Source organism: Flavobacterium ginsenosidimutans (genome assembly GCF_003254625.1).
GTDB lineage: Bacteria > Bacteroidota > Bacteroidia > Flavobacteriales > Flavobacteriaceae > Flavobacterium > Flavobacterium ginsenosidimutans.
In genome coordinates this window covers 1-56,735 of the sequence record NZ_QJRJ01000061.1, presented here as the reverse complement: position 1 = coordinate 56,735, position 56,735 = coordinate 1, and the positions used below count along the sequence as shown (strand labels likewise).

Here is a 56,735-nt window from a genome sequence, read left to right as displayed (position 1 = left end):
GCACTGTTTTTAAAGTACAATGTTTCAAAATATTATATCCGCCAATGTGTAAATGGAGCTGTAAAAGGACTCAAGGCAGACGATATCAAAAAAGATTACATAAAAATGGAAAAATTAAACAGAGATACGGTTTCGAACCTTATTAAAAAGACATTAGAATAAACATAAATAACATACAATACAATGAAAATGAAGAAGATTGCATGCTTGCTATTCTTAATCCAGAGCGGATTAATGATGGCACAAACCGAAACGTTTGTTACGGTAAACGGGAAAAAAGTAAAAATGAATCCAAATTCGTTAAATACTGCTAATAATGGTGTAACAGCAGTTAATGATACCATTCAATTTGGTGGAGATTTAATAAAACCAACAACTCTAACCACAACTTCTGTTAATACCTTAAAAATTGCAGGATTGCAAACGGGAACAAGTACCGATTATTTATTGACTACAGATGCAAATGGTGTAGTAAAGCAAATTGCTAATACAGCTTGGAGCATAAAGGGTAACAAAGGGACAAATCCTGCAACTGATTTTATAGGAACCTCTGATAATAAAGATTTGGTTTTTAGAATTAACGGCTATACAAGCGGTTTGTTAGGAACAAATAATACAGCATTTGGATATGCTTCAATGAATCCTACAAAAGTTACAGGTGCAGCAAACACGGCAATGGGTAGGGCGGCGTTGCAAAAACTTACTTCTGGTGTGAATAATGTTGCATTTGGAGATTTAGCATTAAACGCTAATTTAGATGGTTATGATAATGTCGCAGTAGGTGTTTCATCAATGTATAATAATGTTAATGGGCTTGCAAATGTTGCTGTAGGTTTGAAAGCTTTGTATTCAAATGTTGATGGTTTCCATAACGTAGGTTTAGGTAGTAATTCATTATACAGTAATAAAAGTGGTGTTAGAAATACAGGGATAGGATTGCAAACGCTTTATTCACTTACATCAGGCGATGATAATATTGCTATTGGTCCGAATGCAATTAGTATTACAAAGACTTCTAAAGAGAATATCGGAATTGGAAATTCAGCTTTAAGTAATGTTACAGGAAGTTATAATACAGTAAATGGTCACTGGGCATCGCGATTTGTGCAAACTGGTGATCTTAATACTGTTATGGGTTATGAGAGTGGACTCTATTATGGGACTTTTGAATCAAATTTAATGTTAACTGTAAAATCAATGAATAGCTCAGTATTGTTAGGAGCAAATACAAGACCATTAGCAGATAATGGTACCAATGAAATAGTGATTGGTACGAATGCTATTGGTAGAGGTTCAAATACAGTGATGATTGGTGATTCTAAAATAACATCTATTGGAGGTTACACCGCTTGGTCAAATTATTCAGATTCTCGTTTAAAAAAGGATATTGCAACAAGTACTTATGGTTTAAACTTTATTAATAAACTGCGACCAGTAACTTATAAAATGAAAACTGGAACTACAGACTTGCAATCGGGATTTATTGCGCAGGAAGTAGAAACGGCTGCTAATAGTATTGGTTATAAATTTAGCGGTATTGTAAAACCACAAAACGACAGTGATTATTACAGTTTACGTTACTCAGAATTTGTGGTGCCTTTGGTAAAAGCAGTACAAGAACAGCAAAAGCTTATAGAAGATCAGCAAAAACTACTTGGTGCTAAAGATGCTAAGATTTTAGAAATTGAGAAGAGATTATTATTACTAGAACAAAAAATGAAATAGTTTTACAATAGAAAGGAAGCGAAAGCTTCCTTTTTTTATAATTTTTGCATATTGTAAGAAAAAGGCTTATCTTGCCAAAAGATTAGAATCGATACAATAATGGTCACTGCAAATTTTTATTTAATAAACAGCTGTCTAATGTGCTTAATGTGCACGTTATTGTATTTGCATGACGATACTTTCTTAAAAAGCTCCAAAGAGTTTATTACTTTGGCCCTGTCACAACTCTAGACAGGGATATTCTATATACAGTTTTTATTTATTTAATCTCATTTTTATTCAGGATGTGATATCATTGAATAGCCGTTTTTGCGTGCTGTTCTCTGAAGAGTTGTGTCATGTTCACGAAAAGATGAAGCAAACAAGAAAGTAATGTCACAAAATATAATTTTAACAACAGGAACATACGATTTAATTAAAGATCACGTAAGAAGAAAAAAAGTAACCATACAAGAAGAAGAACTTTTATTGAGCCAGCTAAAACATGCTACTCAAGTATTGAGAAAAGATCTTCCTGAAGATATTGTTTCGATAAACCGAAAAGTTACATACAAAGATCACATTAATAATGAGGAAAAAACAATCCTTTTAGTGGGTCCAGAAAAAGCAAAAGTCAGCAAAAACAAAATCTCTGTACTTTCTGATGAAGGAATTGCAATGGTTGGTTACAAGGAGGGCGATATTATTGAATGGCCTGCCAAAAAAGGGAATTTAAAACTAGAAATTTTAAAAGTAGTAGAAGTCGCTTAATATTTCTTAAGCCTTAAGTTAGTAAAAAAGCATCCTGTAAGTTATTTTCTTGCAGGATGTTTTTTATTGAAACAGTTTTAAAATACAGAAAAAGTCCAGTTGGTTTGTAATTATATTTTTATATTTTTGGGTGTATAACTATCCAATCATCAATTAACAAATCAGCCACTTTATGAGTAACTCTACCCCAAAAACAACTTTACCTAAATATTATAATATCGCCGCATTAGCCGCATTCATTTATGCAGGTTTAATGCTGCTCTTTTCAATTTACAAAGACTTTTTGTATGTTGACCAAACTTGGTTTCATGGCTTAACGGCCAACGGATTTTCAGTTTTCAGCAATTTAATCTGGATAGGAATTCTGTTTGTGTTTAAAATCTTTTTGAGTAAAACACTTCAATACAAAAAAGCAGATTCTTTAATAATTGCCTCTTTAATTTTATTAGCAATTGCAGTTTATTCAGTAGGCGTAATGTTTTTTAAGTCTCTAGCCGTTTATTTTTCTGCTGGAGATGTCAATGCATTAGCTTCTTTTGGTTCAAGTTCATTTTCTAGTGCGATATTGTTAATTCTTGCAAATGTCGCAATAGTAGTGATTAATATTGTTTTAGGAAACCGCATCAGAAAAATTGATGTTGTTTTGCCAGATTACTTTAAAATCTTAGGCTTTTCGTTTATAGCGCTTGGAGTATTTTCTGGACTTCAAATGGCATCAGTGATTAAAAGCGATATTATTGGGTTGTTGCCAAAAGTAGTTTTGGTTGCGGTTTTAGGATATATTTTAAAAGAAGTTTCCAAAATGAATCCCGCTGATTTGCCGTCGGAGCCTGAGCGTAAGATTGCTAAAAATTTCTCGCAAAATAAACCTGAAAAAGCAGAGAAAATAAACGTTTCAAGTAAAACGAAAGAAGTTCCTGTACAGCCAGAGCCAATTCCAAATTTCGATATTAACGAACAGGAAAATAAAGAAACGATACTTTCTTATTTTGAGAACCTATCAAATGATGAAATCAACCGACTGGGAGTTGTAGTTGCAAAAAACTATAATCAGGACTTGACAGCCGATCAGACAAAGAATCTTATTTTGCATTATATCACAGATAGAAAACTATACGATCATAATCGATTTGCACCGAAATAGTATTTTGTTAGCGTCAGCGCTAATTAAATCAGGTTTTAAAAAAAATCCCGTAAGAAGTTTTCTTGCGGGATTTTTTGCTGAAATTGCAAAAAGAAATAACAAAATAATCACCTCAAAATGACGTTCATTGAAAGCTTAAAATAATTAAATTAGTTCTTCTCAATTTAATCATAACCAATTATACATGAGTATGAAACAAGCAGGAACTATAGACGAAGTAATTTTGTTATTGGATGAAATAATAGAAAAATCAAAAATAGACCAGAGCAATTTGGGTTTATTTGCCATTCTATATCGCGAAGTTACGCTAAGAGTAAAAGAAGGTATTCATACTGGTTCTTTCCAGAATGGCGAACGAATGGAAAAACTGGATGTTATTTTTGCTAATAGATATTTAAAAGCCTATTATCAATATCAAGCCAAAGAAAAACCGTCTGAATGTTGGGCATTTGCCTTTGAACAATCCGAAAAGTTCTGGCCAATAGTGTTGCAGCATTTACTGCTCGGAATCAATGCACATATTAATCTCGATTTAGGAATTGCCTCGGCGGAAGTCAGTACAGTCGAAGACATCGAAGATTTAAAAGCCGATTTTGATAAAATAAACTTTATTTTGAGCAATCTCGTTGGCGGTGTCGAAAAATGCTTAATTAAAATTTGGCCAACACTTACGTGGATTCTAAAATTTACAGGCAAAATAGACAACTTCTTTATCGATTTCAGTATGGAAACCGCAAGAAACGGCGCATGGAAATTTGCCAACGAATTTGTAGCAGTTCCAGAAGATGGAAGAGAAGCCTGCACGCAATTAAGAGATAAAAGAATAACAGAAATCGCCAGATTGGTTTCAAACCCAGGATATTTTGTTAGTGCCGTTTTCAAATTCATTCGTTTATTCGAAAGAGGAACTGTTGCTCAAAAAATAATCGATATGCAGATTATGGAAGAAAAAAATATGGAGTGTGTTGTGGCGTGATTTTGGAAAAATAAACTATTTCATTCCAGTTTCGAGATAATCTTCAAAACCTCCGTTGTATATTTTTTCGACCCATTTTTTAAAATCTGCGGTATTTTCAATTAGATACGTTTTAGTATATTCTTTGTCAATGTTTTCAATGATTTTGATCGTTTCTCCTTTTTTAATCCTTTCGTTTATTCTGTAAAGATTATTTGCGCAGAATTTAAAAACCGACAAAGTATCGTATTCGCTAGAATTATTGAGATATAAAATCTCTGTTTCAGCATTGTAAAAATTATATCCCATTTTAATTATTAATCATCGGATTCAAATTCTCATCTTTATTGCGCAAATCCAATCCGCCTTCGTAAACCGATTTCAGATTGGTCAAATAAAAGTGCCAACCGTTGGAACAGCCCAGCCTAATGTATTTTTTCGAATTATCATCTGTCGGAATATTATGTTGATGAAGTTCAACAATTGTATAGCCATTTTCTTCGCTCAATTTAATATCAACCAGACACGTTCCTTCAAACGTAAACTGCAATTGGTCTTTTCCGTTGGCAGAAGTGATTTTTCCTTTCATAGCGTCATCATACAAATACCAAAGCCATTCATAAGCATTTCCCTCCGAAACGTTTTGATCTTTACTAATTGATTTCTCATTAGCATCAAAAAAAGATACTTTTTCTAGAAACCATTTTTCCAGTTCGTTCGCAATTGTCCAAGCATTGTAAATGTCACTGAGTTGTGCTTTAACGGCTATTTTTTTGGTGAAAGAAGTCCAATCGAAGTTTTCCATGGTTTAGTTTTTTTCTAATTTTTCTAAATTATTTCAGCTTGCTAAAACCTGTTTTTTAGAATCGTTCGTCAAGGCGATTACCAATGCAAATCCGCGCTATCGATTTTTTTGATATAACCAAATATATAAAATTCTTACTAACACTGATTTAATGAGGATTGCTTTTTGTAGTTTGTTTCTCCATTAGTTTCTCCATACAGTTTGTCATTTCGATCCCGAGGCTTCGGGAGAGAAATCTCCGCAAGTAGCTTCGCAAAGATTTTCTATATTGTAACCACATAGTTTTGTCATTTCGATCCCGAGGCTTCGGGAGAGAAATCTCCACAAGTAGCTCCGCAAAGGTTTTCCACATTGTAACCACACAGTATTGTCATTTCGATCCCGAGGCTTCGGGAGAGAAATCTTCGCAAGTAGCTCCGCAACGATTTTCCACAAAGTATTGTCATTTCGAGGAACGAGAAATCTCCTCAAGTAGCTCCGCAAAGGTTTTCCACATTGTAACCACACAGTATTTGTCATTTCGAGGAACGAGAAATCACACTAGAAATTCCGCAAAGGATACTTTGTCAATCTTTGTCGATACTAAATAATTTCTTCAAGTTTATAAACTTCTCCCCATCTATTTAGTAAGCGACTATCATAAATGTTAAAGGGAATAATTGAACTATCTTTTTCGGTAGATAATCCAGTAAATGTCCAAAACAAATCTTCAAACTTACAAACCAAATATCCTCTATCATTAAATGAGTAGTTTCCGATAATCTTATAATTTTGTAAATGTTTAATGTCATGCTCATCCACAGGACGAAAGGCATCAACGACCTTTTTTGTTAGCTCAACTTTACCATTCTTAAAGAACTCTAGTTGATTTTGGTAGATTACACAAAAAAACAAACCACCTGCGTGAAGATCAGTATTTGCAATTAAACTTGACTGATACTTTTTATTAATTTCTATTTTCATTAGTACGTTTAATAAGTGTATTCAATTTGTAAAGATTGTGTGCACTAGCGAAACGCTCGCGCTCGCGTCAAACTTTCTAAATTTTGAACAAGCGTAAATCGTTTATAGTCGAAGTTGAATTTTACTATGTAGCAAAGAAATTCACATACATCTATGACCTACTAAATATCTACTTTGAAAGCTAATTTTTAAACGATAAAAATCAATTTCCATTAATCTGTTAAAAACAGTATCGGAGATATTGTTATCATAATTTGAAGTATCAAAATGGAGGTTTAATTTATGTTCCCGATTAAACGAATCGCGAAGTTTAACTATCTTATCTCTTTCTTTGAATTTTAGTTTCTCAAAAGATTTTTCATATTCAAGTAAAATTCCATTTCTACCTTCAGTTTTGCTTTTGTATATTTTCTCTTTTTCTATAAAATTTTGAATATAGGCATCTATATCTCTTGCATTCATCTTTAATTCATCTCGATATTTTACGAGCTGTTTGTACATAAGTTTTTGTTCTTCATCATTTTCTTTGCATGATGAAAACATTATAATAAATACAACGATGATTATTTTTTTCAATTGGAGAGTTTAATTAAAAATTTATAGATCTATGTGTGTTTGCAAATTTATTCGATTCAGTTTTGTCATTTCGACATAAGGAGAAATCTTCGCAAGTAGCTCCGCAAAGATTAATTTGCAATTTGAGTCTTTTTCGTGATTACAAATCCTTAATTAATTCACTTGGATGAATTTTTAAAGCTTGTGCAATTTTAAACAAAGTGCTTACTTTCATTTCTTGCGAGCCTTTTATATATTTTCTTAGACTTTCAACATCCATTTCTGCATCATGAGCAACCTCTCGTCGCTTGAATTTCTTTTCTTCAATTATATCTTTAATCTTGATTCCTAGGTCTTTTACAACTTCTGGAATTTCACTTTTTCTTTCTCTTTTCATAGAAATGAAATTACAAGTAATCGATTGTTTTTAAGTGAATGTAAGAAAGGGGTTGTATGTTACTGATTTTTTATATATTTGTTTAAAATTGTAAATTAAATCTTATATAAAAATGAAAATCCAAAATAAAGAAAGAGCCGAAGAATTGCTAGGAATAATAAATAAAGGAAAATACTTCACTACGCTAAAACCAGAACCAAAAGAAACCAACTCATTTACAATACCGCTAAAAGTATCTTCTTATAACGAATTAAATCTAATGGTTTCAGATTTGCTCAAAGCAAGTATTATTTTGCTTAATCCTGATGCGCAAAGTTTGTCGAGTTTTACAAAAGACAATAATGTCAATGTAATGACTTTGCTTGAAATTGCCTTGCAGTTATTGCCAGAAGATGAAATGGAGTTGTTGGATGATGTTTATAAGGTTTAGTTATATTTTCTATTTTTAGTAAAAATTGTACAAGCTGAGGCAATCCAATCCCTAAAGTTTTCAGAATTGTGGAGTTGGTCTGGTTGAATACTTTGTGTAGCAGGGAATCATGGTTTAGAAAATTCAATTTTATCATTAATTAGATCTATTTTTCCTTCATATGTGGTATTTCTTAAGATAAGTTTTGGCAAGCCATTCATTGAATATCCATTTTTAAAATATTTTTTGAGGGATAAATATAAGACTACATTTTCAGGATTTACATCTTCGATATTTTTAGGAAAATTTTCTATTGATTTATTTTCAGATATATAACAAACATAATTTACAAATTTTGATTCTGAGGCGTGCCCATTCCCAGAATTAAAATTTTGAAATTTAAAGAAACCTGAGGTACTTGCTTTTTCAATTTTTATAAGAGGTACAAAGATTTCTTTTGGAAGTTTATCTGATATTTCTTGATAGCTTGAAAATGGAGTTGGAGATCGTAGACTAAACTTTAAAATTATATCATCAGATTTTATTCTATTCTTTTCCTGATAAAATGTATAGAAAGAAAATATAATAAAAATGGAACATACAAATAACAAAATCTTACCTTTTCCATTTAGTTTTTTATTGTTTTTTCCTTTTTTAATATCATAAAATGTTGGAATTGCCCCAATTATGAGACTTAATGTAATATTTATAATTTCCTTATAGTCAAATAAAAACTCTGTCATGTATTGTGTTTTTATGATTTGTATTATGTTCTGCTGTTTTGGGCGCGGATGCAAATCTACTCTAACGGGATAAATTCATCAAATTGAGTCAGCAATTTTATTTATTCTGGCAAAGCAATCTTTCTCTGTTTTTAAAGATAAAACGTAGAGCGAAAATCCTATCAAAATTGAAAGAATGGAAAGAGCAGTAAAAACAATGGTAAAATGAAAATAAATCTCAAAAAGAATATTAGTCAAACCACTAAACATAAACCCTCCCGCAAGATTCCAACGCATTAAGTACAGTTGTGTATGCCTCTCAATAAATTGATCGTGAAGCACCCTCTTTTTTTCGAATATTTTAATTTCTTTTTCAAAGCTAATTTCAAAAGGCGGTTTATTATTTTCATGGTCATAAGACGAGAATAGCTTTTTCTTTAACCAAATTTCTAGTTTAGTATATTCAAAAATAAAATACATTATTGAAAATACTAAATGTCCAATTGTAAAAGCAATGATAGTTGAACTAATTGCCCAATATGGAATTGTCTTTATGTATTTAAAAGTACTTGCTGTGTTAAATAAATAATCAAGATATGCTAGGTCGATAACAACTATAAAACCTGTTAAGAAATATATAAATAAATCTCTTGAAAGATGACTAAATATTTTACTTAATTCTGCCATAATGGGTTGTTGGATAATTTATTTGTTTAGATAGATTTATATTATGCTTCTGATATTGAATTTATTGAATATGTGTTGCTATCACGAGCAATCTACTTGTGCTTATTTTATGTTAATCAGTAAGATGCGTGCGTTAAATATGATGTAATTACATTTCTAAACCTTTTGTTTTTGATAAAATGTTTTCTATTTCTATTTTAAAAATATTCCTCATTTCACCATTTTGAATTGCAATCATAGCATCTTTATTCCAAGAATTATATTTAGGAAAATCATTCCAGACCCAGTTTTTATTATTCCCTTTAAATCGTCCTTTTAATATTTCGAATGTTTCATCTTTTCGATCGTCTCGATTTATATGTGTCAATCCAATAATTGAATTTCTCAATCCGCGAGCTTCAAATTCCAAGGCTATTTTAAAAAATTTCCATTCTGGATTTGTAATTTGAAATCCTGCCCAAGATGTATTAACTCTGTCGTATTCTTCAGATTCATTGACTAGATTAAGTTCTTTGCATAAATCATTTAACTGCGCTAACAAAATTTTATTAATCAAATGATTTTTGACATCATTTAATCTTTCTCCAATTGTAAAAGTCGCTTCAATATTGTCGTTTTGACTTAAAAGTTCAATGATTTCATTATTCATTTTAGAAAGTGAAGTATTATTTGTTAAATATTTTAAGTGATTGATGTATTGTATTAAAGTTTCTCTTATAACTGGATTTTTAGCGGAAATCTCTACACATCTTTCTAACCAGTTTATTATAGTATGGCTATACGAAACTGTTGTGTAATTAGAATCTTGTGCACTATTTTCAGAGGCTTCATCTCCAAATAATGTTAAGTAAAAGAGTTTATAATTTGCGAAGTTATTTTTTGCATATGTTTCATATCTCTTTAATTGTTTTTTTTGATCATTAGCATAAATTTTATTTTCGATTATAAGACATTGATTACTGTTCTTAATTAGAATATCAATTCTTCCTAGCTCTCCAGTTGAAAATTCAGGAATTACTTTTATGTCTTCGAGGGAAAAATGATAATCTTCAGATAATAAATTTTCTCTTTTTAAAACTTTAAGAAATGCTATTAAAAATTTATTACCAAAACTATGAGATGAATTATTGCTTAAAAGCTCTGTTAAAATTGCTGAATGTGTTACTTCGTAATGATTAACCCCACAAATTCTAAAAATATTAAATCTCTCTTCTGATGATAAGTCAGAAATCTCCTTTTGATATTTATTTATGATTTTTATTTTATCTAATAGTTGTAGCATTTTCTTCTATTATGAAATTGTTTTTTTAAGATGCTTAAAGGAATGAGACATTTGCGATATTGAGGAAGAGAGCTCTTGTTTAGTATAAATGTAATTTTAGCTCGATAATTTAAAATCTTTTAAGTTTTTCTTCCTTTTCAATTTTTCTTCTATCATCTTCCATCATTTGCATGTTTTCCATATTGAACTTGATTTTTTTATTTTCTCTTATGTAAATGTCGAAATCGAATATTTCTATTCTATCATTAATTACAGTTTCACAATATTTATTGATTTTAAAATCAAAAGTTAACATTGCTCGGATTTTATTTTCCTCAGAAGCAAAAAAATACTGAGATAATGAATTATGATATTTTTTTAATTTTGGATCTTTACAATTATTTGGAGTTTTCTTTTCTTCTGACTTAAATCCCTTTCCTTTATATTTTTCAAGAATAATATCAGTATAATTTTTATTTAAGCTTGCCCTTATAAAATATAATTTATCGTTATAGAATTTTAGTAAAACATTTTTAATAACAATATTATCAGTTTCATAACTAGGGATAAATATTACTTCTGTAGAATCATTTACTGAGGCAACTTCTAAATTATACCAACTTTTTACATTATTATAGTCTGGTTTTAATCTATAAGGAAGTGTTCCTCCTGAGTATTTTTCATTAAGATCTTCATAATTAACTACTTTATTTTGATATTCATTTAAGTCTTCTATTATTGTCATATATGACGAATATGAAGGTAATATCGATTCTAGATCAGATGTTTTTGTAGAATTTATTTCAAAGTCGCCAATTCTCGTCGGGCAATCTTGTGCATTTAAATTGATTCCAATTAAAATTATGAATAGAAAATATTTCATAAATCTTTTTTTAAATTATTTAATCTCCTTCAACATTGTAAGCAATTCAGGAATTTTCCCTACTTGTGTTTCTGTCCAGAAATAATTTTCATAATCTGTAATACCATTATCTTTAAGATATATTGATATTCTTCTTAAAGCATTTTGAATTTTAAAACTAAACATTATTTCTTTTGAATTAAAAATGTATGTTGTTGATTGGTTTTTTTCGGTTTTATCTTTCAGATTTGGAATAACATATTGTTCAATAAACAATATAAATTCGTCGACTTCATTTAAATCAATCCATGAAGATTTGAAATCATTATTTCCGTGGTATTTTAGAGTCATATCCACTTGTAATGATTTTATTTTTCTGTTGGATTTTAAATCAATTACTTCAATTGGAAAGAAAGAAACTATTTCATCAAGTCCGGACTTAAATTCTGCTTTTGTATTCCAATCTTTATTTACTTGGGTGATTTCTGCATTTTCAATAAACTTACGTGTTTCAGAACCATTTCCCTGAGAATAATTTTGCATTATTACAAAGAGTAACAAGAATATGCTAAACAGTTTTTTCATTTTTTTAGTTGTGGTTGTTAGTTAGTTTTCAAAACTAAGAACATAAAAGCTAAATACATTACGGAAAACCGTAAAGTGTTTTATGAAAAACAAAGCCCTAGCCCTGATAGAAGCGGCATCCTTTTTAGGCAAACGAAAAAGAACTTATTAAACCTTAAACTTTCCGCCTAAAAAGATATAGCGGATAGCAGGAAATAGCTCCTAAAAATCATTACAATTCCACTAAATATTCAACTTAAATTCCCTAAAAAATGAACACTAGAATTTTCGATAAAAATTTTGTAATTTTGCCGTCCAATAAAAGGAATTAGAAAATGTTAGATAGACTTCAATATGTAAAGCAGCGTTTCGATGAGATTTCGGATTTGATTATTCAGCCGGATGTTATTTCTGATCAAAAACGTTATAAGCAGCTTAACCAAGAATATAAAGGGATAAAAGCGCTTGTTGAAAAGAGAGAAGAGTACATCATAATTTTAGCAAACATCGAAGAAGCAAACGAAATTATTGCTGACGGAAGCGATGCTGAAATGGTGGAAATGGCCAAAATGCAATTGGATGAAGCAAAAGAACGTCTGCCAGAATTGGAGGAGGAAATCAAATTTATGCTTATTCCTAAAGATCCTGAAGATGCGAAAAACGTAATGGTGGAGATCCGCGCCGGAACGGGTGGGGACGAAGCGAGTATTTTTGCTGGTGACTTGTTTAGAATGTACACGAAATATTGCGAATCTATGGGATGGAGATCATCTGTTGTAGATATGAACGAGGGTACTTCTGGAGGTTTCAAAGAGGTTATTTTTGAGGTTACTGGAGAAGATGTATACGGAACTTTGAAGTTTGAAGCGGGTGTTCACCGTGTACAGCGTGTTCCGCAGACAGAAACTCAAGGACGTGTGCATACATCGGCTGCAACGGTTATGGTTTTGCCAGAAGCTGAGGAGTTTGATGTTCAGGTAGATATGAACGATGTTCGTGTAGATTTCTTCTGTTCGTCTGGACCTGGAGGACAATCGGTAAATACTACGAAATCGGCTGTACGTTTAACGCACATTCCAACAGGTTTGGTGGCGCAATGTCAGGATGAGAAATCGCAGCACAAGAATAAAGATAAAGCTTTAATGGTATTACGTTCTCGTTTGTACGAAATGGAATTGGCTAAAAAGCAGGAAGAAGATGCTAAAAAACGAAGTTCTCAGGTAAGTTCTGGAGACCGTTCGGCAAAAATCCGTACGTATAACTATGCGCAAGGTCGTGTAACCGATCACCGTATTGGTTTAACGCTTTACGATCTAGGAAATATCATGAATGGTGATATTCAGAAAATCGTTTCTGAGCTTCAGTTGGTTAATAATATGGAGAAATTGAAGGAAGCTTCGGAAGTTTACTAACGTAAACTTCTTAGATGCTAAGATACTAAGTTGCTAAGGTTCTAAGTTTTTTCTCTTTGAACATATTTTTTGAGATGCTAAGGTACTAAGATGCTAAGGTTCTAAGTTTTCTCTTTGAGCATAAAAATAAATATATTTAAGCCGAACTTTGTTCGGCTTTTTTTGTGTAAAAAAATACCAAAGATTGGAAAAAGCTTAGAATCTTAGCAACTTAGTACCTTAGCATCTCAAAAAAAAAATATAGCCAGCGAGTTTCAACCGCTGGAATGCAATATATTGTTATCGTACATAGGTTCAGAGGTACAAAGATGCAAAGGTTCAGAGGTTTTTCTCTGACGTTATAAAATAAAAAAGCTGAACTAAAAGTTCAGCTTTTTTTTACTATTTAGATAAAGAGAGAAAACTTAGAACCTTAGCATCTTAGAATCTCAGTATCTTAAAAAAAATATATCGAAGGTCTTATCTTCATTAACCGTTTCCCCAATAACGTATAATGAAAGTTAGATACCTAGAAATAATCGTGTGTATTCAAAACATTTATATAGATTCGAGTAAACGTAGACACCATTTTTTATTACTATTTCGCTTAGCTTTTCCATAATAATTAAATTTAAGTTTGACAAATTACTCTCTAGACGGTTCGTATTGTGATGATTCTTCTTCGTTTTCAGAAGAATCATGATGAGGTTTCGAAACCAAGTTTGTTACAATAAGCTGAACGATTGAACCTAAAACACCTTTAAACATCGAGTCGCCTTTTCCGACGATGAATCTTTTTGCCAGATAACCAATTCCGATACTAATTGCCGATTGTGCCAAATGGCTTTTAAAACCAACAGTTTCGTTGATTTCTTCAACTGTATTTCGAATTAGGTTAATAGGCTTTAGATTTTCCTTAATGTCCTCTATATGGTCTTTTATGGCGCACCATTCGGTATCTTGGCGAATTTCTACTTCCTTAATTTTTTGATTTAATTGATCAATAGTGTAAATAGCCTCCATAACTAGTCTTTTTATAGGTATTAATAATCAAATCAGTTTTGTGTTTCTTTTAGAATACTTGAAATAATGGTATTACCAATAGGCGTTTTTATCAATTTATGATGTGATTTTACCACAACGATTACGACAATCAAATAGAATAGCGCCATGATAAAAAAGCCATAGTAATACTCTCCAAGTTCTTTTCCAATCCATAAGCTGATCCCTATATTTAGAAACAAAGTGAAAAATGCAACAACAATACCGATTGCAATCTTTGATGCTAATGATGAAACACCATCAGCCACTGAACATACTGTTTTCAGTTTTAATAATTCTAAACTTGTTTTCGCGTAGTTTTCAGCTTTTTCGTAAAGATTTAAATCTTCGTTTGTTGTTGCATTTGGTTCCATGAGATAAGGTTTTATGGTTTGAAAATTTCACTATTTAATACAGGGATTAATAGTTTGATTTTACTGTTTTAACATCGTCTTTTAGGGTATTGTAATCCTCTTTAACTTGGTTAAGTTTAGATTTTCCTTCTTCGATAATTTCTTTACCGTTTGAAGTGATTGTGTTTACAATGCCATCAAGTTTAGATTTTAGATTATCTGAGTAATCTTTCGATTTATCTTTGATTTTTTTTCTTGTGTTAGAACCTTTGTCTGGTGCAAATAAAACACCTATGAATGCTCCCGCCGCTGCGGCTCCTAAAATTCCTAAAATTGTGCTACTAGTTTTCATAATGAATAATTTATGGATTAATATTTAATAATTTGTTGATTTAATAATAGTGTGATTTTTAAATTTCTCGACCTTTAATTAGTCGAAGCAATACTGCGATAATGGCAATTACTAACAGAATATGGATAATGCTTCCGAAACTGTAAACAAAGAACCCTAAAGCCCAGAGAATTACCAGAATCACTGCGATTGTATATAATAAGTTAGACATGGTTTTTATTTTAGTGGTTAATAATCAATTTCTTGTTTAGTTTAACTTGTAAGAAAGATATAATGAAAGGTTGCTGTTTTTTGCATCTGGAAATGTAAAAGTTGTTCCCGCAACAGTTCTTTCTTTCCCAACAGTAGTTAAACCGTAATTGTAACGTAATCCGATGCTGATTGGGTTAAAATCGACTCCAACACCAGCAGAAAGACCTGCGTCAAATCTAGCTAGATCGTCGGCATCAATTTCTTCGTCAAAATCAAAAGTTCCGTCCCCGCTTACTTTAGAACTTACTAAGTAGGAAGCATAACCACCGGCGTGAATGTTAAAGTTTTTGGTTACATTTACTCTCACTAAAAGCGGTACTTCGATATAATTCAGTCTAAATTTTGTATTCCCCGATGCAAAAGCGTTGTTATATTCTAATTCTGAACCTTTTGTGGTAAATAAAATCTCTGGCTGAATAGCTACAAAGTCTGAAATAGGAAGAGTAGCATAAACCCCGGCATTAAATCCGTATAAAACATTTTCATCGTCGGCTTCACTTTGATATAAATTCGACATATTAAATCCCCCCTTTACACCAAACTCGGTGTTCACATTATTGTCCTGAGCGTGCAGCATTCCAAATGAAGCTGATAAAAAAAGTGTTAAGGCGCATAAAAAATTGGCTTGTAATTTCATAGTAAAAAATTTAGTTAATAGATAGATAATAGGCGTTTATTCATTTTGTTTTTTTACTCTTTCGGTTTCCCTTAAAAGCTTGTATTCTTCAGGTAAATATCTAAGAACGAGTTCCAGTGTTTCTTTGTCGTTTGTTTCTCTGGAAATTTTCTCAAGTAACTCAATCTGGTCACAAATCGCATCTGTCATTGCGTCAAGATAGATATTGTTAAATTCGTTTCTGTTTGCGTCAAGTATATTGTATAAATCTCTTTTGTGCGTGGCGTTGATTTCAGTAATGACAATGAGCTTAGATGTGGCCATCTTGGTTACTTCTTCTAGTAATTGGCTTTGCTGAATTTCTATTCTTTTTGCCAATTCCTTAACGATAACATCTGAACTTTTTTGTTGTGCAATTTGACTTTTAGAAATAATAGATTTACTAACATTCGCCGTTGAAATAAAAAAGAAAACTTCTGTCTCTTCTCTGTCATTTTTTGCAAAAGCTTGATTCTTCAAAGTATTTTCAATCGGATTAATTTTTCTGCAAGATGCGATGCATAGTATTAAAAGGAATGAAAAAAGAACTTTAAAAATTGAAGCTTTTAATGGGGGGATTGCTTTCATTGTTACTTCCTAAAGTATTACATTACAAAGATGGCAACGAATGAAAGATTTTACTTTACAGCATAAAAAATAAACGTTATATAATTCCCATAATGGATTTATATAACGTTTTTTATGTAGTTTTTTAATGAAGTTTAATCAGGAAGAAACACTGTAAACACTGAGCCTTTGCCCAAAGTGCTGTCTGCAGTAATATGACCTTTATGGTTCTCGACAATCTTTTTACAAATCGCTAATCCAATTCCAGTTCCAGGATAATCTGTTTTAGAATGAAGACGCTGAAACAGAATAAAAATAGTTTCTTTAAACTGAGGATCAAACCCCATTCCGTTATCGGTAAATGTAATTTTATGAAACTTCTTTATCGACTGTTCTAATATTTTTGGATAATCGGCAGAAATTACTTTTTCACTTGAAATTATAATCTCCGGTTCAAGATTGGGCTGACTGTATTTTAATGAATTTCCAATTAAATTGATAAAAAGCTGTTCAATTTGATATGGAATAACGGAAAGCTTCGGAAGCTTATTTGTTTTAATAACGGCTTTCTTTTCTTCAATTATCTCAGCTAATTCTGATTCGGCATTATCCAAAAGTTCGTTAAGATTAACTTTAATGAATTCTTTCTTTGTGGTATTGGTTCTCGAAAATAAAAGAAGATCATCGATTAAAACGCGCATTCTTTTTGCCGAAGTTTCGATTTTGCTAATATAATTTTTAGCACTTTCAGACATAACAGCTTTGTCGGCATCTGAAACTCTCGAAATGAAAGTCTGGATTTTTCGAAGCGGTTCCTGCAAATCGTGACTAGCCACATGGTTGAAAGAAGCCAATTCTTTATTGCTTTTTTCCAGTTCTTTATTTCGTTCCTGAAGTTCAATATTAAGAAGATGCTCGTCTGTAATGTCAAAATTAATTCCGAGCAAAATTTTACTTCCTTGTTGGTCTGTTAATAATTTACCGATGGTTTTAAAATAACGAACCTCAAAATCTGGACGTACAATTTTATAATAAACAAACGGAAGGTTTTTCTTTTCTACAATTCCGTCTATTGCTTTAGCAACAGATTCTTTGTCGTCTGGGTGAACGTATTTTAAAAGTGTTGCTCTATTTGGCGCAAAAGATTTTGGCTCAAGGCCTAACAAACGAAATTGATTGTCTGAAAAATCGATTTTATCAGAATCCAAATCCCATTGCCAAGTGCTGAATTTACCAATATTTTCAGATTCAGAAATTAAACCGCTTGAGATTAAAAGTTTTTTATTGAATACTTTCAATCGTTCAAAATCACGGCTGATTTGGCGGTAAGCCAATAAAATAAAACTCAATGCAACTAAGAATAAAGAAATCGAAAAAAGCGGACTTAACGAGATTTCGTCATCGTAAATTTTAAGTCTTTTTTTGAGATATTCTTTTTCAATATCATTCATTTCGTCTACCTTAAAACGGATATTTTCCATTAGGATTCTTCCGCCAAACATATGATTGTCGAGTTTTCTTTTGTCGTATGTTTTTGGATCGCTGTATTTTAAACAGTTTTCAAAAGAAACAAAACGTTGTGTAATGAGTTTGAAAAGTTTCTGAAGATTTTTCTGCTGTGGTTCATTGTCAGCAGTTAATTTTTTTAAGGTAATAAAGGACGTATTTACCTTGTCGCGAGAATAAATATAAGGCGTTAAAAAACGGGCATTGCGAGTGATGATGTACCCTCGCTGGCCCGTTTCTGCATCTTTAATAGCCGACATTAATCGTTCGAGCTGGATGTTGATTTCGTATGTATGCATAACCAGTTTACTCGATTCGTTCAAGTCCTGATTATGTTTGTAAGCAATTGAAGAAAGAAATAACAGAATGAAAACTGCGATTACAAAAATAACTCTCAATGAGTTTGAAGAATTAAAATTTGGTATCCATTTCATTGGTATGCTCTTATTTTAGTCGCAGCAAGAAATTATCACGGTTTAACCCAGAGGTATGATAGTGCCAGTTTACGGTCACGACTTCATTAATTATTTTTTTAAGCGTATTGAAATCGCTCGGTTTTTTAATGTAAATATTTGCACCCTGGATAAATGTATCTTCAATGTCTTCTTCAGAAGAAGAAGTAGAATAGATGGCAATGATTATATCTTTTAAATGATCCGTTTTTTTGATTTCAATCAAACATTCTTTACCTGTTTTTTTAGGCATGTTCAAATCTAGAAACAAAATATCTGGAAGTTTATTGTCTTGGTTCATTAAATGATCCATCAACTGCATTCCATCATGAACGAAATTTACATTTGTCTGTATTTTGATCTCTTCAAAAGCGTCTTTAAAAAAAAGACGGTCATCTTCATCATCATCGGCAAGTAAAATGTGTAATGCGTTTTTTTGCATTTGAATTTGGTATTTGGGTTTTTATTTTAAATTTTCTCTTCGTTTCTTAATAATCCTCTGAAAAGCAGAAGGAGTAATTCCAGTCGTGTTTTTAAACTGCGTACTTAAATGCGCAACACTTGAGTAATTTAGTAAAAAAGCAATTTCTGTCAAACTCATTTCATTGATAATAATCAATTGTTTTGCTCTTTCAATTTTCTGTAAAATAATAAAGTTTTCAATAGAAGAATAAGTTACTTCTGAGAAAACATTTGATAAATAGCCATAACTGTGATTTAGCTTTTCTGCCAAAAACACAGAACTTTTGTAATTATTGTTGTCGTCCATAAATACAAGCTCGATAATCGCGTCTTTTATTTTTTGGACTAATACACTTTTTTGATTTTCAACTACTTCAAAACCGCATGGAGCCAATTTAGTTTTTAAATTTTCCAATGCTTCGGCATCAAGATTGTCTTCAATCTCAATTTCTCCAAATCCTAGAGTCGTAAAATTTACGTTGTTTTCTTCTAAGTTTTGTTTTAAATATAGAGAGCAAATAGTGTTGATGTCGAACTTTATAAATAGTTTCATTTTATGGAAATTTGGTTAAAGATACTTATTTTATTTGGTGTTTTTGCTTTTAAATGATAGAGAATTACACGGAAATGTGATTTTAAAATAAATTTTTCAAAAAAATACCGTCTAATATTTTTTCACTAGACGGTATTTCCCTGATTGAGTTTCAAGGATTTACAATTCTGACAGGATTTGATGAAATTCCTCTTTTGTTTTTCCCAGTTTTTGCTGAAGTCTTCCATACATTTCGTCTTCTTTTCCTTCAGCAAACATCAAATCGTCATCTGTTAATTCAGCATATTTTTGCTTCAACTTTCCTTTCAACTCGTTCCAGTTTCCTTTTATTTCAGTAGTATTCATAATCGTTTTTCTTTGTATTTGTTATATTGTAAAATTGCAAATTATCAGTCAGCTTTGTGTTACATTAATTTTTATGACTGTTGCATAATTTTCATTTCAATTAAAAATTAAGAATTAAGAATTAAAGATTAAGAATTAAAGATTAACAATTAAAGATTAACAATTAACAATTAACAATTAACAATTAACAATTAACAATTAACAATTAACAATTAACAATTAAACCTGATATCTTCTGAGAATCCAAGCCATTTTTTCGTGTTCTTGCAGTAAGCCAGTCACAAAATCAGCAGATCCAATGTCGTTAGTTTCGTTTTCAAAAACAGGAATATAGCCTCTAAATTCGGTTACCAATTGCTCATGGTTTTCTAAAAGTTCTGATAACATATTTTTTTGAGAAGCATATTCTTTTGGAGATTCTTTCAATGTCGAATTATCAATAAACTCTTTCATTGTTCCAATTGTTTTTTCTCCCAATTGATTGATGCGTTCCGCAACTTCATCAATATTAGCTTCCAGAATACGATATTGCTCTTCAAACAATTTATGCAGTTCCATGAAGCTATTTCCAGAAATATTCCAGTGAAATTTTCTGGTTTTTACATACAATGTCATTTCGTTTGATAAAATCGTGGCTAAAATTGAGGCACTCTTTTTTAAATTTTTCGGTGTAATTCCAATATGTGGGATCATAATTATCTGTGTATTAAGTTGTTCTCAAATATACCTTTGCGAGCTCTTTTTTTTCTTACATAATTCATCAAAGAAGTTACATGAATTCAATGTTTTCTTAACTGTTTTAGCATTTAATTGTTGTAGTTTTGCGCGCAACTAAAACTAAATTTTTAATGAGAAAACATTTACCAATTTTATTTTTTTTAATTATTTCTTTTACCGCCAAGGCACAATCTTATTTAGGTTATTTTCATGATAACTATGCGGGAGTTCAAAGCGTTTTATTCAATCCAGCTTCTATTGCAGATTCACGTTTTAAAACAGATATTAATTTGTTTTCGATTAGTGGTGCGGTAGAAAATGACTTGTATGGCGTTAAATTATTTGATGTTTACAAAGACGGATACGATTTTGAAAGCCAGTCAAAAGTATCTCCAAAAAATGCTAACAACGGATTGGCAAATTTTGATATTATGGGACCGTCTTTTATGTTTAATATTGCGCCAAAACATTCTTTGGCTGTTTTTACAAGAGCAAGATCTGTTTCTAACATCAAAAAAATTAACGGTTATCTTATAGATCAGGTAAAAGATGGATTAGATCAGTCTGAAAATTTTAATTACAATTTAGGAAATCCAAACGGAGCATCTCATTCTTGGGGCGAACTTGGAATTTCGTATGCTGCTGTTTTATTTCAAAAAGACCAACACTTTTTAAAAGGAGGTTTAACTGCCAAATATCTTCAAGGTGGTGTAAATGCCTATGTGCATGGAAATAATGTTAACGTTTCTTATGTTGAAAACACTGTAAATCCAAAACAAGGAGCTTTGATCTCAAATGGTGAAGTTACTGTTGGAGGAAGTCAAGATTGGGAAAAAAATGACGATTACGAATTTGATGCAAATTCACGCGGATTTGGTTTTGATTTTGGATTGGTGTACGAATGGAGACCAGATTATGATCAATACGATCTTAGTAGAGCAAAACCAGCTGATAATAATTTTAGAGATTTAAATAAATATAAATTACGTTTCGGTTTATCTGTAACGGATATTGGATCTATCAATTATAAAAACTCAAAAGTTGATACTTATAATGTAAACGGAGTTGTTACACAGCAAATGATTGATGATGCGGAAGATTTATACGATTTCTTAAATGAGCATTATACTAAAATTTCAACTTCAAAAGGAGTAAAAACAAATTTGCCAACTGCTATTCGCGCAGATGCAGATTGGAATATGTACAACAAATTCTATTTAAATCTTAACGGAGATATTAATCTGGTTTCGGATAGTAAATTAAATGGTTACGGAATTGCTGACCGAGTTACATTGACACCGCGTTACGAAAGCAGATGGTTTAGTTTTTATTTGCCAATGACATATATGGAATACAGCGGAATGCAAGCTGGAGCAGGTTTACGTGCGGGAGTTTTCTTCATAGGTTCTGGTTCAATTTTGAGCAATTTGGTGTCTAAAGAATCAAAAGGTGCTGATTTTCACCTTGGAATGAAAATTCCAGTTTATGAAAAACAATTTAAAGATACAGACGGAGATGGTGTAATTGATAAAGAAGATGCTTGTAGAAAAGTTGCTGGTCCAGCTGAAAATGGCGGTTGCCCTTGGTCAGACACAGATAAAGACGGTGTTTTTGATAAAGATGATGCTTGTATTGATGTTGCAGGACCAAAAGAAAATAAAGGTTGTCCTTGGAAAGATAGTGACGGAGATACTTTATTAGATAATGTAGATGCGTGTCCAACTGTTGCAGGTCCTGTTGAAAATAAAGGTTGCCCATGGCCAGATACTGACGGAGACGGAGTTTTGGATAAAGACGATGCATGTCCGAAAGAAGCAGGTTCAGCAGAAAATAAAGGATGTCCAGATTTAGATGCAGATAAAGACGGCGTTTTAGACAAAGATGATGCATGCCCAACAGTTGCTGGTCCAGCAGAAAATAAAGGCTGTCCAAAAGTGACTAAAGAAACTTTAGCGCAGTTAAAAGTAGAAGCTAGATCTATTTTCTTTACAACTGGAAAAGCGACTTTAAGCGATGCTAAAAAAGGAGAAACTTCAGGAAGATTAGACGCAATCAAAGAAATTTTAAAGAACTATCCAAACGCTAAATTTGCTGTTAACGGACATACAGATAATGTTGGAAATGCAAAAGCAAATCAAAAATTATCTGAAGCTAGAGCAAAAGTAGTAATGGATCTTTTGATTGAAAAAGGTGTAAATCCTGCGAATTTAACTTCTAACGGTTACGGTTCGTCAAAACCTGTAAAATCAAATAAAACAGCTGCAGGAAGAGCAGAAAACAGAAGAACTGAAATTGTTTATTTAGGCAATTTATAAGCTCTGCTGAATATAAAAGTAAAAAGCCATTCTTAATTGAGTGGCTTTTTTTATTTTTGCATACTTTTTAAAAAGAATTAATTCTTTGAATAGAAGAACTAAAAATACAATATGACAACACAACAACTACACGAACAAATTCTTCAAAAAAAATCATTTTTATGCGTTGGTTTAGATCCAGATCTTGCTAAAATGCCACAGCATCTATTAGAAACCGAAGATCCAATTTTCGAATTCAATAAAGCAATAATTGACGCTACTCATGATTTAACTGTAGGATACAAACCAAATACTGCTTTTTTTGAAGCTTATGGAATAAAAGGATGGATGTCTTTGCAGAAAACAATCAATTACATCAACGAAAATTATCCTGAAATTTTCACAATTGCTGATGCTAAACGCGGCGATATTGGAAATACTTCTAGCATGTATGCAAAAGCTTTTTTTGAAGATTTGAATTTTGATAGTGTAACCGTTGCTCCATATATGGGAAAAGATTCTGTTGAGCCTTTCCTTGCATTCGAAAACAAGCATACGATTATGTTAGCTTTGACTTCAAATGAAGGCGCTTTTGATTTTCAGACTTTAAATGCCAACGGAAAAGAATTGTACAAACAAGTTCTAGAAACTTCTAAAACTTGGAAAAACAGCGAAAATTTAATGTACGTTGTTGGTGCTACAAAAGCAGAATATTTTACTGAAATTAGAAAAATTGTTCCAGATAGTTTCTTGTTAGTTCCTGGAATTGGTGCCCAAGGCGGAAGTTTATCTGAAGTGTGTAAATACGGAATGAACGATAAAATTGGTCTTTTGGTCAATTCAGCAAGAGCTATTATCTATGCTTCAAAAGGAACTGATTTTGCTGAAAAGGCGAGAGAAGAGGCTTTGAAAGTGCAGAAAGAAATGGCTGAGATTATTGGTTCTAAGTTTTAGGTTTAAAGTAATTTTGAACATAATTTTTTACCGCAAAGCGCGCTAAGTTTTTTCGCAAAGTGCACAAAGAATTATATACAGTGTTTTAAAAGTTTCTTAAGTTCTCAAAGTAGGGTGTAAGCTTTACTTTTTTGTTAAAGTTAACTTTGAGTGTAATTTTAACGCAAAGCTCGCTAAGGTTTTTCGCAAAGTACACAAAGAAATTATATACAGTGTTTTAAAAGTTTTTTTAAAGTTCTCAAAGAGGAAATTTTATTTTAAGCTTTGAGAACTTTAAAAAATCTTAAACTCAACACTAAGCATAAACTTCTGCGAACTTTGCGAAAAAACTTTGCGAGCTTTGCGTTAAATTCCACACTCCAACAAACCTCAAACATGAAACAAATAAAAGACCAGCTTGGCAAAGTTCATACTTTTGAAACTGCTCCAAAGCGTATTATTTCGCTTGTTCCTTCACAAACTGAATTATTATATGATTTAGGTTTGGAAGAAAAAATCATCGGAATAACGAAGTTCTGTGTGCATCCGTTTCATTTTAAATCGACTAAAAAGATTATTGGCGGAACAAAGAAAATTCGCTTCGAAAAAATAAAACTTCTTGAACCAGATATTATTATTTGCAATAAAGAAGAAAATACGGAAGAGATTGTAGAACAATTAAGTACAATCTGTCCTGTTTGGGTTACGAATATTGTTTCTATCGAAGACAATTTCCAGATGATTTCAGATTTCGGACAATTATTCAATTGCAGAACTGAAGCACAAAAGTGGAACAACAAATTGGCTTTCGCCTTGAGCGATTTCAAAAATTATATAAAAGATATAAAAGAAAAGAAAGCAGCTTATTTCATTTGGAAAGATCCTTACATGGTTGCAGGAAATGATACTTACATAAATGAATTGCTAAAACTGAATCATTTTAAAAATATCTACGAAGACAAAGGCCGCTATCCTGAAATTGAATTAAAGAAAATGCGTTTAGAAGGCGATCCAGATCTTGTTTTTCTTTCTTCGGAACCATATCCGTTTAAAGAAGAAGATGCTTTCGAAATTGGAAGATTTACACATCACGCCAAAACAATTTTTGTTGATGGAGAAATGTTTTCTTGGCATGGTAGCCGATTGATTAAAGCTTTCGAGTATTTTAAATTACTTCATGAAAGATTAAAGAATTAGGTTTCTTTTGTTTCAAATTTCAGGTTTCAAGTTTGTTGGAAGATTAACCGCAAAGAGCGCTAAGATTTACGCAAAGTTCGCAAAGTTTTTTACACAAAGCTTTGCGAACTTTGCGTTTTATGTAAGTTTGGTATATTAAAAACTTGCGTGCTTTGCGGTTAAATTATGTTCAAAGGATGGCCAACGTGAAACAAGGAAAACGTGAAACATGAAACAATTTAATACAAAAAAAGAATGCCGGCATCTCGAAGACGTCGGCATTATTTAACTAACCAAAACCAAAATAATAAATAACCAGTTTATTACATTACAAAGGTCAGACATATATCGATGTTATGCTGTTAAGATCTTGTTATTACTTTGTTGGATATAAGTTAATGTTCAAAAGATTGTGTTTTTTTAACTCCAAAGAGCGTTAAGTTTTAGGCTAAGTTTGCAAAGTTTTTTATACAGAGCTTTGTGAACTTTACGTTTTATACAAACCCTCTTGAGTAAAAAAACTTTGCAATTTTTGCGGTTAAATTAACCGTAAAGTAAGACAGCTTGAAACCTGAAACTTGAAACAAAATAAACCAAACTTTCACAAAAAAAGAATGCCGGCATCTCGAAGACGCCGGCATCATTTAACTAACCAAAACCAAAATAATAAATAACCAGTTTATTACATTACAAAGGTCAGACATATATCGATGTTATGCTGTTAAGGTTTTGTTATTACTTTGTTGACCATAAGTTAAGATTTTTTAAATCGTTGTTTTGAGCTTTTAGTAGTGTTAAATAATTTTTTATTATTAAAATTTAATGACAATCAATTTTGTTTATGAATATGATAAAGATTGTTTTGTGTGTTTGCTAAAGTGTTAAAAATCAGTATCATGAAATTAGTCGAAAAATTAACAATTGCTGTTTTTTTTAGCTTCTAAGTTATTGATTTATAAGTGTTTTTTTGTGCAGTATAAAAAGTAAACCCGACAGATTTTTAAAACCTGTCGGGTTTGTTATGTCTTAAGAATAGAACTTAGAACCTTTAAGAAAAAACCACTGTCTTATTACTATAAACCATCGTTTTTCTTTCTGCATGCAGTTTAATGGCTCTAGCTAAAACGATACGCTCCAAATCACGTCCTTTCATGATGAAATCTTCTACGGAGTGAATATGAGAAACTCTCGCAATATCTTGTTCGATAATTGGACCTTCGTCTAATTCTTCTGTTACGTAATGACTTGTTGCACCAATGATTTTTACACCGCGTTTAAAAGCCGAATGATACGGTTTTGCACCTGGAAAAGCAGGTAAAAACGAGTGGTGAATATTGATGATTTTATTTTCGTAAAGCGAAATCAGTTTTGGGGTAACAATTTGCATGTAACGCGCCAAAACGATAAAATTGATTTTATATCTTTTTAATAATTCAATTTGTCTTGCTTCGCCTTCTTCTTTGTTTTCTTTTGTGAAAGGAACAAAATGAAACGGAATATCAAAACGTTCTGCAATAGATCTCAAATCATTGTGATTGCTAATAATTACCGGAATTTCCACATTCAATTCACCTGCGCTGTATCTTCCTAAAATGTCAAATAAACAGTGATCGTACTTAGAAACGAACAATGCCAATTTTGGTTTTTGTTCCTGATTGTACAGATCCCAAGACATGCCAAATTTAGATGCTAGCGTTTTATCAAAATCTTCTTTAAAGCTTTCAATTGTAATATCACTACCTTCAAATTCGCATTCTAGTCGCATAAAAAATACATTTTGCTCTACATCAACATGCTGGTCAATATAAGTAATATTTCCGCCTACTTTAGCAATAAAAGTAGTCACTGAAGCAATAATATTCTTTTGATCTTTACAGTGAATGAGTATGGTAATTTTTTGCATTTCGGTCTTTTTAGTTTAATCGGTTAATCGTTAGATTTGTTTAATCGCAATCTCTTCAGTTTTAAAAAAAAAACTTTGATTCTTTGCAACTCTGTTCTTTAGAACCTTTAGAAAAAATTATTTCCCATCCTGCATAGCAAAAACGCTTTTCAACAAAGGCGTTGTTCTTGCAGAAATATTATTTCGGATTTCTTTTTCTTCTACGGCAATCATTTTAAAAACGCCAGATAAAGCTTGGTTTGTTGTATAATCAGTTAAATCTGGATTTACTTTTTTCACTAATGGAATAGTGTTGTATTTTGTTATAATTTTTGTCCATACAGCGTCAGCTCCAACTTTTTCGAATGAGCTTTTAATTACAGGATTAAATTTTCCGTACAAAGCAGTTGTTGTGCTTCCTTGTAAATAAGTTGTTGCAGCGCTGTCATTTCCTAAAAGAATATTTTTAGCATCTGTAAACGACATATTTTTTACAGCCGAAACGAAAATTGGAGTTGCTTCTTTTACAGCATCTTCAGCGGCGCGGTTCAGCATTTTAATTCCCTCGTCTGCAAGCGAACTTAAACCTACTTTTCTTAAAGTTGCATCAACTTTTTGTAATTCTTCAGGCAATAGAATTTTTACGGCTTCATTTTTATAAAAACCATCTACCGCGGTTAATTTACTCACTTGTTCTGTAATTCCTTTATTCAAAGCTTCTTTTAATCCAGAAGCAATATCAACAGTTCCTGTGCCTGGAATCTGAGAGGCTATTTGAGGCAATTGATTTAAGGTCTGTTGTACCTGTGCACAAGACGTTAGAGAAAATGTAACGGCTAATAATAAAATCTTTTTCATTTTGGGGTTTTTATTTAAGTTTCAAAAATACTACTTATTCAAAAACAAAGCCACAAATTTATTAAGTGTGAAGAAAGATTTTGTTTGATAATTAACAACAATTTATTATTCGTTATTATAGCCTTAAAATATTAGAAAAGAATAAAAAATGGTAGGTCAAAATTGCAAATTCTATTTTTTAAGAAGGTCAATTTTTTCATTTGTTTTTTCAATATAAACAGACATTTCGCTGTATTTCCATTTTCCTCTTTTTTCGCCCACAACAAATAGCGTTCCTTTGCCTTTCGGCCCTTTTATTGGAATTTGTACATCGCAGGTTCTAACATCGTTAGTAGAAGTAATATTTCCAGAAACCATTCCGTCAGTTTCTATAGGAGATCCTAGTTTTTCAACCACGATTTTATTGTTTTGTACGGCTGTTATCGATTCTTTATAAGCATCAGAATCTTTTATTATGGAAGTGACTTCAAAGAAAATTCCAGCTATAAATAAGGCAAATAAAACTAAAAGACTTAAACATCCTGTAGGAACAAACCATTTCCAGTTTCTATTCCACCAGCTTTTTCTTTGTATTAACTCATTTGAATCTTCCATAAATTGGTTTTAGGTTAAAAGATAAAGCTAAAATAAGAATAAATTTTATTGATATTCAGTGTTTTATGGTAAAAAAAATCACCTTATAGAATTTTCTATAAGGTGATTTTTTAAAATTGTTATTAAGTCTTAACGATTACTAAAAGCAATTTCTTCTAAAGCTTTTGGATTACTAATAGCTTTGGTAACTTCTTGTTTTTTCATTCCATCATTATCTCCTGTTCCAGTGCTTAAAGTAAGTTCTTTTGGCATTATTGGTTTTTTGTTGAAGATTGTTGCAAATAAAAGTGCTCCTTGCATATAACCGCCATCGTTTAAAAGGTGTAAGGTGTTTTCACCATAGCGAAGATTGTCTTTATTGGCTACTAAATAGTTATAACTATTTTTGCCGTTATAAGCATCATTTACAGCATCACCAACTCTTAACAAACCAGCATTTTTTGTTGCTTTAGCCACTTCGCCTGCATTATTACGCATGATGGCATAAAGCTCTTTGTAGTCAGAATCAGTAAACGGAGCTGGAGACATTCCTTCGTAAATATAAATAGCTGCATCTGGGCTGTTCTTGTGTATTTTTTCTACAATCATTTCCACGTTAGCTTTATATTTATCTGGTTCTCCACCAGCAACTGGTGTTGATTCCTGAATGACTACATAATCGTAATAATTTCCATCTTTATCGACTTTGGCAAAATTTTGTTCTGCTTCTTTTTTATGATCATCATAAATTTTATCAATTGAAACTCCCATTGTAACCAATTGATCAATATTCATAGGTTGATTATTTGCCTTGCAGATTTCTCCAAATAAAATTGGAGCACTTACGAAAAACTCTGTATGGCTATTTCCAATAAATAAAATTCTTGGGCTACCTTCAGCTTTTGGTGCTTTTGGTCTTTCGGCTGTTTCTTCTGTAGTAGTTTGACTTTCTGCCGTAGCCGATTTGTCTTTGCAAGAAGTAAAAAGAATTGCTGCAATACCTAAAAGTAAAATGTGTTTTTTCATCATGATTTAATTAAAAAGATTTGCAAATTTCTTCTTAATTAAAAAAAAAGAAAAGCCTCAAAAAGTTTTAAAACTAACACTTTAAGACAAAAAATAATGTTGAAATTTTAATTGAGTTTAGGTTAAAAAATAAATCGTAAAAGATTTTTTTAGATAATTTATCTATTACTAAAAGCAATTTCTTCTAAAGCTTTCGGGTTACTGATTGCTTTCGTAACCTCTTGTTTTCTCATATTATCATTATCTCCCGTTCCTGTGCTCAAAATAAGTTTTTTAGGGATAATTGGTTTTTCATCAAAGATCGTAGCATATAATAAAACAGCTTGTAAAAAACCGCCATCATTTATAAGATACAGGGTATTTTTGCCATCACGAAGATTATCTTTGTTATTTGTTAAATATATATAACCATTTTTACCTTGATATGCATCTTTAACAGCATCGCCAACTTTTAGCAATCCTGCATTTTTAATAAATGCTGCAGCTAAAATGGCATTTTTTCGTAGTTCTTTATAATAACTATCGTATTCTGAATTTTTATAAGATAAGGGAGGAATATTTTGATAGACATAGATTGCAGCATCTGGACTATTTTTATGGATTTTTTCTGCAAATAATTTCAAATTATCTCTATACATCGAAAGATTTGTTAATGCAATTGGAGTGGATTCCTGAAGAATTACATAATCATAATAATTTCCGTCTTTATCTATGTTGGAAAAATTTTGGTTAGCTTCTGTTTTATTTGTGTAATAAACCTTATCAAGAGAAACTCCCATTGTTATTAATTGCTGCACATTTACATTTTTATTATTTGCATTGCATAACTCTTGAAATAACGTTGGGATGCTTACATAATATTCTGTGTGACTATTTCCTATAAACAATATACGCGGAGGGCCTACAGCTTTTGGCGCTTTTGGTTTGATAATTTCACCAGAAGTAATTGAATTCATTGATGTATGATTATTACACGAAACGAGAAGAATAGATATAATAATACTTAAATATGTAATCTGTTTTTTCATTGAACTTTTGTTAAAAAAAGATTTTGCAAATCTCTTTTTAACGTATTATCCTATTAGCCCCAAAAGGGTTTTTAAATAGCAGTTTAGGACAAAAAAAATCACCTTATAATAGTATATAAGATGATTTTAAATTTTGAGCTTAAATAAATGCACAATCAATAGCATTTGTTTTTAGGATGTAGGGTTTCTCCTTGCTTTGATGACTTTTCGTTTTATTTTTAGCATGTAAATTTAGATTTAAGGGACAAAAAAGGCGTCTAAACGTACTGTAAACAGTATAAATTGGGATTATAAATTGGATTAATCTGCTTTAGATTGGCTAATATATTCTGAGTGCAATCTTTGCCGCCAATTGTCAAATAAAATAAAGATTTTGAAATGTAAGACGGCCTTAGTGGAAGCGATCGCCAGCCAAGTGCTATATTTTTAAGAAAATGTTTTAATGCATATTTATACGTTTTTTCGTCAGGACGAATAAAATAAATAGTATAACTTTTAATTTTTGTCATCAGATTTGGAAACATAACAAATCTTCCGCCTTGTTGTATCAATAAATTTATTTCAAATAATGATAAACCTTCTATATTTTCTGTTTTCATGATCTATTGTTTTTTTACTTAATTATTAGTGGTAGTATTATGATGCAAAGTTGCGACAGAAGTTAAAATATAAAAGGACCTAAAAGTTTAAAAATTAATAATTTAAGACATTTTTTTAGTTGTAGATATAACTAAAAAAGAGAGAATCTGCCAGAAATTGACAAATTCTCTCTAAAATTTATTAGAATTATATTATTGAGCTACAACTGCAGTTTCTGTTATTTGTTTATCGTTTTCATAAACATCTTGGAAGAAACCAATTTCACCATTTTCATTTACTAAAGATGTAAAATAAGTAATATAAATTGGTACTTTTTTAGACAGTTTAAAACTGCTTTCTACTTTTCCTTCCATCGCTTTATCGATTTTTTCTTTAGTCCATTCTGGATAATCTTTCAACATGGCAACAGCCAATTCTTTAGCCATTTTTACATTAATACAACCGTGGCTGAAAGTTCTTTTTTCAAAATCAAACAAAGTTTTAGATGGCGTATCGTGCATATAAATATCATCTGGATTTGGAAACATAAATTTCACCAATCCTAAAGAATTATCTGGACCTGGTTTTTGTCTTACTTGTCCGTTAACCATTTCCATGTTTTTCTCTGCTAGATAATTTGGATCTGCCGCGATTTTAGATTTCAACTCATTTTGCACAATACTTTGAGGTACTGTCCAATAAGGGCTGAAAACGATTCGGTCAATTTCGCCATTAAAAATGGTTGTTTTAGTTAAAGGAGCTCCAACAAATACAGGCGAAGTCAATTGAACTTTTCCATTTTTAACATAAATCATTTCATAAGAAGGAACGTTTACCAAAACATACTCATCGCTGGCAGCAATCTGAGCAGCAATAGCTCGGCATCTTTCCATATTAAGTTTTAAAGTCGCAACTTTATCCTCAAGCGGAATATTCATTTCATTGATGTGTTCTTCTGCTAAAATGTAGTTTGGTTTAAAACCGTTACGAACTTTGTACTTCATTACAGCGTCCATCAATTCACGATCGTAAACATCGCTTTTAGAATCTGTTTTTAAATCGCCTAACAAATACAAACGAGTTCTAACTTGTGCAATAGTGCTAGAAACTGCATCTGGACGCAACTCTTTATAAGGAGATTCTGCTGGAACAATAGGTTTATATTTGCTTGATTTTTCTAATCTTTTGTATTTTTTTAGAGCGTCTTGCAATTTGTAATACTGGTCAAATTCTACTTTTTCATTTGTTGCAGCTACGGTCGTTTCTTGTTCTTCTAACGTGCTATAGTTTAAAAAATCTTTCAGCATATCATTATAGGATAGCTTTTTCTTGTCGGAATTACTTTTTTTAGTGTATACAACATACAATGAACTTAAAAGCATATCCGCATCAGTTTGAGAAAGAGTGCTTTTATCTGATGAAGAACTAAATAATTGGTCAATTTCTTTTTGATAAGGAATTACCAAATCATTTGTTTTTTTTGCTTTTTCATACAAAGCAGATCCAAACTCACTGATTTCGTTTTCATCAAACCAAATAGTTCCAAGAGTTCTGTTTTTGTACAAAGACATGACATCAGACTTATATTTTTTCAAATCAGAATACCTTTTAAAGAAGTCGTTTGAAATTTCGTTTACATCATCTGAATCATTGTGGTAAACAATTGTGTTGTTTGAAGTTTTTGTATATGTAGTATTAGTGCTTTCAAATTTACTAAAAGAAAATACAAAAAAACTCAAACCTAAAATTACGGTGAATGAATAAAATGTTCTCATTTTTTTAATTTTTACGTTATTACTTTTCTAGGTAAGTCATTGGTAAAAATTTGGGGCTTTTCTACAATGCTAAATTACTATCAGTGTACTCAAAACATGTTTCCTGATTTTATTTAAATGTTGCGAAATTGCCATGTCTTTAAGCTTTCTTTAACTTATATCAATTAGTAGCAAGAATTGTTACCTTTATATTGAAGAAAAAATATTTTCTTTTTTATTAACATAATGTTATTTGACTGATCAAATATTAAAATAATTTGTACATTGGTCGCTTAAAATTATCATATTCATAAAATGGAACAACAAATACCATATATTCCTAAAAATAAAGTAAGAATTGTTACCGCTGCTTCGCTTTTTGACGGACATGATGCAGCCATAAATATTATGCGCCGTATTATCCAGTCAACTGGAGTTGAAGTTATTCACCTTGGACACGACAGAAGTGTTGAGGAAGTAGTTAATACAGCCATTCAAGAAGATGCCAATGCTATTGCAATGACTTCGTATCAAGGCGGACACAATGAATACTTTAAATATATGTATGATTTGCTTCGCGAAAAAGGAGCAGGACACATTAAAATCTTCGGAGGCGGAGGTGGAGTAATCCTTCCAAGTGAAATTGAAGAATTACACGAATATGGTATTACACGAATTTATTCTCCAGATGACGGACGTTCTTTAGGACTTCAAGGAATGATTAACGATTTGGTTGAACGTGCTGATTTTCCTATCGGAGATAAACTAAACGGTGAAATAGATCATATCGAAAATAAAATCCCAACGGCAATTGCACGTTTAATTTCGGCAGCAGAGAATTTCCCTGAAATTGCAAAACCAGTTTTTGATAAAATTCACGAAAGCAATACAACTTCTAAAATTCCAGTTTTAGGAATTACAGGAACGGGCGGTGCCGGAAAATCTTCTTTGGTTGACGAATTGGTTCGCCGCTTTTTAATTGATTTCCCAGAAAAAACAATCGGATTAATTTCTGTCGATCCTTCGAAGAGAAAAACAGGAGGTGCACTTTTAGGAGACAGAATCCGTATGAATGCCATTAATAATCCTCGTGTGTATATGCGTTCGCTGGCGACACGTCAGTCGAATTTGGCTTTATCTAAATATGTAGCTGAAGCGATTCAGGTTTTAAAAGCCGCAAAATACGATTTGATTATTCTAGAAACTTCAGGAATTGGTCAGTCTGATACTGAAATTATGGATCACTCTGATGTTTCTTTATATGTAATGACACCAGAATTTGGAGCGGCAACACAATTGGAAAAAATCGACATGCTTGATTTTGCCGATTTAGTTGCGTTGAATAAATTTGATAAACGCGGCGCGCTTGATGCTTTGCGCGATGTAAAAAAACAATACCAAAGAAACCATAATCTTTGGGAAAAGAATCCAGATGAAATGCCCGTTTTTGGAACAATTGCTTCGCAGTTTAACGATCCTGGAATGAACACGCTTTATAAAGCGATTATGGATAAAGTGGTTGAAAAAACCGATTCTGATTTGAAATCGACTTTTGAAATCACAAAAGAAATGAGCGAGAAAATCTTTGTGATTCCGCCACACAGAACACGTTATTTATCTGAAATTGCAGAGAATAATAGATCTTATGATGAAATTGCGCTTTCACAGCAAAAAGTAGCACAGAAATTATACGGAATTTTCAAAACGATAGAATCTGTTTCTGGAAAAATTCCGCAAATAAATAAAGCGGGAATTGACGACAATAGTGTCATCCTGAGCGCAGTCGAAGGACTAGACGAAAACAGAATCTTTTTAAATCTTTTACTGAATCAGTTTGATAAAGTAAAAATGGATTTAGATCCGTACAATTGGGAAATTATCCTGAACTGGGATGATAAAGTAGCGAAATACAAAAATCCAGTTTATTCGTTTAAAGTTCGTGATAAAGAAATTAAGATTGCAACACATTCCGAGAGTTTATCGCATTTACAGATTCCGAAAATTGCTTTGCCTAAATATGAAGGTTGGGGCGATATTCTGCGTTGGAATTTACAGGAAAACGTTCCTGGCGAATTTCCGTTTGCTTCGGGATTGTATCCGTTTAAACGAGAAGGCGAAGATCCATCAAGAATGTTTGCGGGCGAGGGTGGACCAGAAAGAACCAATAAACGTTTTCATTATGTAAGTGCAGGAATGCCTGCAAAACGTCTTTCTACGGCTTTTGACAGTGTAACTTTATACGGAAATGATCCAGATTTACGTCCAGATATTTACGGAAAAATTGGAAATGCGGGAGTTTCAATTTGCTGTTTAGATGATGCTAAAAAACTATATTCAGGTTTCGATTTGGTTCATGCTTTGACTTCGGTAAGTATGACGATTAATGGACCTGCGCCAATGTTGTTAGGTTTCTTTATGAATGCCGCAATCGATCAGCAATGTGAGATTTACATCAAGGCAAATGATCTAGAAAAAGAAGTTGAGGCAAAAATCAACAAACTATATAAAGATAAAGGAATCGAAAGACCGAAATACCAAGGCGAACTTCCTGCTGGAAACAACGGTTTAGGATTAATGCTTTTGGGCGTTACGGGAGATCAGGTTTTACCTTTGGAAGTTTATAACGAAATAAAAGTAAAAACGTTAGCTCAAGTTCGTGGAACGGTTCAGGCCGATATTTTAAAAGAAGATCAGGCGCAGAATACTTGTATTTTCTCAACCGAATTTGCTTTGCGATTAATGGGCGATGTTCAGGAATATTTTATTAATAAAAACGTTCGTAATTTCTATTCGGTTTCGATTTCAGGATATCATATTGCCGAGGCAGGAGCAAACCCAATTACGCAATTGGCGTTTACGCTTTCAAATGGTTTCACTTACGTAGAATATTATTTGAGCCGAGGAATGAACATCAACGATTTTGGACCAAATTTATCATTCTTCTTCTCGAATGGAGTAGATCCAGAATATTCAGTTATTGGTCGTGTGGCGCGTAAAATTTGGGCAAAAGCCATGAAAAACAAATACGGAGCCAATGAAAGAGCACAAATGCTGAAATATCATATTCAGACTTCTGGACGTTCATTACACGCACAGGAAATTGATTTTAACGATATTAGAACGACTTTACAAGCTTTGTACGCGATTTACGATAACTGTAATTCGCTACATACAAATGCTTACGATGAAGCGATTACCACGCCAACAGAAGAATCGGTACGTCGTGCCATGGCAATTCAGTTGATTATTAATAAAGAATTAGGTTTAGCGAAAAACGAAAACCCAATTCAGGGTTCGTTCATCATCGAAGAATTAACCGATTTAGTTGAAGCTGCAGTTCTTCAAGAATTCGACAGAATTACAGAAAGAGGAGGAGTTCTTGGCGCAATGGAAACGATGTACCAAAGATCTAAAATCCAGGAAGAAAGTTTGTATTACGAAACTTTAAAACACAACGGCGATTTCCCTATTGTGGGTGTAAATACTTTCCTGAGTTCAAAAGGTTCGCCAACGGTAATTCCAGCTGAGGTTATACGTGCTACAGAAGAAGAAAAACAATATCAGATTACGATGCTGGATAATTTGCACAATTTCCACGAAGCAAAAGTAAACGAGCATTTAAATACGTTACAGCAAGCCGCTATTAAAAACGAAAACTTATTCGATCATTTAATGGAAGCTACAAAGGTTTGTTCTTTGGGGCAGATTACTTCGGCGTTGTTTGAAGTTGGTGGGCAGTATAGAAGGAATATGTAGTAAGTGAAATTTGGATAAATCTAAATGAACTTAATTTCTTTGTTTATAAAGGATTTATGATTTTCTGAAATTGTATAAATTTAATTAGATGCACTTTTGGTTGACTAAATGTTGACTAAAAGTGTATTTTTATTTTATATTTGACATGAAAAATTAATTTCATTTCTATGGCAACTATTAAATATTTACTCCAAAGTGAAAGAGAGAATTCAAATATTTATATTAGATATTCAATAAAGAAGGGTTTAGTTCTAAAACGTAAAACAGGATTGGTTATTAATCCAAGTAATTGGAGTAAGGATAAAGGGCTACCAATTCAAAAAGACCAAGAATTAAAGTCGTTAAAGTTGAAATTAGATAAGCTTTCGATATTTGTAAATGATGCCTACAATAATGCAATAGATAAAGGAATAGAATTTACAGGTGATTGGCTACAACATCAAATAGACCTTTTTAATAATAAAGTTGTAGTTGTTGACCTAGATATTTTAACCAATTCTATCGAGTTTTATATAGATACTAGTGATAAACTAACTAGAGGGTCTATTAAAAACATAGAGAATTTGAAAAAATTTATCATTAATTATGAGCAGGATTGTTTAAGAGGTAAAAAGATTCTTATTAGGGAAATTGATTTGAATTTTATTGATGTTTTTAAAAAATATCATAAAGGGAAAGGGCATTCTATCAATTATATTGGAACTTATATATCAATATTACGAGCGGTAATTAATAAGGCTTCACTAAATGGAATACCTACTCATCCACAATTTAAACAAATTAAGTCAATTAAAGAGGTTAAAGAGCCTGATGAGATTATCATTTTAACACCCGAGGAGCAAGAATTAATAAAAAATGCAGAATTAGTGCGTGAAGCGCATATTAACGCAAGAAAATGGCTGTTATTAGGTTGTTTGATTGGACAGAGAGCAAGTGATTTACTTAATATTACAGAGAATAATATTAAAACAATAAAGAACTTGAAGGTTATTGAGTTGAAACAGAAGAAAACAGGTAAACAGGTTGTTATTGCATTACATCCTAAGGCTTTAAAAATAATAGAAGACGGATTGCCGTATAAAATAACCTTGGAACATTTTAATAGTTATAGTAAAGAAGTTTGCAAAGAAGCTAAAATTAATAAGCTGGTCAAGGGAAAAATGCGAATTGATGATAAACGCACTTTGACAGTTGGAACTTATGAGAAATGGCAAGTGATAAGTTCTCATGTGTGTAGACGGTCTTTTGCGACTAATTTTTATGGAGATATTCCAACTTCGATTTTAATGAATACAACAGGTCATACTACTGAGGAAATGTTTTTAAAATATATTGGTAAAACCCAATATGACCATGCTTTTCAAATGCACGAATATTTTAGTAAATTGGCAGAGTTAGAAAAATAATAAAGATAAAATGGTTAGTTCAGAATTAAAAGAGTTTTTCGATAATGTTTATTTTATGTCTTCTTTTGAAAGAAAAAAAAAGATATACGAATTAACTAATGACTTGGATAGCTATCTAATTGAAGCATTAAGAGATGAAGCGTCGACTTTTTATCGTGATAAAATGGTTGATAAACTGGTTGAGTATTCAGATAGCAATGGCGGGTTTAGTAAAGAAATGCTTGATGAAAATGTACAGAAAAATCGACTTTTAGTTGATGAAGGGGTAAAAATTAAAGACGATGATGAGCGTACTGGCTATATTCCAATTGACGGAAAAAAAGGAAGTTTGGTTAATTTTTTCAATTCTAACTTTTTTAATGTTGATTATGAGGTTTTTAGAGATGTTATAGAAGAGTCGTCTGAGTTTTTGTATGAACTAGATGAGTTAGTAAAAAGGAGCCATAAGCTTTCCAAAAATCCTGAGCTTTCTAGAGATAGTAATGAAGAGGGGTTAATAGAATTTAGTGATACAACATTTAATAGTAGGATTGTTTTTTTAGAAAAACTTGGTGTTATCCAATTTCTAAGAAAACAACAACCATTCAGTACTTCTGTGAATAGTATGGCGACAATTCTAAGTGCTATTATTGGGGCAAAAGCAACAACAGTTCAATCAATGATAAATCCCATGTTAAGTGCTGATGTGGATGGCAAAAATAATCCAATGAATTCAACTAAAGCAGTGAAAGTGGTGGATATTCAGCTTGCAAAAATTGGTTATAAATCTTAATAATTTTGCTATTTATAGTTTACTTATTTTTTTATAAGAAGATAACTTTCGATAATAATTTTCTTCCCATGTATTGGCAACTAAATATTTATTTTTTAAGTACTGAGAAAGTGAATAATCTATTTGTATTGCATTTTCGGTAATTATCTCAATACTGCTTAATAGTGAATTAAATCGAACATATTGAGCTTTACTGCCATTATGAGCAATTTCTCCTCTAATTTTAATAAAATCATTTATTTTTGTTATAGATGTCTCGTGCCACATAGTTGTAAAATCCTCAATACCCAAAAATCTTTTATAGAGCTTTTTTAAATTTTCAGAGTTTGGCGTATTTAAGGAATTTGTTTCATTCACTGCATATCCTTTCCATAGGTTTTTCCAACCATTGTCAGCAAGCTCTATGGGATAGATTATGTTTTTATTTTCTCTAACTTTTGTGCCAATATACTCTTTAATGTAAGAAGGTAATGCTTTTGCTTCAATATCGGTTGTTAATACCTTATCGACACATTCTAGTAAAATATTTTCGCAATATCTTTCCCAGGCAGCACAAAGCATTACGATTGAACTTCGAGTTAAAAAACCAAGTTTTTTTCGTCCAGATTTCCCTTTGCTGTAATCGTAATGCGTGTTACGAAGCTGTTCGACATCTTGTAATAATTCTAAAAAGTCAAAGTAGGATTTAGAAGGCATTTACAAATAGATTTAAAGTTAGATTATTTACTTGCCTGATATTGAATTAGTGGATGTTGTCTATATCTATAATGTTTTCTTTTTCAAACCAATCTGTAGCTTTTTGAATCACTTTCGCATCTGGATTATGAAAATATACGGCTAAATTTTCTTTAGCTCTTGTACAGCAAACATAAAATATCTTTTGAGTTCGTTCTAATACACTTTGGGTTGCTGTGCCTAGGAACATCTTTTCAAAATTATAATTATTCCAACCTCCATTATCAAGAATAACTAATACATTATCAAATTCTGTTCCTTTGGTTTTATGTTGTGTAGAAAATGGAGTTTGTCCTTCTAAATATTCATATAGTTTTTGAAATTCACTAAATTTTACATCTTTTACACGATTATATAAGTATTCATTTTTCTCTTTAAAAATGATTAATTTATCATCTATTAAGCAAATGCCCTTTTCGTGAGCATCAAAGATTACTTCCTCAATTGTTTTCTCTCCAACATTTATGAGATTGTCAATATTTTCTTTTAATTGTCTTTTATTGGCAATGCTTTTTATGTGTATTCTAAAATCTGTAATTCTTAAAAAGTCATTGTACTGTTTATTAGTATAAAGAGAAATGCTATTTTGAATTTTGAATAAATGTTTAATTAGATTATCTCTTTTTGAACCTTTTTTGTTTTCGTCGTCTTTATCTTGTTTTTTATCGTCTATTAAAGAATCCTTATTCAGATAAATTTTCCTAACTTCAGAAAATAGCTTGTCCTTTAATTGATTATATAATTGTAATTGTGTTGGGTCGGCTAATAAAATATTTTTCTTTAGTTCTCTTTGTCTATTCTTTAACTGAAATTTATCAATAACCTTATCAAAAGTGTCATCTTCTAATATTTCAATTGCTGGTTTATTATTTTTCTTATTGTCTTTAATTTTATTCAGTATATCCGTTTTTAGTCCAATAATAGGGTCGCTATCATAAATATCCATTAATGTTCTAAATCCAGCTTTCTCTGCTATTAAATTGTGAGTTAAATTGAGTTCTTTTGTTTGTTTAGAATTCTGGAAATTCCAATTGTGATTTTCTTGAAGGAATTTCTCTATTTTTCCTATATCTCCATCTGTAGAATATAAAAACAGCACTTTGCCTTGTTTTACTACACCATTAACCATGTTGGGAGCATTTGGGTCTTTAGAAGGCTCTTGTTTAATGCCATCTGTCCTAAGTTTATTTGCTAGAGTTATAATACTTTTAGGATTTCTTCTATTTTGCTTTTTGGGAATTTCTTTTACTTTATTAGCATCATTTCCTTTATATTCGTCCAAATTACCTATTCCATCCTCATAAATTGATTGCATTGCATCTCCGAAGAAACCAATAATATTCTTTTTATTGCTTTTTTTGAAATGGATTAAAAATGTTTCAATGATAGTTTTATTTGTATCTTGATACTCATCAATAAAAATGAACTTATATTTATCTTTGACAATACTACTAAGTTTAGGATAATTATCGAACAGATAGTTTGCAACTAGAAGTAATTCATCGTGAGATATTATTCCATCACTCAACCTAACATATTCTTTATACTGTATGCCATCTTCTAAGTTGTTATAATAATTCTCGGGAATTAGATTTGTGTCATCAATTGAAATTTTACTAACGTCTTCATTATTAGCTAGTGAAATAATAGCTTTTTTAAGCTCTTTTTGAAAGTGTTTTATGTTGTCCCAAAGGAAATCGTGGATTGTAGATACATTGAGATTTTTATGATTTACTCTCTCTTCAATCTCTTTTACAGCCGCATTCGTATAGGTCATACAAGCAACTTTAGAAGTTGGATTTTCTAAAATTGCTTGACGTATAACACTTACTAATGAAAAAGTCTTACCGCTTCCAGCTCCGCCACTCAAGAGAAAGTTTCTTCCTTTGTCAATAGATTGAAAAATTTCTTGCACTTCAGGTTCTAAGGTTAATCTTTCTTCAGCCATAATAACCCATTTTTAATGTATTCAGGAATATTCCAGTTACTTAATTTTTCATCACTGTGATATAAAATGTCTAAAGCAAAATGAGTTTTTTTCTTTATACAAGTAGTTGCCAATAAGTAAGCATCGTTTGACTCATCATCAAATAATTTTCTTTTTTGCAATCCACGAAACGACTCTTTTTTTGTATTTAAAAATTTTTTATTAATGTGTATGAAAGCGTCTTCAAAACTTCTTGCATGGTATTCATTTTCTTTCTGCTGAAAACATATGCAGACTGTTGAGCTTCCAATTTGAATAGTTCTTTCTTCGGGTGTTAATGTTTTCAATTTATCCCAAGTAAAGGCTTTTAAAAAATGATTAATTGCTGAATTACTTGTTTTTATACCTTCTACAACAGGACATGCTCCCCAAGTATCATTTCCCTTTTCGTCTTGTCCTACGATTTTAAGAGAATCAATATCTGTAATTATTAAAGACTTTATGCTTAAGAATTCAATGAATTTTTCAAAAATTTGAGAATATGCACCAACTTCAATTATCGATATATTTTGAGATAATAAAGAAAGAAATGTATCTTCTTTATTTTCTTTTTTTAAACGTGCTGTTTCTTCTAAATCAACCTTTCGCATGAAAGTTGGGATTAATATTCTTTCAGTGTCCCCTTCAATAAGAACAGCCTTGTCAGCAAAGAAAATTTCAGCCCGACTAATGGTTAAATATTGTTTTAAAAACTGATATTGAGTTGGGTCGGTACTGTATTGTTTTTTTAAATCGCTTAGATTTTTTGCTATTACATTGTTTTTTTCATTCGCTTTCAAATATTTAATATCATCAAAATCACTATCTGCTACAATATGAGATGAATGCGTCGTTATTATGTATTGTAAAGGTCTGTGTATTCCATCTTCTCTAATAATACCTTGTTCAAGTAGTTTTTTTATGTTTTTAATAAAGACATACTGCATTTGAGGGTGCGTATGTGCTTCGGGTTCTTCAATAACTAAAAGATTAATATCTGCTGGTTTTTTGTCTTTATCTCTTTTGAAGTCCTGAACAAGAATTTCAATTTCAAAAATCATGCTTATTAAGTTCATGTAACCTAAGCCATTATAATGCTCTGGTAACTTATGGTCGTCATGTGTGTAAACAACTGTTGTATTGCCTTCAAGTAGTTCTCGATGTTGTAATGTTGATATTATTGCAATGTCGGTATCATTAAGTTTAATCCCCCCAAAATCTTGGACTTTTTTTATGACATCTTTAAAAAGGTCTTTATAGATGTTACTTAATGTATTGTCTGTTTCTGAGAGTTGGTCTTTAAAGTTTTCAGTTGCTTGTGTCTTGTCATTACTGTCTTCTTGTTTTTTATATAAACTTGAAGTTTGTCGTGAGAGTGTGTTTTCTTTTTCTTTATTGGTAACATCTCTTCTTGCGCTTATGTATTTGAAGCTAATTATGTCTTTTATACTTATGCCTTCATTATCAAGATTTATGAAGCTTTTTTCGTTGACTTTATTTGTTGTTGTGTTATATTCAAAAGACATTTTATATATATGGAAATAATTATCCATTTCTTTATTTAAAAAGTCTTTTAGCTCTCGTGGTTTGTATGTTTTCTTTTTTCTCTTTTTTTCTTTTTCAAGTGCTGAAAAAATAGAAAAATCAGTTCTTATTTTTAAGAAGTCATTAAAGTTTAACAGGTATTCAAATCCTAAAACTATTTTATTGTTATCTGGGTCTAAATCCATTAAAACTCTGCTTACATTTGATAAATCATCTGTTTCATTGTATTCAATATAAAGTTTTAGTTTGATGCCTATATTTGAAAACTCTTTTGGATTTTTTTTTGATAAAATCAATTTTTCCAATTGGCTCTTAAAATCGATATTTAAATCATTGTATGAGAATTTGTTTTTTTCATTAAGAAATTTATCTAAGACTGTGAGAATTGAAGTTTTGCCTGAATTGTTTTTTCCAATAACAAGTGAAAGTTCATCCTCTAAATCCATCGAAAAATTCTTTAACAGTCTAAAATTCTCTATTTCTAATTTAAATATTTTCATTTTTTTATTTTTAAAAGATGAAAGCTTGATATTTTGGTATTTTTGTTGCTTAGGAAAGTGGTTTAATACTTTTTAGGAATTGAAAATTTTCAAAAAAATAAATGGCAGAATTAATAATGCCCATTTTTAATTAGATTTTCAGCTTCTTCTAACAAATTGTCATAATGTAATATTGTGATTCCATTACGTCTAAATTTACGTTTTTGGCGATTACTTTTTTCATTGAAGTCACTCCTTCTGCCTGCTATTACTAAAAATTCTATTCTTGTACTGTCATATTCATAAAATTCTTTTGGAAGTTCCTTATTTAAGATATTTGATTTTTCAATTGCTTTTCTCAATCCATTAAAATTGTTTTCTAGCCAATCTCTCCAATCTTCAATTTGATTTAGCCCTTTTCTTAGAGCATTTCCAAAACTTCCGTCGGCTAAGGTTATGTTGCCTGACGGGTTTTCCAGTTCAATAAATAAGAAATGATAACCTTGAGAATTTTTGCCGATTAATAAAAAGTCTGCTTGAAAATTTGGAGGCAATTCAATTTCTGGAAAAATGTATCTATCGTGGTGCCCATATATTGTATAATTTAGCAAAATCGAGCCAATTATAAAATAAGCCCTTTCATTTCGAATAAAATTAAGGATATCTCTTTCTGAAATATCTGAATTTAAAAGGGCAGTGAGCTTCTGTATTGTAGCAATATTTGAAATTTTATTTTTGTTTAATTCTACTGTATTGAGGTGGTTTTTTGGGAAGAGTGAATTATAGTTTATAACAAATGGATAATTATTATAAATTTCCATCCTCTCACTCATTATTTTAAAATCTCGTATTAAAAATTTTGGCTCATTCTCTTCTCTGATTTTTTCAATTGCTATTTTCTCGTCATCAGAGAGGTCTAGGTAATTTTTTTCAAATAAGCTCATATAATATTTATTACAAAAATTTCACAAAATATTTTAATACCTGATATGTAACTTATTTCAATTATTTTAAACAGAGTAACTCAGTTTAATTTTAAATAAGTTCTAAATCAAGTTTAGAGTTTTAGTAAAAATAAATATTTTTATTGAATAGCCTTACAAATTCATGTAAATATCATCAAGCTCTTCTTGTCTAATTCCTAAGTATCTTTTTGTTATCGCTGGAGATGAATGATTGAATAACTCACTTAAGTATAGTAATGCTTTATCCGTTTCATTGTTATTGCTCCATACTTGACGACCAAATGTTTTTCTTAATGAATGACTACTAACGGCAATGTTTTTAGTTCCAAATATTTCTTTTAGCTTTCTGTTTATGTATTGAACAGTTATTATTGTTGACTGGTTTGAAGTGAAAATGTAACCAGTTCTTACATGTGTCCTTATTTTAAGAAGCTCATAGGCATTCTTTATATTGTCGTTTAACCGAATAACGCGTTTCTTATTAGTTTTAGATTCTACTAACGAAATTGAATCATTTTCTAAATCTTCAAATTTCAATTTCAGAATGTCAGAAATTCTCAATCCAGCATTTATGCCAAAAACTATTAAAAAACCTAATTTATAGTTTTTTTCAGTTTTGATGATTTTCATTGCTTTGTTCAATGTCGAATCAAAATTTAGATAATCGCTAGTAGTGATTGAATTTTTAACGCTCATAACTATAATTTTTTATTACTGTAAAGATAATTATAAAAGTTTCAAAAACAATTTATTTTAATCAAAAGTGAAACTTTTATACGTCCTAATTTTTTAAAAACTTTGCGAGCTCTTTGTTTATGGGGCTTTAGTCAAAATAAAAAAGTTTCACTATTGTTAGAAGTGAAACTTTTGTATGATATGGAAATTTGAATTATGAATGCGACTTTGATACAAGTAATTGAGAAAGCTCAGAAAGTTCTTCAGATGTGAAGTTAGTTCCTTTATAACTGATAGGAAATTTTAATTTTTCCGTTTTAAGAATTTTTTTTAATTGAGCTAGGGTTAATATTACTCTCATGAAAGTAATGTTTTAGTAGTGCTTATAAAATCCCAATCTTCACCATTTAACCCCTCTTTTGACATATAAAATAATCCAGCCTTATAACGGTCGTAGATGCCAAAATCAATTCGGTCGTAGTTAAAGTACTCCTGAATATCTAAAATTATTTCTTCATGAAGCTTTTTATCTTCGATATAAATGGCAAAATGATTGTGATAACCTGTACGATTGTTAAATGGCTCGGTTGTAAAGAAGATTCGTAAATCAGTTGCATTACCGTATTTTTTTATCAAATAATCGTAGACTCCATGCATTTGCTTAAAACAGCTGTTCTTTTTACGGTCAAGCTTATATGCAATAGTAAAAAAGAAACTCCATTCCATCTGCCAAAAGGTATATTGCAGACTGTTTTTATCTTCTAAACAATCAATTAGATTTCGCATAGACTGATTTTCTTGTCTTAGTATTTTGTTTTCATCAAACATTATTTCGCTATCAAAATAACGTGCATGTTCTATGGGGAATAATCTTTTTCCCTTCTTCAAAATAGTATCAGAAAACAACTCTTCATTTTTTTGATAGAATCGATATATTTTGCTTTTACTAGCTTTTATAGTGTTTTTAAATTCTATTATATTTTCAAATCTCATTATTAACTTATTAATTCTTTTTATTATTGTTAAAATACAAGAACTCCATACAAGGGGTTTATTCAAGCATTTAATAATAAATACGAAGCATAAACTAAAAAGTGTAGCTTATTGAGACTTTTTCTTGAAAAATATTTTTTACATGTGATAAATTACTGTGTCAAAGTGATACAATAAGCTCTGAAATGGATGAAATTTTCCCAAAAATTTGTTTACAGTATGATTGTAATGGTTGAATTGGATTTTATTTTTGGTAATAAAAGAGCAGTAACAAGATTTTAAATTTACTGAAATGACTGATAAATAGGGGGAGCAAGGCGAAAGGGAGGGCTTGAATGTAAATAGTCTCATTTTGACGATACGTGTCCTAGTTTAACAATTTATTTAATTAGATGGTCGCTTAAACAGGTGCTTCAGGTACAAAAATGAAAAACCATCCCTTATAGGATGGTTAGTGGCAGTATTTGATAGTTAAATTATCGGCATGTTGGGCAGGAACTTCTACGGGCTTCACTACAACATTTTCTAGAGCAATAAATACCTATTGAAGTAGTTGAATTTGTACTATAACAGTCAGACATTTTTCCTAAATGAGTATAATGCTCACCGCTGAAAGATTTCCCACACCATGAACAGCTTTTACTTGAAGAATATGAGCCACTACTTGATGTGCCGTAATTTGAATATTCTTCAATAGGTTTAGATATTTTCTCAAAATACGCTATTTTTTGATTTATACCTTTTAGTATTTCATCGTTATTTGATGGGAAACCTCTTTTATTGGATTCGGAAGTATAAGTTATTACATCTTTTTTTAGTTTAGTATAATCAGTAATTAATTTATCATACTCCCAATCCATTTTTACTGTGTCTTCTCTGGCTATAAGTTTTTCATACTCGACACTGCATGCTTTTCTTTTGGCTTGTAAATCTGGAGGTAGATTGTTACAACTGATAGATGAGATAGAAACTATCAGGATTAAGAGAAATCTAAAAATTATCTTGTAACCTAATGGCTGATTTCTTTTTTCTAAAAATGTTTTTCTCATTTGTGATTTTGTTTTTGTTGTTAGTGTTATTTCTTATCGCATGACAAATATATAAATTATAGCACAAGTGCTATAATTATTTTGGTATTTATATCTTCATTTTGATAAAGTGAAAAAAGATGATAATAAATCGAGAAAATTAATCTTTGACGAAGAAGGTTTACGGTTGTTTGCGAAGCGACTAAAAGAAGTACGTGCTGAAAAAAAGATATCACAGGAAGAACTCGCTTTACGTTCCGAACTAACGTTGTCACAAATTGCAAGAATTGAAACAGTCAGGATAAATCCTACAATAAGTACTGTCTTTAAAATCGCTAGAACATTAGATGTCCCACTTAGTGAATTATTTAATTTTGAATTAGAACCAACTTCGAATAAATAAATCATACTATTAAAAACAATATTATATGTATGTAGCCACTTGAAAAGAGTGGCTTTTTTTTTTTTTTTTTTAAAAAATAACTGATTATTAGTTGTTTATTTTTTATTCAATCTTCAATTCCACGAATTAGGGAAACCCTAGAAAAAACCTAATCTTCATTTGCATCATAATCTTAAATATGATAATAATGAATAATCAAATTTTATTAAACGGTATCACAATTGAACAACTTGCAGAGGCATTAAAAGAACTAATGTTTAAATCAAGTCAAGATAAATTACAAACATCAGAGGTTTTTTTAACTAGAGATGAGGTTTGCGAACTTCTGTCATTTAATAAGACCAGTTTGTGGAAGCATACTAAAAGCGGTAAATTAAAAAGCTACGGAATAGGAAATCGTGTTTATTATAAGCGTAATGAAGTTTTAGAAGCTGTCAAACCTATTAATTCATAATTATGGAAGGCATAGATTATAGAGTTGAGGTTTTAGGAAGGGTAGATTTAGATAGTAACGATGTGATTTCAAAAGAAAGGAATGAAAAAATAGGCTTATTTACCGTTAAAAGAGCGTCTAAGTGGATTGAAGAAGCCAAGATGCGACCTATACCAAAAATGCTTTTTGGTGAATTTTGGTTTGAAGGGGAATTATGTATTTTGTTTGCAGATACTAATTTGGGTAAATCTATTTTGGCAGTCCAGATTGGAAATAGTATAAGTAAAAGTAAAGCAATACCTCCTTTCAATTTAGATGCACCAAAGCAGACTATTTTGTATTTTGATTTCGAACTGTCAACAAAGCAATTCGAGAACAGATACTCTAAAGAATATAGCGAACATTATGATTTTGATAATAATTTTATAAGAATAGAAATAGATAGTGATATTGAAATTCCAGATGGTCAGGACTTTGAAGGTTTTCTTTGCGATTCCTTAGAAAATTCAATTACTTCAACTAATGCAAAAATAATTATTATAGATAATATAACTTTTCTTAGAAATGGGAATGAATCAGCTAAGGATGCCTTGCCGTTAATGAAACAATTGAAGGCATTAAAAAGTAAATATGGGCTATCAATCTTAGTCCTTGGACATACTCCAAAAAGAGATTTGTCAAAACCGTTAACTATTAATGATATCGCAGGAAGTAAAATGCTAGGTAATTTTTGTGATAGTGCATTTGCAATTGGACAAAGTTCGTTTGAGTCTGGTTTGAGATATTTGAAACAATTAAAACAGCGAAATACGGAGCAAATTTATGATTCTGAAAATGTGTGTGTTTGCCAAATTTCAAAGCATGAAAATTTTCTGGAATTTGAGTTTTTGGATTATTCTGATGAGAGAAATCATCTAAAAGAATTTAAGAAATCGGATAGAGAAGAACTTATTGGAGAAGTTAAAGCATTAAGCGCTATTGGTAAAACACAGAGAGAAATTAGAGATGTGTTAGGTATTTCATTAGGAGCGGTGAATAAATATCTAAATATTTAAAACTCGCTGTGTTCATAATGTTCACGGTTTTTATAATGAACATCGTGAACAGAAAACAAGGATTAATGCTTACTTTATTAAGTTAAAATTGAGATTTAGACTCTTATACGCATTGTATAAGAGTCTTTTTTGATAATATAATAAGTTATAATTTTTATGGGTAAAATGTTTCTATATTAGCGTAATTTAAAAATAGTCTCAAGATGTTAAAAAAATGTTTTTACTATCCGATTATTATAATAAGATTGAATTACCTTAAGGCTTAAATTAGCAAACTATGAGAGAAATCAACAATTTTGAGAGAGAAATATTGAGAAGAATAATATATTATCATAACAATGGTATTGTATCCAATGTGGCTTCTATTATTGACTACAGACTTGCTAACAAGGACATATTTCTTGATTATAAAAATGATTTAGCAGAAATACGAGCTGATATGCAATTTTATAATCAAGGGACTTTGGAAGATGAAGTGCGGATTCTTACATTGGAAATCGTTACTGTCGTTAATTTATTGAAAGACCTACAAAATTCCAGCTATGTTAGCCTTTTTTTGGAGGCACCGCTTCCAATACAAATAAGATATGGACAATTAGTAATAGGTCATGCATTTGTTTCAGCAACAATCCATGACCCAAATATAAAATCTTTGCTTTTGGATTATTCGCTTAAATCTATTCTAGTGGGACAGCCTTTGGTTGATTTTGTAGATAATGACTACAAAACAAATGAACAAGTTCAGGCAGATAGAGAAAGAGCGCAAGTAATTTCTGATAGTAAAATAAATAAACGCAATTTGTATATCGCAGTTGGTGCTTTGGTTATTTCTACAATACTTAGCTTTTGGGAAATTCATATCGGAATCCAAGAAGTAAAGTATGGAAAAATGCAGGTAGAACAGGAACAAAATGTTAAGCTTAATGATTCACAACAGAAATCATTAGAGGATAGGCTTGATAGTACGAAACATTTACAGCAACAAACAATGAAAGTTTTAGAAAGTGTAAAAGAGAGTCAAATTAAAATTCAAAATAAACTGAAAATTTCTAAAGGAAGTTCCACTAATTAATTTAGATGTTTGATTTAAGCATGTTATTGGTAATTAAATTATTTGAGTTTGTTAAATTATACTTAGTCATAAATTGTAAATTTGTATTTTTGAAATTCATCCTAACGACTCTATAGGAAAATAGAGTCGGGGGTAATTTTTTAGATAAAAAAATATATTAAATAGAATATGATAGTACAAAATGATTTAATTGGGACTTGGTATAATGAATACTATAAGTTGGTTATTGAGAATAATGATATTTCGTTGGCAACAAATATTGATACAGAGCATAAACAATTTTACACTAAAGTAATTTATTCTGAAAAAACAACTTGGATTGAAAGCGAAAAAACAATAGAATTATCAAAAAATATAACGCTTGTTAAAAGCGAAAATGTTGCTAATGTAATTTTGATTTCAATTCAGACTGATAGAATGGAAATCATACGATTAATTAGACTCACCTAAAAGGTTATACTCTAAACATTTCTGAAATGTTTTAAAAATACTTATTTTATTGACTAATGGTTGACTAAAAGTGTATTATTTCCCAATAAACAATAGGTAAAACAGTATAGAAGGAATATGTAGAATATAAAATTAAAAATTTAAAACGCACTTGATTATTTAATCAAGTGCGTTTTTGTTGTTGATTGTTTTTTAAAGCATTTATTTATATCATAAAAAAATAAAAATCATTCATATGAATAAACAACAATTGAAGTTTGTTATGTAAGTATTATGAAATATGGCTTGAAGACTAAATTTCTAAAAAATTATATAGAAACTCAAATAAGTTTTTCTTCTTTTTGTTGTCTTTATACTCACATGTTATATCCTCTTCAATTTTTTTCAATCTATTTAGGTCGTTTACATCGAAAAACTGAACAGTTGTATCTGTAATGTTTCGTTTTAATTTTTGTTTCTCTTCTGCAGTCATATTTTTTAACGAATTTGGCGAAACTAATACTCTATAAATTGCATTCTCTTCATTTGATGATATCATCTCGATAGCATTAAATTTTTCTAGATTAATCTTTTTTTGAGCCATTTTCTATTGTATTTTGAATTGATTTCTCTCATTTATGATATCAAATATTCCATCTGCAACTCCTTCTAAAATTGCAATTTCATATTTGCTACCAAATGCATTCGTTTTTACTGAATCAATACATATAAACCCTAAACAAATATGATTTCCATCAATAATTGGAGTTATAGGATATACAAGTTCACTATTATAAGGCAACACTTCTTTTTCATAACACTGTTTACTAGTATTTTCGTAATTTTCCGTTTTGTTTACGTTATTGTTTTTATAACATTTTTTTTTAGATTTAATTGATACTTTATTAAGACAATAACTAAAAGCTGTATTTCCTAATAATGAGTGCTCAATTTTCGAATACTGCTCAGTATCTCTTGGTCGATGATCTATATCTCTAACTAAATTAGATAATAAAGTTTGAGGTTTTATTGAATCATCCGCAATTGGAACTTTAATAGATACAGAACATTCGGCTTTTACTAGATTTGTAAAAATTATTTTTAAATTATTACACAATAATAACATGCTTTTTACAAATTCCTCATCATCATGACCAGGAGTTTTTCTATAATTATGCATAGCGGCGAAACATTCATTTAATAAAATGATAGCATCTCCATAATTTGAATTTTTATATTGTTCATGAAAGTATTTCAAACTTTCTTTAAAAAAAATAAGAACAAACCTTAAAAGAAATAAAATAATAATAATAATGGCTCCCCAAATAATAGATTCTTGAAGATCTAATTTAAATAGATTTTTACCTATTAGAAAAGTCGCTCCAAATGCACCAATACTTCCAAAAAACCACTTCCAAATATTCCATTTAAAAGCGGCTAAAAAACTATTCCAAAGAATTTTTCCAATTTCGTAATAATTAAATGTCATGTAAATTTGAATTATGACCCAAACTTACTTAATTCATTTGTTATATTATAAAGATAGCTTATTGTTTGTTAACAAAAATCTTGTTAATAAGATAAATTAAAGTTAATTATTCCTCCTTTAATTGTGGGAGCGTCTCGCTCGTGGACGCAAAGTAATGCACGAGCGAGACGCTAGCGCCAGCAAAACAACAAAATTCCATAAAGTTTGTCATTTCGACCGAAGGGAGAAATCACACTCGAAACTCGACAAAGCAAGTCACAAATCTTTGCGGAATTACTTGTGTGATTTCTCCTTTCGTCGAAATGACAAGAGTGTGTGTTAATTGGGTTGAAATATAACTATTCAACAACCTCCCCAACAAACCCCAAAAACTCCATTTCATCCATAGGAAACAAATGCAGAATCGTTTCTAAAATAAGACTCACATTAATAGTTGCACTTTTATCTTTTTTAGAAAAATTATGCATATCATTATCAAGTGCCAGAATGCATAATTTGAGTAAATCGGTAATGAGGCAGCCGAGTTCTAAATAATTGACCACTTTAAATTGTGCGGTATAAGAATTGGCTTCATTGGTTGGTTTTAGCGTTGTAAAATACTGAGCGGTTAATTTTTGCAGTTTTTGTAGCTTTTCTGTTTGGTTCGTTTCCATAAGGCGTATATTTTTAAATAGTTTACAATTTGACTTTTATAAAAATATTATAAGAAAAATTGTACTTTTGTTTGATTCGGCGAAGGAAGAAATAGATTTTTCTGTACCAAATCATTTTTTGTCGTATCGCACGGCGTAAAATCTGTTTTTTACATTTTACCGATTTTGACACTTTATTATTATCTTTGAATTATGAGCACACTAACAAAACCAAATCATATAGGGCGAAAAATAAGCCGTATTCGTGAACTTCGTGATATGAAACAGGAAGCTTTGGCACAAGCTTTAGGAACAAATCAGCAGGCGATTTCGGCTATGGAAAATAGCGAAACTATTGATGACGAAAAACTAGTTGAGGTTGCAAAAGCACTTGGTGTAACAGTTGAAGCAATTAAGAATTTTTCGGACGAAGCGGCAATTAATTATTTCAATACTTTTAATGAAAGTCCCAATAATTATTTCGGACTTAATAATTGCACTTTCAATCCGTTAGATAAATTAATGGAAACGGTAGAAGAAAATAAAAAGCTTTACGAACGTTTGCTTCAGTCAGAAAAAGACAAAATAGAATATTTAGAAAAATTGCTAAAAGAGAAATAGTAATTGAATAGAAATAAAAAGCATCTGCCACGGCGGGTGCTTTTCTCATTTTAAAACTTTCCAATTATTGAAAATAGTCTTAGAAAATAAAGGAATTAAGACAGATACTTATTATATACCGCCTTTTACTTTGTATGAAGGTGAAATAATCGTTTTGTATTTGTACAACGGAAAACATTTATACGATGCAGAGATTTTTCTCAGGGATATTTTTTGTGGTAAAATCAAGCATGAAAACGTGACCTTGTATAGAAAAATGACCTTTGTTGAGTATTTTAAAAGATCTTCCTTCAGGGATACTTTTTTCCCTTTAACAGTAAAAAGATACCTTAAGAAAAATGCAAATCTTAAGAGTCCATTATGTCAAAAAATATTTGAAGATAAATGGAAATGGATAACGCCCGAAACAAGATTAGAGAAAATTCCAGGCACGCCTAAAAAGCTGTTAACTCTATATGCGGCTCTTTCAAAAAAGAAAGATATTGTATTTGATCTTGGAGCATTGGATGATGAAGGTTATGAGTATTCCTTTAAAGCAATAGAAGGAATTGTGAAACAAGATAATGGTTCGGCAATTTTATTGCATTGTTTTGATAATATGGAAGAATATGCATCTAATATTATTACCCTTGAATGGAACGCTGGTTATCCTCCGGAGGGAAATGAGTTTCAATTCAATTTTTAAACAGAAAGGTAGCTCTTTGTTTCAGCAAAAATGATAAAATTGCATACAGTTTTGTCATTTCGACCGAAGGGAGAAATCGCACTAGAAGCTCGATATTATAAATTGCTAATCTTTACGGAATTAGTTGTGTGATTTCTCCCTTCGGTCGAAATGACAAGATTGTGATTTAAATAAAAAAAACCTCTCATAATCTGAGAGGTTTTTTTTTATAATAAATTCTATTGAATTAACTTTTCGCTATCGCTTTTGGTTTGCGTTTTAATTTTTCCATTATGGCATCAGCTTTTTCGTTTTCGCAAATGAAACGTAGAGATTCTGCATAACGGTAATAATAAATTGGATCTAAATCTAAGGTTAGAGCAAATAGTTCGCCATACCATTCGGCGGCTTTGTCTAGTTTATATTTGGAGTAAGATGAATTTCCTAGTTTCTGAAACAAGTCTACAGATTTATAGCCTTTTGCAGCGACTTTTTCGTAGATTTTTATGGCATCGACATAAGCATATTTGTCGCTGACTTTTTCTGTTATATAAACTTCATTTTGAGCAGAAGCCTCAAATGAAAGCACAATTAAGAACACTAAGGTGAGAAGTTTCTTTTGCATGAGTATTTGTTTGGGGCGTGGTATTATCGTGTTTTTAATTGTTTTTGAAAATAATTTGACAGCCAAAAAGCTGCTGTAATCAATCATAGAACGTCATTTTTGGTTTCTTATTTTGTTGAGTGCCATAAAAATGGCTGATTTTCTGCATTTTAATGTAAAATTTATGATTTAACTTTATATCAGTAAAGAAATCAAAATGACAATACAGGAATATTTCAGTAAAATAGAAGCTTTGCAGGACAATAAAATTGCATTTTCTGCTAATGCTGATTTGGAGCTTTACATCCAAAAAATACAGCAGAATTGCACAGAATCGTCTTTTATGCTTCATTCTTTATTCCAAAAATCTATTATAAATAATACTATAATTACGAAGTTTTCAGATCATTTAAAATTATTGTTTTTAGATGAACAAGAATCGGGAAACGTTTGTTTTGTGAATAGCGATGAAATAAGACCAGAATACAGACAAAGCTTCAAATTAATTGATTTATTGGATTATATCTATGCTTTTGGACATTCGTCATTTTACCAGAAATCTCAAAAAATAATCATAACCAATGAAGCTGAAGTTTTTTGGAAACTCGTTAAAATTGGTTCTACTCTCAGAAAAGAAATAAAATAAAAAAAGCAGCTCCTGGTACGAGCTGCTTTTTCAATTTTTTAGGGCAAAAAAATTAACGACGGAAAGATGGACTCTGATTAGCAGATTGGTCTAACTTTACAGTCTTAACCTTTTTAGCAGCAACTTTAATTTCGTGTTTCGCAACTTTGTCATTTGCTTTCACTTCAAGAACATAAGTTCCTGCAGGAAAACTTTCTAAACTAATTGTTTTTGAAACTTCTAACTTGTCAGCTGCAGATTCTCCCGCATAAAGTAAGTTGTGATTCTCATCATAGATAGAGAAAGATGCATTTTCTACAGTATCCAAAGTAAAACTAACTACTTTTCCGTTTCCTGTTTTGATGTTTAAAATATAATCACCTTTTCCTTCAATGGCATAGGTAAACACAGTCGCTAAAAAAAAGGCAGCAACTAAACCAGCTTTGGTAAATTTTGTCATGTTTTTTTTAAATTGTTAATTACTAAATGTGGAACGCGTAAAACTACAAATACAAATTTAATTTTTAGCAACAAATTGGCATTTTTTAACGCTTAACTTGCTGAATTGAAACTATTTCTGCATTTTGTTTGAACTATGTACGTAATTACTGGGCTCGCGGTTTTAAAAATTTTGATATTTTTTTAAGTGTTTTAAAGTCACTTATTTTATTAATCAGAATACTTTTCTTAATTCAGGCTGAAATTCATTTTTCATCAATTTTAGAAATGAAAAAAACAGCTCTATAAGCAAAAATGCTATATTAATTTAACCGCAAAGTGCGTTAAGATTTTCGCAAAGCACGCTAAGTTTCTTTCCAGTAATTTTATAAAATAAAAAAGTTCACAAAGCTATATGGATAAAATTTTGTGAATTTTGAGCTTGCGAAATCTTAAACAAAAATCTTTGCGAACTTTGCGGTAAAAAAAATATAAGTATAAAGCAAAAAAAAACAGCTCTGTAACCAACCAAGAGCTGTTTCTTAAACAATAAAAATGTTATTTTTAATTTTTTCTAACCTTATTTTATACCTTTTTGGAGTATAAAAATTAGCGTGCAGCAACGCTCGAATTTTTAGCGAAACCAGCTTTGTAAGCATAAGAAACTGCATTTCTTGATAAAGAAGCAGTATCACCAATTGTGATCTCGTATTTCGCTTTTTTTACGCTGTCTTCAACTTCTAAGAAGTAAGTTCCTTCTGGAAATTCTTCTAGACTAAAAGTTCTTAAAATTCCTTCTTTACCTGAAGCAGTTTCAGAGTAAATAAGTGTTCCGTCCTTGTCATAAATTGCTAAGTTGGCTTTCTGTACTTTGTTAAGTGCGAAAGTAATCAGTTTTCCATTAGCTTTCATTACGTGAAGAGTAAACTCCGACGTTCCATCAATTGCGTAAGTGCTAATTCCTGTGAAAAGCAACGCAGCTACTAAACTCATTTTTGCAATCTTTTTCATGGTACTTAGTTTTTAAATTATTAGTTCTAATTCTCTGATGCTAAATTACTTATGTAATACATGAAAAAGCGCAACTGTATTTTCCGATTTCTATGCTATATTCTCATTTACGAAACCGTTATAGGTTAAAATGTGAATTATTTTTATTGTTTTAGTTAATTCGTTAATTATTTTTTAATGTTTTGCTTGATTTTAAGTTTACAATGGGTTAAGGATTTATTTACAAAAAGCAGTGAGTTTTTTAACCGCAAAGTGCGCTAAGATTTACGCAAAGCACGCTAAGAATTATTATGCAAGAGGTTTATAAAAACGCAAAGTTCGCAAAGCTTTGTGAAAAAAACTTTGCGAACTTTGCGTAATTCTTTGCGTCTTTGCGGTAAAAAAAACTTAA

Annotated in this window: 63 protein-coding genes (1 of these 63 running past the window's edge); 21 read left to right on the top strand and 42 right to left on the bottom strand. The window is 30.9% G+C overall.

Annotated elements, in window-relative coordinates; all coding sequences use genetic code 11:
• The 5 genes from DM444_RS01505 to DM444_RS01485 all read left to right on the top strand — a co-directional run.
• Window positions 1-162, top strand: the 3' portion of a protein-coding gene (locus DM444_RS01505; protein ID WP_111283341.1) for a hypothetical protein. 54 nt of this gene lie to the left of the window's left edge; the window shows 162 of its 216 coding nt (coding positions 55-216); the start codon falls outside the window, past its left edge; it ends in the stop codon at window positions 160-162.
• 27 nt (window positions 163-189) lie between these two features.
• Complete coding sequence (locus tag DM444_RS01500; RefSeq protein WP_162614900.1) at window positions 190-1,725, top strand: tail fiber domain-containing protein; 1,536 nt, start codon at window positions 190-192, stop codon at window positions 1,723-1,725.
• A gap of 372 nt (window positions 1,726-2,097) precedes the next feature.
• Window positions 2,098-2,475: a GreA/GreB family elongation factor gene (locus DM444_RS01495; RefSeq protein ID WP_111283345.1), complete on the top strand. Its 378-nt coding sequence runs from the start codon at window positions 2,098-2,100 to the stop codon at window positions 2,473-2,475.
• A gap of 172 nt (window positions 2,476-2,647) precedes the next feature.
• Window positions 2,648-3,619, top strand: a complete 972-nt coding sequence (locus DM444_RS01490) for a hypothetical protein (protein ID WP_111283337.1) — start codon at window positions 2,648-2,650, stop codon at window positions 3,617-3,619.
• Between the two features lie 184 nt (window positions 3,620-3,803).
• Window positions 3,804-4,595 carry a DUF5995 family protein gene (locus tag DM444_RS01485; RefSeq protein ID WP_111283335.1) on the top strand — a complete coding sequence of 264 codons (792 nt, stop codon included), beginning with the start codon at window positions 3,804-3,806 and terminating at the stop codon, window positions 4,593-4,595.
• Window positions 4,596-4,610: 15 nt separating this feature from the next.
• On the opposite strand, the gene DM444_RS01480 is transcribed toward DM444_RS01485, so the two are convergent.
• The 5 genes from DM444_RS01480 to DM444_RS01455 all read right to left on the bottom strand — a co-directional run bounded on the left by DM444_RS01480 (window position 4,611) and on the right by DM444_RS01455 (window position 7,294).
• Entirely contained in the window at window positions 4,611-4,883 is a 273-nt protein-coding gene (locus DM444_RS01480; protein WP_111283333.1) for a hypothetical protein, read from the bottom strand.
• A gap of 1 nt (window position 4,884) precedes the next feature.
• Entirely contained in the window at window positions 4,885-5,379 is a 495-nt protein-coding gene (locus DM444_RS01475) for an SRPBCC family protein (protein ID WP_111283331.1), read from the bottom strand.
• A gap of 582 nt (window positions 5,380-5,961) precedes the next feature.
• Window positions 5,962-6,342, bottom strand: coding sequence for a hypothetical protein (locus DM444_RS01465; protein ID WP_111283328.1), 381 nt, complete (start codon window positions 6,340-6,342; stop codon window positions 5,962-5,964).
• Between the two features lie 141 nt (window positions 6,343-6,483).
• Window positions 6,484-6,918 (bottom strand): hypothetical protein, encoded by a 435-nt coding sequence (locus tag DM444_RS01460; protein ID WP_162614899.1) that lies wholly within the window; start codon window positions 6,916-6,918, stop codon window positions 6,484-6,486.
• A gap of 139 nt (window positions 6,919-7,057) precedes the next feature.
• Window positions 7,058-7,294: a helix-turn-helix domain-containing protein gene (locus DM444_RS01455; protein ID WP_111283324.1), complete on the bottom strand. Its 237-nt coding sequence runs from the start codon at window positions 7,292-7,294 to the stop codon at window positions 7,058-7,060.
• Window positions 7,295-7,406: 112 nt separating this feature from the next.
• Here DM444_RS01455 and DM444_RS01450 point away from each other — a divergent pair, with 112 nt between their 5' ends.
• The gene (locus DM444_RS01450; protein WP_111283322.1) at window positions 7,407-7,724 is read left to right on the top strand and encodes a hypothetical protein; all 318 of its coding nucleotides are present in this window, start codon (window positions 7,407-7,409) and stop codon (window positions 7,722-7,724) included.
• A 107-nt stretch (window positions 7,725-7,831) separates the two neighbouring features.
• On the opposite strand, the gene DM444_RS01445 is transcribed toward DM444_RS01450, so the two are convergent.
• The 5 genes from DM444_RS01445 to DM444_RS01425 form a co-directional block, all read right to left on the bottom strand.
• Window positions 7,832-8,446, bottom strand: coding sequence for a hypothetical protein (locus DM444_RS01445; protein ID WP_162614898.1), 615 nt, complete (start codon window positions 8,444-8,446; stop codon window positions 7,832-7,834).
• Between the two features lie 78 nt (window positions 8,447-8,524).
• Window positions 8,525-9,112: a hypothetical protein gene (locus DM444_RS01440; RefSeq protein ID WP_111283318.1), complete on the bottom strand. Its 588-nt coding sequence runs from the start codon at window positions 9,110-9,112 to the stop codon at window positions 8,525-8,527.
• Window positions 9,113-9,260: 148 nt separating this feature from the next.
• Window positions 9,261-10,394, bottom strand: coding sequence for a PDDEXK-like family protein (locus DM444_RS01435; RefSeq protein WP_111283316.1), 1,134 nt, complete (start codon window positions 10,392-10,394; stop codon window positions 9,261-9,263).
• A gap of 109 nt (window positions 10,395-10,503) precedes the next feature.
• On the bottom strand, window positions 10,504-11,256 hold the full coding sequence (locus DM444_RS01430; RefSeq protein ID WP_111283314.1) for a hypothetical protein: 753 nt from the start codon (window positions 11,254-11,256) through the stop codon (window positions 10,504-10,506).
• A gap of 15 nt (window positions 11,257-11,271) precedes the next feature.
• The gene (locus DM444_RS01425) at window positions 11,272-11,820 is read right to left on the bottom strand and encodes a hypothetical protein (RefSeq protein ID WP_162614897.1); all 549 of its coding nucleotides are present in this window, start codon (window positions 11,818-11,820) and stop codon (window positions 11,272-11,274) included.
• Window positions 11,821-12,134: 314 nt separating this feature from the next.
• Here DM444_RS01425 and prfA point away from each other — a divergent pair, with 314 nt between their 5' ends.
• Window positions 12,135-13,211, top strand: a complete 1,077-nt coding sequence (prfA, locus tag DM444_RS01420) for a peptide chain release factor 1 (protein WP_111283310.1) — start codon at window positions 12,135-12,137, stop codon at window positions 13,209-13,211.
• Between the two features lie 624 nt (window positions 13,212-13,835).
• Here the strand turns inward: prfA and DM444_RS01415 are convergent.
• From DM444_RS01415 to DM444_RS01365, 11 genes are all read right to left on the bottom strand, one after another.
• Complete coding sequence (locus DM444_RS01415) at window positions 13,836-14,213, bottom strand: hypothetical protein (RefSeq protein WP_111283308.1); 378 nt, start codon at window positions 14,211-14,213, stop codon at window positions 13,836-13,838.
• A 32-nt stretch (window positions 14,214-14,245) separates the two neighbouring features.
• A complete protein-coding gene (locus DM444_RS01410) occupies window positions 14,246-14,605 on the bottom strand; it encodes a hypothetical protein (protein ID WP_111283306.1) in 360 nt (119 codons plus the stop codon).
• A 46-nt stretch (window positions 14,606-14,651) separates the two neighbouring features.
• A complete protein-coding gene (locus DM444_RS01405) occupies window positions 14,652-14,936 on the bottom strand; it encodes a YtxH domain-containing protein (RefSeq protein ID WP_111283304.1) in 285 nt (94 codons plus the stop codon).
• A gap of 58 nt (window positions 14,937-14,994) precedes the next feature.
• Window positions 14,995-15,147, bottom strand: coding sequence for a lmo0937 family membrane protein (locus tag DM444_RS01400; RefSeq protein WP_109192514.1), 153 nt, complete (start codon window positions 15,145-15,147; stop codon window positions 14,995-14,997).
• Window positions 15,148-15,183: 36 nt separating this feature from the next.
• Complete coding sequence (locus tag DM444_RS01395) at window positions 15,184-15,825, bottom strand: porin family protein (protein ID WP_111283302.1); 642 nt, start codon at window positions 15,823-15,825, stop codon at window positions 15,184-15,186.
• Between the two features lie 36 nt (window positions 15,826-15,861).
• Window positions 15,862-16,323 (bottom strand): DUF4142 domain-containing protein, encoded by a 462-nt coding sequence (locus tag DM444_RS01390; protein ID WP_239455554.1) that lies wholly within the window; start codon window positions 16,321-16,323, stop codon window positions 15,862-15,864.
• A 242-nt stretch (window positions 16,324-16,565) separates the two neighbouring features.
• Window positions 16,566-18,350, bottom strand: coding sequence for a CHASE3 domain-containing protein (locus DM444_RS01385; protein ID WP_111283297.1), 1,785 nt, complete (start codon window positions 18,348-18,350; stop codon window positions 16,566-16,568).
• Between the two features lie 10 nt (window positions 18,351-18,360).
• The gene (locus DM444_RS01380; RefSeq protein ID WP_111283295.1) at window positions 18,361-18,810 is read right to left on the bottom strand and encodes a response regulator; all 450 of its coding nucleotides are present in this window, start codon (window positions 18,808-18,810) and stop codon (window positions 18,361-18,363) included.
• A gap of 21 nt (window positions 18,811-18,831) precedes the next feature.
• Entirely contained in the window at window positions 18,832-19,383 is a 552-nt protein-coding gene (locus DM444_RS01375; RefSeq protein WP_111283293.1) for a helix-turn-helix domain-containing protein, read from the bottom strand.
• Window positions 19,384-19,542: 159 nt separating this feature from the next.
• Window positions 19,543-19,728 (bottom strand): CsbD family protein, encoded by a 186-nt coding sequence (locus DM444_RS01370; protein WP_008462351.1) that lies wholly within the window; start codon window positions 19,726-19,728, stop codon window positions 19,543-19,545.
• 219 nt (window positions 19,729-19,947) lie between these two features.
• Window positions 19,948-20,421 (bottom strand): Dps family protein, encoded by a 474-nt coding sequence (locus DM444_RS01365; protein ID WP_111283291.1) that lies wholly within the window; start codon window positions 20,419-20,421, stop codon window positions 19,948-19,950.
• A 155-nt stretch (window positions 20,422-20,576) separates the two neighbouring features.
• Between DM444_RS01365 and DM444_RS01360 the strand changes: the two genes are divergently transcribed.
• The 3 genes from DM444_RS01360 (at window position 20,577) to DM444_RS01350 (ending at window position 24,869) form a co-directional block, all read left to right on the top strand.
• A complete protein-coding gene (locus tag DM444_RS01360) occupies window positions 20,577-22,760 on the top strand; it encodes an OmpA family protein (RefSeq protein ID WP_111283289.1) in 2,184 nt (727 codons plus the stop codon).
• 111 nt (window positions 22,761-22,871) lie between these two features.
• Window positions 22,872-23,693 (top strand): orotidine-5'-phosphate decarboxylase, encoded by an 822-nt coding sequence (pyrF, locus tag DM444_RS01355; RefSeq protein WP_111283287.1) that lies wholly within the window; start codon window positions 22,872-22,874, stop codon window positions 23,691-23,693.
• A 375-nt stretch (window positions 23,694-24,068) separates the two neighbouring features.
• A complete protein-coding gene (locus tag DM444_RS01350) occupies window positions 24,069-24,869 on the top strand; it encodes an ABC transporter substrate-binding protein (RefSeq protein WP_111283285.1) in 801 nt (266 codons plus the stop codon).
• 1,027 nt (window positions 24,870-25,896) lie between these two features.
• On the opposite strand, the gene purU is transcribed toward DM444_RS01350, so the two are convergent.
• The 7 genes from purU to DM444_RS01315 all read right to left on the bottom strand — a co-directional run bounded on the left by purU (window position 25,897) and on the right by DM444_RS01315 (window position 32,569).
• Window positions 25,897-26,751, bottom strand: coding sequence for a formyltetrahydrofolate deformylase (purU, locus tag DM444_RS01345; RefSeq protein ID WP_111283283.1), 855 nt, complete (start codon window positions 26,749-26,751; stop codon window positions 25,897-25,899).
• Window positions 26,752-26,868: 117 nt separating this feature from the next.
• Window positions 26,869-27,588, bottom strand: coding sequence for a DUF4197 domain-containing protein (locus DM444_RS01340; RefSeq protein WP_111283281.1), 720 nt, complete (start codon window positions 27,586-27,588; stop codon window positions 26,869-26,871).
• A 171-nt stretch (window positions 27,589-27,759) separates the two neighbouring features.
• Entirely contained in the window at window positions 27,760-28,182 is a 423-nt protein-coding gene (locus tag DM444_RS01335; protein ID WP_111283279.1) for a cytochrome c oxidase assembly factor Coa1 family protein, read from the bottom strand.
• Window positions 28,183-28,311: 129 nt separating this feature from the next.
• The gene (locus DM444_RS01330) at window positions 28,312-29,190 is read right to left on the bottom strand and encodes an SGNH/GDSL hydrolase family protein (RefSeq protein ID WP_162614896.1); all 879 of its coding nucleotides are present in this window, start codon (window positions 29,188-29,190) and stop codon (window positions 28,312-28,314) included.
• A gap of 155 nt (window positions 29,191-29,345) precedes the next feature.
• Entirely contained in the window at window positions 29,346-30,215 is an 870-nt protein-coding gene (locus DM444_RS01325) for a hypothetical protein (RefSeq protein WP_111283275.1), read from the bottom strand.
• Between the two features lie 257 nt (window positions 30,216-30,472).
• Window positions 30,473-30,814 carry a hypothetical protein gene (locus DM444_RS01320; protein WP_111283273.1) on the bottom strand — a complete coding sequence of 114 codons (342 nt, stop codon included), beginning with the start codon at window positions 30,812-30,814 and terminating at the stop codon, window positions 30,473-30,475.
• 192 nt (window positions 30,815-31,006) lie between these two features.
• Complete coding sequence (locus tag DM444_RS01315; RefSeq protein WP_111283271.1) at window positions 31,007-32,569, bottom strand: L,D-transpeptidase family protein; 1,563 nt, start codon at window positions 32,567-32,569, stop codon at window positions 31,007-31,009.
• A gap of 294 nt (window positions 32,570-32,863) precedes the next feature.
• On the opposite strand from DM444_RS01315, the gene DM444_RS01310 reads away from it, so the two are divergent.
• The 3 genes from DM444_RS01310 (at window position 32,864) to DM444_RS01300 (ending at window position 38,482) form a co-directional block, all read left to right on the top strand.
• Complete coding sequence (locus tag DM444_RS01310; protein ID WP_111283269.1) at window positions 32,864-36,304, top strand: methylmalonyl-CoA mutase family protein; 3,441 nt, start codon at window positions 32,864-32,866, stop codon at window positions 36,302-36,304.
• 167 nt (window positions 36,305-36,471) lie between these two features.
• A complete protein-coding gene (locus DM444_RS01305) occupies window positions 36,472-37,710 on the top strand; it encodes a tyrosine-type recombinase/integrase (RefSeq protein WP_111283267.1) in 1,239 nt (412 codons plus the stop codon).
• A gap of 10 nt (window positions 37,711-37,720) precedes the next feature.
• A complete protein-coding gene (locus tag DM444_RS01300; protein ID WP_111283265.1) occupies window positions 37,721-38,482 on the top strand; it encodes a hypothetical protein in 762 nt (253 codons plus the stop codon).
• Window positions 38,483-38,494: 12 nt separating this feature from the next.
• Here the strand turns inward: DM444_RS01300 and DM444_RS01295 are convergent, their stop codons facing one another.
• The 8 genes from DM444_RS01295 to DM444_RS01265 form a co-directional block, all read right to left on the bottom strand.
• Window positions 38,495-39,178, bottom strand: a complete 684-nt coding sequence (locus DM444_RS01295) for a HEPN domain-containing protein (protein ID WP_111283263.1) — start codon at window positions 39,176-39,178, stop codon at window positions 38,495-38,497.
• Between the two features lie 46 nt (window positions 39,179-39,224).
• Window positions 39,225-41,165 (bottom strand): UvrD-helicase domain-containing protein, encoded by a 1,941-nt coding sequence (locus DM444_RS01290; protein ID WP_111283261.1) that lies wholly within the window; start codon window positions 41,163-41,165, stop codon window positions 39,225-39,227.
• Window positions 41,147-43,228, bottom strand: coding sequence for an ATP-dependent endonuclease (locus DM444_RS01285; protein ID WP_111283259.1), 2,082 nt, complete (start codon window positions 43,226-43,228; stop codon window positions 41,147-41,149). The genes DM444_RS01290 and DM444_RS01285 overlap by 19 nt, the downstream gene beginning before the upstream one ends.
• Window positions 43,229-43,338: 110 nt before the next feature.
• Entirely contained in the window at window positions 43,339-44,151 is an 813-nt protein-coding gene (locus DM444_RS01280; RefSeq protein WP_111283257.1) for a Shedu anti-phage system protein SduA domain-containing protein, read from the bottom strand.
• Between the two features lie 153 nt (window positions 44,152-44,304).
• Entirely contained in the window at window positions 44,305-44,868 is a 564-nt protein-coding gene (locus DM444_RS01275; protein WP_111283255.1) for a tyrosine-type recombinase/integrase, read from the bottom strand.
• A 193-nt stretch (window positions 44,869-45,061) separates the two neighbouring features.
• Window positions 45,062-45,208, bottom strand: a complete 147-nt coding sequence (locus DM444_RS23560; protein WP_162614895.1) for a hypothetical protein — start codon at window positions 45,206-45,208, stop codon at window positions 45,062-45,064.
• Window positions 45,205-45,840 carry a hypothetical protein gene (locus DM444_RS01270; protein WP_111283253.1) on the bottom strand — a complete coding sequence of 212 codons (636 nt, stop codon included), beginning with the start codon at window positions 45,838-45,840 and terminating at the stop codon, window positions 45,205-45,207. The genes DM444_RS23560 and DM444_RS01270 overlap by 4 nt, the downstream gene beginning before the upstream one ends.
• Window positions 45,841-46,316: 476 nt before the next feature.
• Window positions 46,317-46,889, bottom strand: coding sequence for a hypothetical protein (locus DM444_RS01265; RefSeq protein ID WP_111283251.1), 573 nt, complete (start codon window positions 46,887-46,889; stop codon window positions 46,317-46,319).
• Window positions 46,890-46,998: 109 nt separating this feature from the next.
• Between DM444_RS01265 and DM444_RS01260 the strand changes: the two genes are divergently transcribed.
• From DM444_RS01260 to DM444_RS01240, 5 genes are all read left to right on the top strand, one after another.
• A complete protein-coding gene (locus DM444_RS01260) occupies window positions 46,999-47,271 on the top strand; it encodes a helix-turn-helix transcriptional regulator (RefSeq protein ID WP_111283250.1) in 273 nt (90 codons plus the stop codon).
• Between the two features lie 187 nt (window positions 47,272-47,458).
• Entirely contained in the window at window positions 47,459-47,725 is a 267-nt protein-coding gene (locus DM444_RS01255) for a helix-turn-helix domain-containing protein (RefSeq protein WP_111283248.1), read from the top strand.
• 2 nt (window positions 47,726-47,727) lie between these two features.
• On the top strand, window positions 47,728-48,759 hold the full coding sequence (locus DM444_RS01250; protein WP_111283246.1) for an AAA family ATPase: 1,032 nt from the start codon (window positions 47,728-47,730) through the stop codon (window positions 48,757-48,759).
• Window positions 48,760-49,036: 277 nt separating this feature from the next.
• Entirely contained in the window at window positions 49,037-49,831 is a 795-nt protein-coding gene (locus tag DM444_RS01245) for a hypothetical protein (RefSeq protein ID WP_111283244.1), read from the top strand.
• Window positions 49,832-49,999: 168 nt separating this feature from the next.
• On the top strand, window positions 50,000-50,281 hold the full coding sequence (locus DM444_RS01240; RefSeq protein WP_111283242.1) for a hypothetical protein: 282 nt from the start codon (window positions 50,000-50,002) through the stop codon (window positions 50,279-50,281).
• 292 nt (window positions 50,282-50,573) lie between these two features.
• On the opposite strand, the gene DM444_RS01235 is transcribed toward DM444_RS01240, so the two are convergent.
• The 3 genes from DM444_RS01235 to DM444_RS01225 form a co-directional block, all read right to left on the bottom strand.
• Complete coding sequence (locus DM444_RS01235) at window positions 50,574-50,864, bottom strand: hypothetical protein (protein WP_111283240.1); 291 nt, start codon at window positions 50,862-50,864, stop codon at window positions 50,574-50,576.
• 3 nt (window positions 50,865-50,867) lie between these two features.
• Complete coding sequence (locus DM444_RS01230; RefSeq protein ID WP_111283238.1) at window positions 50,868-51,749, bottom strand: hypothetical protein; 882 nt, start codon at window positions 51,747-51,749, stop codon at window positions 50,868-50,870.
• Between the two features lie 338 nt (window positions 51,750-52,087).
• Entirely contained in the window at window positions 52,088-52,402 is a 315-nt protein-coding gene (locus DM444_RS01225; protein ID WP_111283236.1) for a hypothetical protein, read from the bottom strand.
• 192 nt (window positions 52,403-52,594) lie between these two features.
• Between DM444_RS01225 and DM444_RS01220 the strand changes: the two genes are divergently transcribed.
• Window positions 52,595-53,002 carry a helix-turn-helix domain-containing protein gene (locus DM444_RS01220; RefSeq protein ID WP_095953131.1) on the top strand — a complete coding sequence of 136 codons (408 nt, stop codon included), beginning with the start codon at window positions 52,595-52,597 and terminating at the stop codon, window positions 53,000-53,002.
• 67 nt (window positions 53,003-53,069) lie between these two features.
• A complete protein-coding gene (locus tag DM444_RS01215) occupies window positions 53,070-53,687 on the top strand; it encodes a hypothetical protein (RefSeq protein WP_111283234.1) in 618 nt (205 codons plus the stop codon).
• A 226-nt stretch (window positions 53,688-53,913) separates the two neighbouring features.
• On the opposite strand, the gene DM444_RS01210 is transcribed toward DM444_RS01215, so the two are convergent.
• Window positions 53,914-54,291 (bottom strand): flagellar motor protein MotB, encoded by a 378-nt coding sequence (locus DM444_RS01210; RefSeq protein ID WP_111283232.1) that lies wholly within the window; start codon window positions 54,289-54,291, stop codon window positions 53,914-53,916.
• A gap of 196 nt (window positions 54,292-54,487) precedes the next feature.
• Here DM444_RS01210 and DM444_RS01205 point away from each other — a divergent pair, with 196 nt between their 5' ends.
• Complete coding sequence (locus DM444_RS01205) at window positions 54,488-54,916, top strand: hypothetical protein (protein WP_111283230.1); 429 nt, start codon at window positions 54,488-54,490, stop codon at window positions 54,914-54,916.
• A 52-nt stretch (window positions 54,917-54,968) separates the two neighbouring features.
• Here DM444_RS01205 and DM444_RS01200 read toward each other — a convergent pair whose 3' ends face one another.
• Window positions 54,969-55,355 (bottom strand): secretion protein, encoded by a 387-nt coding sequence (locus DM444_RS01200; RefSeq protein ID WP_111283228.1) that lies wholly within the window; start codon window positions 55,353-55,355, stop codon window positions 54,969-54,971.
• A gap of 587 nt (window positions 55,356-55,942) precedes the next feature.
• Complete coding sequence (locus DM444_RS01195) at window positions 55,943-56,344, bottom strand: secretion protein (protein ID WP_111283226.1); 402 nt, start codon at window positions 56,342-56,344, stop codon at window positions 55,943-55,945.
• Window positions 56,345-56,735: the final 391 nt, after the last annotated feature.

Excerpts from the sequence above, each read along its gene's own strand:
- DM444_RS01500 (WP_162614900.1), top strand. The coding sequence starts at position 190 with ATGAAGAAGATTGCATGCTTGCTATTCTTAATCCAGAGCGGATTAATG.
- DM444_RS01495 (WP_111283345.1), top strand. The coding sequence starts at position 2,098 with ATGTCACAAAATATAATTTTAACAACAGGAACATACGATTTAATTAAA.
- DM444_RS01490 (WP_111283337.1), top strand. The coding sequence starts at position 2,648 with ATGAGTAACTCTACCCCAAAAACAACTTTACCTAAATATTATAATATC.
- DM444_RS01485 (WP_111283335.1), top strand. The coding sequence starts at position 3,804 with ATGAGTATGAAACAAGCAGGAACTATAGACGAAGTAATTTTGTTATTG.
- DM444_RS01480 (WP_111283333.1), bottom strand. The coding sequence starts at position 4,883 with ATGGGATATAATTTTTACAATGCTGAAACAGAGATTTTATATCTCAAT.
- DM444_RS01475 (WP_111283331.1), bottom strand. The coding sequence starts at position 5,379 with ATGGAAAACTTCGATTGGACTTCTTTCACCAAAAAAATAGCCGTTAAA.
- DM444_RS01465 (WP_111283328.1), bottom strand. The coding sequence starts at position 6,342 with ATGAAAATAGAAATTAATAAAAAGTATCAGTCAAGTTTAATTGCAAAT.
- DM444_RS01455 (WP_111283324.1), bottom strand. The coding sequence starts at position 7,294 with ATGAAAAGAGAAAGAAAAAGTGAAATTCCAGAAGTTGTAAAAGACCTA.
- DM444_RS01450 (WP_111283322.1), top strand. The coding sequence starts at position 7,407 with ATGAAAATCCAAAATAAAGAAAGAGCCGAAGAATTGCTAGGAATAATA.
- DM444_RS01445 (WP_162614898.1), bottom strand. The coding sequence starts at position 8,446 with ATGACAGAGTTTTTATTTGACTATAAGGAAATTATAAATATTACATTA.
- DM444_RS01440 (WP_111283318.1), bottom strand. The coding sequence starts at position 9,112 with ATGGCAGAATTAAGTAAAATATTTAGTCATCTTTCAAGAGATTTATTT.
- DM444_RS01435 (WP_111283316.1), bottom strand. The coding sequence starts at position 10,394 with ATGCTACAACTATTAGATAAAATAAAAATCATAAATAAATATCAAAAG.
- DM444_RS01430 (WP_111283314.1), bottom strand. The coding sequence starts at position 11,256 with ATGAAATATTTTCTATTCATAATTTTAATTGGAATCAATTTAAATGCA.
- DM444_RS01425 (WP_162614897.1), bottom strand. The coding sequence starts at position 11,820 with ATGAAAAAACTGTTTAGCATATTCTTGTTACTCTTTGTAATAATGCAA.
- prfA (WP_111283310.1), top strand. The coding sequence starts at position 12,135 with ATGTTAGATAGACTTCAATATGTAAAGCAGCGTTTCGATGAGATTTCG.
- DM444_RS01415 (WP_111283308.1), bottom strand. The coding sequence starts at position 14,213 with ATGGAGGCTATTTACACTATTGATCAATTAAATCAAAAAATTAAGGAA.
- DM444_RS01410 (WP_111283306.1), bottom strand. The coding sequence starts at position 14,605 with ATGGAACCAAATGCAACAACAAACGAAGATTTAAATCTTTACGAAAAA.
- DM444_RS01405 (WP_111283304.1), bottom strand. The coding sequence starts at position 14,936 with ATGAAAACTAGTAGCACAATTTTAGGAATTTTAGGAGCCGCAGCGGCG.
- DM444_RS01400 (WP_109192514.1), bottom strand. The coding sequence starts at position 15,147 with ATGTCTAACTTATTATATACAATCGCAGTGATTCTGGTAATTCTCTGG.
- DM444_RS01395 (WP_111283302.1), bottom strand. The coding sequence starts at position 15,825 with ATGAAATTACAAGCCAATTTTTTATGCGCCTTAACACTTTTTTTATCA.
- DM444_RS01385 (WP_111283297.1), bottom strand. The coding sequence starts at position 18,350 with ATGAAATGGATACCAAATTTTAATTCTTCAAACTCATTGAGAGTTATT.
- DM444_RS01380 (WP_111283295.1), bottom strand. The coding sequence starts at position 18,810 with ATGCAAAAAAACGCATTACACATTTTACTTGCCGATGATGATGAAGAT.
- DM444_RS01375 (WP_111283293.1), bottom strand. The coding sequence starts at position 19,383 with ATGAAACTATTTATAAAGTTCGACATCAACACTATTTGCTCTCTATAT.
- DM444_RS01370 (WP_008462351.1), bottom strand. The coding sequence starts at position 19,728 with ATGAATACTACTGAAATAAAAGGAAACTGGAACGAGTTGAAAGGAAAG.
- DM444_RS01365 (WP_111283291.1), bottom strand. The coding sequence starts at position 20,421 with ATGATCCCACATATTGGAATTACACCGAAAAATTTAAAAAAGAGTGCC.
- DM444_RS01360 (WP_111283289.1), top strand. The coding sequence starts at position 20,577 with ATGAGAAAACATTTACCAATTTTATTTTTTTTAATTATTTCTTTTACC.
- pyrF (WP_111283287.1), top strand. The coding sequence starts at position 22,872 with ATGACAACACAACAACTACACGAACAAATTCTTCAAAAAAAATCATTT.
- DM444_RS01350 (WP_111283285.1), top strand. The coding sequence starts at position 24,069 with ATGAAACAAATAAAAGACCAGCTTGGCAAAGTTCATACTTTTGAAACT.
- purU (WP_111283283.1), bottom strand. The coding sequence starts at position 26,751 with ATGCAAAAAATTACCATACTCATTCACTGTAAAGATCAAAAGAATATT.
- DM444_RS01340 (WP_111283281.1), bottom strand. The coding sequence starts at position 27,588 with ATGAAAAAGATTTTATTATTAGCCGTTACATTTTCTCTAACGTCTTGT.
- DM444_RS01335 (WP_111283279.1), bottom strand. The coding sequence starts at position 28,182 with ATGGAAGATTCAAATGAGTTAATACAAAGAAAAAGCTGGTGGAATAGA.
- DM444_RS01330 (WP_162614896.1), bottom strand. The coding sequence starts at position 29,190 with ATGATGAAAAAACACATTTTACTTTTAGGTATTGCAGCAATTCTTTTT.
- DM444_RS01325 (WP_111283275.1), bottom strand. The coding sequence starts at position 30,215 with ATGAAAAAACAGATTACATATTTAAGTATTATTATATCTATTCTTCTC.
- DM444_RS01320 (WP_111283273.1), bottom strand. The coding sequence starts at position 30,814 with ATGAAAACAGAAAATATAGAAGGTTTATCATTATTTGAAATAAATTTA.
- DM444_RS01315 (WP_111283271.1), bottom strand. The coding sequence starts at position 32,569 with ATGAGAACATTTTATTCATTCACCGTAATTTTAGGTTTGAGTTTTTTT.
- DM444_RS01310 (WP_111283269.1), top strand. The coding sequence starts at position 32,864 with ATGGAACAACAAATACCATATATTCCTAAAAATAAAGTAAGAATTGTT.
- DM444_RS01305 (WP_111283267.1), top strand. The coding sequence starts at position 36,472 with ATGGCAACTATTAAATATTTACTCCAAAGTGAAAGAGAGAATTCAAAT.
- DM444_RS01300 (WP_111283265.1), top strand. The coding sequence starts at position 37,721 with ATGGTTAGTTCAGAATTAAAAGAGTTTTTCGATAATGTTTATTTTATG.
- DM444_RS01295 (WP_111283263.1), bottom strand. The coding sequence starts at position 39,178 with ATGCCTTCTAAATCCTACTTTGACTTTTTAGAATTATTACAAGATGTC.
- DM444_RS01290 (WP_111283261.1), bottom strand. The coding sequence starts at position 41,165 with ATGGCTGAAGAAAGATTAACCTTAGAACCTGAAGTGCAAGAAATTTTT.
- DM444_RS01285 (WP_111283259.1), bottom strand. The coding sequence starts at position 43,228 with ATGAAAATATTTAAATTAGAAATAGAGAATTTTAGACTGTTAAAGAAT.
- DM444_RS01280 (WP_111283257.1), bottom strand. The coding sequence starts at position 44,151 with ATGAGCTTATTTGAAAAAAATTACCTAGACCTCTCTGATGACGAGAAA.
- DM444_RS01275 (WP_111283255.1), bottom strand. The coding sequence starts at position 44,868 with ATGAGCGTTAAAAATTCAATCACTACTAGCGATTATCTAAATTTTGAT.
- DM444_RS23560 (WP_162614895.1), bottom strand. The coding sequence starts at position 45,208 with ATGAGAGTAATATTAACCCTAGCTCAATTAAAAAAAATTCTTAAAACG.
- DM444_RS01270 (WP_111283253.1), bottom strand. The coding sequence starts at position 45,840 with ATGAGATTTGAAAATATAATAGAATTTAAAAACACTATAAAAGCTAGT.
- DM444_RS01265 (WP_111283251.1), bottom strand. The coding sequence starts at position 46,889 with ATGAGAAAAACATTTTTAGAAAAAAGAAATCAGCCATTAGGTTACAAG.
- DM444_RS01255 (WP_111283248.1), top strand. The coding sequence starts at position 47,459 with ATGAATAATCAAATTTTATTAAACGGTATCACAATTGAACAACTTGCA.
- DM444_RS01250 (WP_111283246.1), top strand. The coding sequence starts at position 47,728 with ATGGAAGGCATAGATTATAGAGTTGAGGTTTTAGGAAGGGTAGATTTA.
- DM444_RS01245 (WP_111283244.1), top strand. The coding sequence starts at position 49,037 with ATGAGAGAAATCAACAATTTTGAGAGAGAAATATTGAGAAGAATAATA.
- DM444_RS01240 (WP_111283242.1), top strand. The coding sequence starts at position 50,000 with ATGATAGTACAAAATGATTTAATTGGGACTTGGTATAATGAATACTAT.
- DM444_RS01235 (WP_111283240.1), bottom strand. The coding sequence starts at position 50,864 with ATGGCTCAAAAAAAGATTAATCTAGAAAAATTTAATGCTATCGAGATG.
- DM444_RS01230 (WP_111283238.1), bottom strand. The coding sequence starts at position 51,749 with ATGACATTTAATTATTACGAAATTGGAAAAATTCTTTGGAATAGTTTT.
- DM444_RS01225 (WP_111283236.1), bottom strand. The coding sequence starts at position 52,402 with ATGGAAACGAACCAAACAGAAAAGCTACAAAAACTGCAAAAATTAACC.
- DM444_RS01220 (WP_095953131.1), top strand. The coding sequence starts at position 52,595 with ATGAGCACACTAACAAAACCAAATCATATAGGGCGAAAAATAAGCCGT.
- DM444_RS01210 (WP_111283232.1), bottom strand. The coding sequence starts at position 54,291 with ATGCAAAAGAAACTTCTCACCTTAGTGTTCTTAATTGTGCTTTCATTT.
- DM444_RS01205 (WP_111283230.1), top strand. The coding sequence starts at position 54,488 with ATGACAATACAGGAATATTTCAGTAAAATAGAAGCTTTGCAGGACAAT.
- DM444_RS01200 (WP_111283228.1), bottom strand. The coding sequence starts at position 55,355 with ATGACAAAATTTACCAAAGCTGGTTTAGTTGCTGCCTTTTTTTTAGCG.
- DM444_RS01195 (WP_111283226.1), bottom strand. The coding sequence starts at position 56,344 with ATGAAAAAGATTGCAAAAATGAGTTTAGTAGCTGCGTTGCTTTTCACA.